We start from the raw sequence: 56137 nt of genomic DNA on the forward strand, positions 1-56137 counted from the left end.
CGGCGAGTTTCGGGAACTTGGCGAGCTCTGGGCGCACCACGTCCTCGCGGCCATAGACGACGAAGCGGATGTCAGGGCGGCGGATGGCGACGGTCATCAGCGCCGGGATGACCACGCTTGGTCCGTGATCGCCGCCCATGGCATCGATGGAAATCCTGATCACGTAGTGCTTTTCTCACGGTTTGCCTGGCTTGCGGCGGACGCCTGCCGAGGTAAGGGGCCTCGCGAAGGTTCGGCGAAAATAACGGTTTTGTGCCTGCGCACAACCAACTTTTCCAAAATCCGGACCACCCTCAGGATTTCCCAAGCAGCGAACGCAGCTTTTTCTGGAATTCGCTTTCCTCGGTCTGATCGTCGCCGGCAACGTCGAGCGAGGCTCCCGACTTGCGCGGATAAGGGTCGATAGCCAGACCGAAAAACTGTTCGGCCAGCCCGCCGACATCGATGGTGTCGCCGGAAAATGTCTCCGGACTGTCCGGCCCGTCGGCGTCGAGGACGATCTCGCCGCCGCCTTCGAAACCTTCGCGCCCAAGCTTCGACTGCTCGGGCAGAAACAGCGCCTCGACGGCCTCGTCGATATGCGCGGCGACCGGATCCAGGGTGACGATGCAAGCTTGCGTGATGTCGGCCGCGACGCGACCGGTGACCTTGACGCCATTGCGCTTCCAGGGAACCACAAGCAGTTCGGCGCGATAGCTCTCGACCGAAAGCAGATCATAGTCGGCGGCAAGCGCCTCGCGCTGGCGCTCATCGGCCTCGACAAGGACAGGCAAGCCCTTTTGCGGCAGGCGCGCGACATTGGCGACGAAGGATACCGGGCTGCGCAGTTCGGCGCCTTTCATGCCGGCCTCCTTCACGCTGCCCCGGCCGCCGGGAACGCGGCGGTGCCGGCGGCGATCGATTCGGTCGGCTGGGCGGCAAGCTTGTGCGAGGCCTCGCAGACATAGTCCGCCAGCAGCGGCGCCTGCGGCCAGGGGCCGGAGTCCGGCCTGACGTTGCGCGCAAGCGCCGCCGCAAGCGCCACCCGATCATCTTCCTTGAGCGCTTGGTCATAGGCAGCCGTACGGCCGTAAAACATCTTTGCCAGCTTCTTCATGCGTTTGGGCACGCCGACATCGCCGATGCCAAGTTCGCGCAGCGAATGCTCGACATCGAGGAAGAACTCGTCGATCAGCACTTGCGCGACCTCGGCGGCCACGCCTTGCCCGCCATGCAGCCGGTGCTGGACGAGATACATATGCAGCGACAGCATCTCGAAGCGGCCGAGCGGCGTATCCGGCACATTCCAGTCGGAATAAAACACCGTTTGCCGCGCCGCCGCCACGATTTGTGCGTAGAGCGCGTCGGTGATAGCGCGGTTGGCATTGCGTTCGCGGCCAAAAAGGCGCTGGAACATTGAGGGCGGTCTCCCGGGGACCTGTTGTTTGATTTGGCCTTGTTGCATCGGCATGCAAGCTGGTTTACCGGTTTTGCGGCCCAGCGCAAGTTGCGGGGATGTGATGGAGATTTGTTGTTGGGTGCGCTGAAATTCAAGTCGTTCTTTGCGCCCGCCCCAGTGGGCGCGGCTTCGCTGCTGGTAATGGTGTCAGCGCTTTCCGCCTGCAATTCGTCCAAGATGTTCGGAGATCTCCATCCGAGCGAGACGCTGACGAAAGGCTACGTCATCGACCAACAGGCGATCGATTCGGTGCCGGTCGGATCGAGCCGCGAGCAGGTGCTTCTGGCGCTGGGCACGCCGTCGACGACGGCGACCTTCGACAACGAGGCCTTCTACTACATCTCGCAAACGCGCAAGCGCTATGTCGCCTTCGACAACCCGCGCATCATCGACCAGCACGTGCTGGCGGTCTATTTCGGCGCTGACGGCCGCGTCACCCAGATCGCCAATTACGGTCTCAAGGACGGCAAGGTCTTCGACTTCATATCGCGGACGACGCCGACCGGCGGCAAGGATCAGAACTTCCTGAGCCAGGTCATCAGCGGCGCCAGCAAGCTGGCGCCCGGCATTCCCGGCGGCGGTAGCGGCGGTACGCCCTGAGTTCGCTCGCCCGGCAACCTGACTGAACGAAAGACCTCGATCGACGGTCTTTCGTCGCCTGCCGGCGACCGTCCGACTGCGCTTGCCTATGCCCGTATAGCCACGTATGACGCTTTGGCGATTTCCGGGGGGGCTGGATATGAGCAACAACGATCGTACCGTACCGCAGGGCTGGATGGCCACCGGCACGCCTGACCAACAGACGGTGACGCCGGACTGGCTCGCCGTCGATGCGCCGCCGATCGAGGGCGTCACATTCAAGGAAATCAGACCCGTCGCGACTTCCAACGGCTACCTGACCGAGATCTTTCGCGAGGAATGGGCTCTCGATCAATCGCCGGTCGGGCAAGTGTTTCAGCGCACAATGTATCCGGGCGCAGTGACGGGCTGGCACGCACATGCAGTGACTCTCGACCGCCTGTTCTGCTGCGCCGGCAGCGTGCGGATATCGCTTTTCGACGGGCGCAAGGCTTCGCCCAGTTTCGGCACGGTCTGGCACAAGATCGTGGGCGCATCGCGACCGGCAATCGTCACCATTCCGCCCGGCGTCTGGCACGGTGTCGTCGCCCTCGGACCGGAGACAGCGTTGCTGCTCAACCTTGTCGACAAGGCTTACGCCTATGACGCGCCCGACCATTGGCGCCTGCCGCCCGATACGGAACAAATCCCCTACAAGCTGGTGTAGTGTGGAAAAGGGCGGTCAAGGCTCGCCAATCGGACCGATCGAACCGCTGGTCTCGATCGTGATGGCGACGCACAATCGTCCGGCGGTGCTGCATCAAGCCCTGAAGAGCCTCATTGGTCAGACCCTGCAGGACTGGGAGGCCATAGTCATCGGCGATGCGTGCCGCCCTGACACCGCGGCCACCGTCGCTGCATTCGAAGACGCCCGCATCTGCTATATCGACCTTCCCGTGAACTTCGGCGAGCAGTCGGGTCCGAACAATATCGGCTTTGCCCGGGCCCGCGGCCGCTTCGTCGCCATCTTGAACCATGACGACCTGTGGTTCCCCGACCATCTGGCGTCCATGTGCGGCTGGATCGACGCCACCGGTGCCGATGTGGTGATCGCCCGAGGTGCAGTCATCGAGTCGTCCGCGAGCAAAGGCTCCAGGCATATGATCCTCGGGATGGGTCGGGACGGCTTCTACGACCCAGTCACCACTGTCGGATTCGGTTCCGCGCAAATGATCCGGCGGACGTCGCTGCCAACGCTTGGGCCATGGCGCCCGGCCAGCCAGTGCGTTTGCGAGAGTTCCCAGGACTGGCTGTTCCGTGCCTGGCGCAAGGGTGCGGTGATCGCGACAATGCCCCATCTAACCGTGCTCATGCTGCATTCGGGCAAGCGCGAAGGCAGCTATGCGCGAGATACGGCGCGGGAACAGGAAGAACTGATGGACGCGATGGATGCGCCAGACGCGTTGCGGGTCAGGATTCTCGGCAACGCCGAGGAACCTGCCCCCCTTAAGCGCTCCCGCTATCTCAAACGCAGGCTGCTGGCCATGCTTGGCATACATCCGCGGGCGCGGTCCTTCCGTCGCCAATATCGCCGCGGCGCGTTCATTGCCATGTTGCGCCGGACACGCGGCTTGCCGCCGATGCCCGAACGAGAACCAGACGCCAACGCGTTGCTGGCCCGCTATCGCCGTGGCGGCGAAAGGCCGGAAGGCGGTTGAGTGCTCCCCGGGGCGGAAAGCATGAAGGATGTCATGCCGAAAAACAAAGCCCGCGGGATCGCTCCCGCGGGCTTTGTCATGGAATAGCCGCCGCGATCAGCCGTGCGCGAGCACGGCGAGCAGAAGCAGCGCGACGATGTTGGTAATCTTGATCGCCGGGTTGACGGCCGGGCCGGCGGTGTCCTTGTAGGGATCGCCGACGGTGTCGCCGGTGACCGAGGCCTTGTGCGCTTCCGAACCCTTCAGGTGCTTGACGCCGTCCTTGTCGGTAAAGCCGTCCTCGAACGACTTCTTGGCGTTGTCCCAGGCGCCGCCGCCGGAGGTCATCGAGATGGCGACGAAGAGGCCGTTGACGATGACGCCGAGCAGCGAGGCGCCGAGCGCCGCGAAGGCCGAGGCCTTCGAACCCGAGATCAGAAGCACGCCGAAATAGACGACGAGCGGCGCCAGCACCGGGAGCAGCGACGGGATGATCATTTCCCGGATCGCCGCCCTGGTCAGGATGTCGACGGCGCGCGCATAGTTCGGCTTCGAGGTGCCGGCCATGATGCCCTTGTCCTCGCGGAACTGCTTGCGCACTTCCTCGACGATGGAGCCCGCGGCGCGACCGACGGCGGTCATCGCGATACCGCCGAACAGATAGGGGATCAGGCCGCCGAAGATGAGGCCGGCGACGACATACGGGTTGGAGAGATCGAACGAGATCTCGCCTATGCCCTGGAAGTAGGGGTACTTATCGCCATTGGCGGCAAAGAACCTGAGATCATTCGAGTAGGCGGCGAACAGCACCAGCGCGCCGAGGCCGGCCGAGCCGATGGCATAGCCCTTGGTCACGGCCTTGGTGGTGTTGCCGACGGCGTCGAGCGCATCGGTCGAGTGGCGCACTTCCTTCGGCAGGCCGGCCATTTCGGCAATGCCGCCGGCATTGTCGGTGACCGGGCCGAAAGCGTCGAGCGCCACAATCATGCCGGCCAGCCCGAGCATGGTGGTGACCGCGATCGCTGTGCCGAAAAGGCCGCCGAGCTGATAGGTGGCGATGATGCCGCCGACGATGACGATGGCCGGCAGCGCCGTCGATTCCAGCGAGACCGCGAGGCCCTGGATGACGTTGGTGCCGTGGCCGGTCACCGACGCCTGAGCGATCGAGTTCACCGGACGCTTGTTGGTGCCGGTGTAGTATTCCGTGATCACGACAATCAAGCCGGTCACAGCCAAGCCGATCAGGCCGCAGATGAACAGGTTCTTGCCGGTGATGACGATGCCGGCGACCGTGCCGACCTCGCCCCAGCCGAGCGTGGCCGATGTAGCGGCGGCGAGGCCGACGATCGACAGCAGGCCGGTGACGATCAGGCCCTTATAGAGCGCGCCCATGATCGAGCCGTTGGAACCCAGCTTGACGAAGAAGGTGCCGACGATCGAGGTCAGGATGCAGGCGCCGCAGATGGCCAGCGGATAGAGCATCGCGGCCCCCAGCATCGCGGTACCGCCGAAGAAGATGGCGGCGAGCACCATGGTGGCGACGACGGTCACCGCATAGGTCTCGAACAGATCGGCGGCCATGCCGGCGCAGTCGCCAACATTGTCGCCGACATTGTCGGCGATGGTGGCCGGGTTGCGCGGATCGTCTTCGGGGATACCGGCCTCGACCTTGCCGACGAGATCGCCGCCGACGTCGGCGCCCTTGGTGAAGATGCCGCCGCCGAGACGGGCGAAGATCGAGATCAGCGAGGCGCCGAAGCCGAGGGCGACGAGCGAGTCGATGACGACGCGGTCGTTCGGCTGCAGGCCCATCGGGCCGGTCAGGATGAAGTAGTAGATCGAGACGCCAAGCAGCGCCAGGCCCGCTACCAGCATGCCGGTGATGGCGCCCGACTTGAAGGCGATGTCGAGGCCGGCGGCAAGGCTGTTCGAAGCGGCTTGCGCGGTTCGCACATTGGCGCGCACCGAGACATGCATGCCGATGAAACCGGCGGCGCCCGAGAGCACCGCGCCGATCAGGAAGCCGATGGCGGCGGTGATCGAAAGCAGCCACCAGGCAAGCAGAAGCACGACAATGCCGACGACGGCGATGGTGGTGTACTGGCGCGCCAGATAGGCCTGGGCGCCTTCGCGGATGGCCGCGGAGATTTCCTGCATGCGCTGATTGCCCTGATCGGACGCAAGGACCGAACGTGTCGCCCAGATGGCGTACAGAACTGACAGCAAGCCGCAGGCGATGACGGCGGTAATGATGGTCATTGCCGGATTTTCCTCGATTGTTGGCCCAAAAGAACCCCTCCCTGGGCCGTTGGAACGGAGACGGATGCCGCGCACGGATTCCACCCCTTGGCTGGGGTGTATGCGAAACAGGGCTTGGAACGTCAAGATATTGTTCGGTTTTTGCCCGGCTTTCGCCCAAAAGAAGAGGGCAATAAACGTTATGCCAGCGCGAGCCCGGAATTAGATCGATTGAAATGACGTTGAGGCACCTTTCGCCCAACCCGCAGACGTAGCGTTATTCCGTCCTCTGCCCCATGCGCCGCGCGGCGTAGCGTTCGATCGCCGACAGGCCGTCATAGATCAGCACGGCAAGCGCCGCGACGATCAGGCCGCCCTGCAGCACGAAGGCAAGGTTGTTCGAGATCAGGCCGGCGATTATCACCTCGCCGAGCGTTTTGGCGGCAACCGTCGAGCCGATGGTCGCGGTGGCGAGGCTGATGACCACCGAGAGCCGGATGCCGCCGAGGATCACCGGGGCGCTCAGCGGCAGCTCGACCTTCATCAGCCTTTGCCAGCCAGTCATGCCTGCGCCGCGCGCCGCTTCCATCACGTTGCCGGGCAGGTTGGTGAGCGCCGTCAGCGCATTCTCGAAGATCGGCAGCAGGCCGTAGAGGAAGAGCGCGATCAGCGTCGGCTTCTCGCCGAAGCCGACGGCCGGCACAGCAAGCGCCAGCACCGCAACCGGCGGGAAGGTCTGGCCGATATTGACCAGGCTGCGCGACAAGGGCAGGAACTCGGCGCCGGCCGGCCTGGTGACCAGGATGGCTAAAGCCACGGCCACGATCGTCGCCGCCACTGTCGCCATCAGCACGATCCGCAGATGCTGCAATGTCAGCGTCAGCAGGCTGCCCTGGTTGTAGATCGCCGGCGCGCCATTCTCGGTCAGCGGTTTCAGCAGCGGCTCGAACCAGTTCGGGCTGGTGATGAAGACCGCCAGCAGCAAGAGAACAGCCAGCCTCAGCAGCGCAGGCAGCCAGGCTTTCATTGCGGCCTCGCCGCACGTTTGACCAGGCCTTCGATGGTGACGCGGCCGAGCAGCTTGCCGTCGGCGCCTTTCACCGGCAGCGCCGGGCGTCCCGACCACAAGAGCTCGGCCAGGGCGTCGCGCTGCGTGGCTTCGCCGGGGATCGCCTCGCCTTCGGCACTGCCGGGCTCCACGGCGTCGCGCACTGGCCCCAGCGACAGCAGCCGGAACGGCCTTTCGCTGGCGCCGACTAGTGTCTCGACAAAGCCGTTTGCCGGTCTGGCCAGAATCTCCGCCGGTCTTGCGTATTGCACCAGCTTGCCGGCATCCATGACGGCTATTTTGTCGCCCAGATGCACGGCTTCTTCCATGTCGTGGGTGACGAGGATGATGGTGGTGCCGAAGCGCTTCTGGATCGCCAGCAGATCCTCCTGCGCCTTGGTGCGAATGATCGGGTCGAGCGCGCCGAAGGGTTCATCCATCAAAAGCACGTTGGGCTCGGCGGCTAAAGCGCGGGCAACGCCGACGCGCTGCTGCTGGCCGCCGGAAAGCTCGTGCGGGTAACGCGGCCCGTAAGCCTGCGGGTCGAGCTGGTAGAGCGTCATCAACTCGTCGACGCGCGCCTTGATGCGGTCTCGGTCCCAACCGAGCAGCAACGGCACGGTGGCGATGTTCTGCGCTACCGTGCGGTGTGGAAACAGGCCATGCCCCTGGATGGCGTAGCCGATGCTGCGGCGCAGCTGATAGCCGGGCACCGAGCGGTTGTCGGCACCGTCGAGCTTGATGACACCGGAGGTCGGCTCGACCAGCCGATTGATCATCCGGAGCAGCGTCGTCTTGCCGGACCCCGACGTGCCGACGATGGTTGCGACGGTTCGAGGCTCGATGACCATCGAAACATTGTCGACCACCGTCGTCTCGTCATAGCGCTTGGTGATGCCTTCGATTTCGATCATGCCGTTTCAACCCTGCGCTTGGTGGCGGTCATCTCGATGACCGCGTCGAGGATGATCGCCGCAGCAAAGGCCAGCGCCACGGTCGGCAGCGCGCCGAGCAGCACCAGATCCATCGCCGTCTGGCCGACACCCTGGAAAACAAACACGCCGAAGCCGCCGCCGCCGATCAGCGCGGCGATAGTGGCAAGCCCGATGTTCTGAACAAGCACGATGCGGATGCCGGTCAGGATCACCGGAAAGGCGAGCGGGAACTCGACATCGAAGAGGCGCTGGCGATCGGTCATGCCCATGCCGCGCGCGGCGTCGTTGGCGACGCGTGGCACGCCGGCGAGTCCCACCACGGTGTTGGCCACCACCGGCAGCAGCGAATAGAGGAACAGCGCGACAAAGGCCGGCGCGGTGCCGATGCCCCTGATGCCGACCGCGGCGGCACCCGGCACGTGCAGGGCGACCCAGCCGAGCGGCGCGATCAGCAGGCCAAAGAGCGCGATCGACGGAATGGTCTGGATGATGTTGAGCACGTTCAGCACCCCTGCCCGCAGCTTCTCGACACGATGGCACAAGATGCCGAGCGGTATCCCGACCACGACCGCGCCGGCCAGCGAGCCAAGCGCCAGCGTGACGTGCTTGGAAGCTTCGGCCCAGAAACTGTCGGCGCGGCCTGCATATTCCTTGAGGATGGAAAGACTGTCCCAACGTCCCGAAACGAGCAGCGCGGCAATGGCCGAAGCGGCAAGCACGAGCACGCCGACGCGCGCTCTGGGCGACAGGTTCAGCCTGGTCAGCACATCGGCGAGGAGCAAGGTGAAGGCAAAGATCAGCAGCCAGAAACCCGAAGCCGGCGAGACGCGAGCGAAAGTGTTGCCGGCGGGCGTCAGAAAACCGCCGGCAACACCGATCAGGACCGAGAGCGCGACCAGCGCCACGACGCCGGCGATCAGCCTGAGCAAAAGCGGCGTCCTGAGCAGGGCGACGATCGCGGCCCCTGTCACTATCGCCAGCAATAGCATGCCAAGCATGGACGGCAGCGCTTCCAGGATCGAGCGCGCCTGCCCCGGCACGATACGGTTGGCGCGGAACGTGGCGAACGGGGCGAGGAACGCGGCGTAGGCCACGATCGCGGCAATGACGACGCCGAGCTTGTCGAGGCGCAGGGTCATGACGCGCGTTTGCGCGAGGCGCCCCCCTCTGGCCTACCGGCCATCTCCCCCTCTATGGGGGAGATCAGATGTCGCGAGGGCCTTCGCCAATCACCAAGGCCGGAGAAGGGAGCGAGGCGCAGCAACAGCCAATCTCCCCCCTTGAGGGGGAGATGTCCGGCAGGACAGAGGGGGGCGCCTCGCAACGACTTCTCGCTTTTCAAGGCGGGCTTATCTTACTTCAAAAACCCGTTCTTCTTCAAAAAATCCTCCGCGACCCCCTTCGCCGGCTCGCCGCCCAGCTGAACGCGGCCGTTGAGCCCCTGCAACGTGACGAGATCGAGCTTGGCGAAGACCGGCTTCAGCAGCGTCTCGATCTCGGGATGCTGCTTCAGGACCTCTTCCCGGATGATCGGTGCGGGCTGATAGACGGGCTGCACAGCCTTGTCGTCCTCGAGCACGACGAGGCCGGAAGGCTGGATGCCGCCATCGGTACCATAGACCATGGCGGCGTTGGCGCCGTTGGTCTGGTTGGCGGCGGCTGCGATGGTCGCCGCGGTATCGCCACCGGAGAGCGTGATCAGCTGATCCGGCTTCAGCGTGAAGCCGTATGTCGTCTGGAAGGCCGGGAGCGCCGCCGCCGAATTGACGAACTCGGCGGAGGCCGCCAGCACAACCTTGCCGCCGCCCGCGACGTATTTGCCGAAGTCGGTCAAGGTGACGAGCTTGTTCTCGTCCGCCACTTCCTTGCGCAGCGCGATCGCCCAGGTGTTGTTGGCCGGCGACGGCGATAGCCAGACGATTTTGTTGGCATCATAGTCGAGCTTCTTGGCGGTTTCGTAGCCCTTGGCGGCGTCCTTCCAGACCGGATCGTCTGCCTTCTGGAAGAAGAAGGCGGCATTGCCGGTATATTCGGGATAGATGTCGATCTCGCCAGCGGTGATCGCCTTGCGCACCACGGGCGTCGCGCCGAGTTGGATCCGGTCGGTCGTCTTGATGTTGTTGGCGTTGAGCACGAGCTGGATGATATTGCCCAGCACCCCGCCTTCGGTATCGATCTTCGAGGAGACGACCACCTGGGCGCTGGCCGAGGCAGTGGCAAGGCCGAGCGCAACGGCTGCTACGGCGAGCTTTCCGATTGAAAACATTGTGAAATCCCTTGCTGTGAACCGATTGATCGGTGGCTGTATATGAGCACGGCTATGACGGGCAGTCGGGGTACACGGTTTCATAACTTGGGGGACAGGCGCAATAATTTTGTTCGATCCGACATAAGCACTGTTCCACCCGACATAGCGCGATGCCGACCTGAGGCCGGCTGGCGGCTTACCCTGTTTTGCGAAATATTGGGAAAGGCGGGTCGGCGGCCAAAACAGGAGTGTGTCATGGCCAAGCACAAAGTCGGCTACCTCATCGGCAGCCTCGCCAAGGGCTCCATCAACCGCAAGCTTGCGAAGGCTCTCGTCAAACTGGCGCCGCCGGAACTTGAGATGACGGAAATCCCCTTCAAGGACTTGCCGCTCTACAGCTACGACTATGACGCCGCCTTCCCGCCTGTCGCCCTGGAGTTCAAGAAAGCCATCGCATCCGTCCAGGCGGTGCTTTTCGTCACGCCGGAGTACAACCGATCGATCCCCGGCGGCCTGAAGAATGCAATCGACTGGGCCAGCCGGCCCTACGGCAAGAACTCCTTTGCCCGCAAACCGACTGCCGTCATCGGAACATCGCCGGGCGCGATCGCAACCGCGGTCGCCCAACAGAGCCTGCGCAGCGTGCTCAGCTTCTGCAACGCGCCCCAGATGAACTCGCCCGAAGCCTACATTCAGTTCACCCCGGGGCTGATCACCGACGATGGCGAGGTGACGGTGGCGTCAACAGAGACATTCCTGCGCAACTATATGCAGGAGTTCCACATGTTCATCGCGCGGGTCCTGCAGGTGCTCCCCCCGGATGCCTGACGCCGGTCGTTCAGGCAGGTTGTTCAAGAGGCCGGAAGAGCTGGTCGGGCGCCTTCTTCAAGATTTGGGAGCGCCCACCAACTTCAACGTGCCGAGCGCGGCAAAGCAGAGCGCGACGACCGGGAAGACGATCCAGTTCAGCATGGTCCAGCCCCAGGCGTTGTAAATCGCGCCCGACATCAGCGAGGCAAAGGCGACGGAGCCGAACAGGACAAAGTCGTGGAAACCCTGGACCTTGCTCTTCTCGGAGGGCCGGTAGCTGGCCGCGACCATTGCGGTGGCGCCGATGAAGCCGAAATTCCAGCCGAGCCCGAGCAAGATCAGCGCCGTCCAGAACTGCCACAGCGCCAAGCCGGAAAGCGCCACGGCAGCACAGCCGATCAGCAAGGCAAGGCCAGTGGCGACGATGCGCTCGGCGCCGAAGCGATGGATCAGCGTACCGGTGAAGAAGCTTGGCCCGAACATGGCCATGACGTGCCAGGAAATGCCAAGCGTGGCATTGTCTTCAGACAGACCGCAGCCGACCATGGCGAGCGGCGCGCCGGTCATGACGAAGCTCATCAGCGCGTAGCTGCCGACGGTGCAGAACAACGCGGCGACGAAACGCGGCTGGGCGACAATTTCAATCAACGGGCGGGCATCGCTTGCAGCGGTTTCAGTGACGGCGCCGGTCCGGGAGGAAACCCGCAGGAACGACAGGATGAGCGCGCCGACCGCCGCCAGGGGCAGGATTGAGGCGAAGGACCCGGCAAACATTACCGGAGCCAGCAATTCACGCGTGTAGATGACGATCTGCGGCCCGAGGACGGCAGTGATGATGCCGCCCGCCAGCACGAAGGAGATGGCGCGCGCCTTGAATTCCGGCGGCGCATTGTCGGCAGCCGCGAAGCGGAATTGCTGGACGAAAGCGCCACCGACGCCAATGACGCAGAGGCCGAAGGCGAACAGCCAGAAGCTTGCCTGGAAGAGCGCGAGCGTCGCGACCAGGCCACCGAGCGCGGTGACGATAGTGCCTGTCATGAAGCCGCCGCGATGGCCGAGCCGGCGGATGATGGCAGCGGCCGGCAAGGCTCCCAGCGCCACGCCGATATTGAAACCGGTGACCGGCGCCGTCGCGAGCGACTTGTCTGGACCGAGCAGATATTGCCCGGCGAGCGCGCCCAGCGAAATGGCGATCGGTGCGGCCGAACCGACGATCGCCTGCGCTGCGGCAAGCAGCACCGCCGTGCGACGCCCTTCCCTGCCGGTCTCGGCGAACGCGGCCGTTGCGGTCGTCACGAAGCGTCCTTGCCGCGTCCCTCGCCGCGAACCCGGCGCGAAACGCGATCCAGCACGGCGTTGACCAGCTTCGGCTCGTCTTCCTCGTAAAATGCCTTGGCGATGTCGACATATTCGGAGACGATGACGGCCACCGGCACGTCCTCGCGCTTCATCAGTTCGTAGACGCCGGCGCGAAGGATGGCGCGTAGCGTCGAATCCAGCCGCGACAGCGGCCAGTCCTCGGTGAGCGCCTGGCGGATGACGGGATCGATGGTCTTCTGGTTCTCGACGACGCCCGTCAGGATGGCGCGGAACCATTGCGCGTCGGCCTCGCGATAGAGCGCGCCGTCGACTTCCTTGCCGAGGCGGAAGGCTTCGTATTCGGCCGTGATCTCGAAGACGCCGCTGCCGGCCACATCCATCTGATAGAGCGCCTGGACGGCGGCAAGACGAGCGGCACCACGCTTGTTGGCGTGGCGCACCGCACCGGTCGAGGCGGGATCGGTCACGATTGGGCTCCGAATTTCTCTTTGAGCGCGATCATGGTCAGCGCCGCGCGCGCAGCGAAGCCGCCCTTGTCGCCTTCCGTCTTGCGTGCGCGCGCCCATGCCTGGGCGTCGTTCTCGGTGGTCAGAATGCCGTTGCCGATCGCGATCGCCTCCTGCACCGAAAGGTCCATCAGCGCGCGGCTCGATTCATTGGCGACGATGTCGAAATGATAGGTGTCGCCACGGACGACGGTGCCGAGCGCAACAAAACCGTCGTAATGCGTGCCGCCTTCGGCCGCGCCATCGAGCGCGAAGGTGATGACAGCAGGTATTTCGAGCGAGCCGGGAACCGTGACGACGTCATAGGTGGCGCCGGCCTCATCGAGCGCGCCGGTCGCGCCATCGAGCAGGGCGTCGGCGAGATCGTCGTGAAAGCGCGCTTCGACAATGAGCAGATGCGCCTTCGCCTTCGGGCGAATGAACGCTTTGCCGTGTTGGGATGTGCCAGCCATAAAAGTCTCCGGGGGGTTGCCGGTGACTTAGGCCGAAGCCGGGTTGACCGCAAGCGGAAGATTGGCGGGGTGGACGTCAGACGCCAGTAGCCTCGCGATAAAGACGCACCGTATCACGCAGACGGTCGTTCACCGGCTGAGGTTTGATAAGAGCTTCAACGAACACCTGGCGATCGTTGACCGACACATTGAGGGCGGGCGCATCCTCGATGTGGAGCTTTTCTTGCTGCGTGGAGCCAATTTCGCCTTTAGTCATCAAAGCCCCTCTTTCGCTGCCTCGGCCAGGCGCGCGGCATAGCGGGCCATGGTGTCGATCTCGATGTTGACGCGGTCGCCGGCCTGGCGCTCGCCCCAGGTGGTGACGCTCAGCGAATGATGGATGAGGAGCACGTCGAAGCGGGTCGCTTCGACCTTGTTGACGGTAAGCGAGGTGCCGTCGAGCGCGACCGAGCCTTTCGGCGCGATGAACTTCGCCAGATTGCGCGGCGCCTCCAGCGTGAAGCGCACGGCATCGCCCTCTTCCTTGCGCTCGACAATTTGGGCGGTGCCGTCGACATGGCCGGAGACGATGTGGCCGCCGAGTTCGTCGCCGATCTTCAGCGCGCGTTCGAGATTTATCCTGGTGCCGGGCTTCCAACTTGACGCGGTGGTCAGTCTGAGCGCTTCCTCCCAGGCCTCGACCTCGAACCAGCGCGCATTCGAGCCGTGCTCGGGCAGCGCCGTGACGGTCAAGCAGACGCCGCTGCAGGAAATCGAAGCGCCGATCGCAATGGTCTCGGGGTCGTAGGCGGTGTCGATGCGCAGGCAGATGCCTTGGGCGAGCGGCTTCACGCTCGCAACCGTACCAACATCAGTCACAATTCCCGTAAACATCAGAGAGCGTCTTTCGTATTGACCGTGATCTTATCCAAAAACCGGTTCCCACTTTTTGGGCTCATGGTCTTACCCACTCGGCGTAACTGTCCTCGCCGAAGCGCATGTCACGCAGCTTGCGAAATCCAGCCGGGATGTGGTCGGCGTCGATGGGCGATGCAATGCCGTCCTCGCCAATGGCGTCCGGGCCTTGGAAGAGGACAATGCGATCGACAAGATCTTCCTCGAGGAAGGCCTTGGCCACCCTGGCGCCGCCTTCGACCAAAACGCTCGCCATGCCGAGTGCCGCCAGATCCTCCAGCAACTCCGGCAACGCTATCTCGCTTTCATAGGTTTCCGTGCCGATGAAGTGCACGCCTGCGCGTTCGAGCGACGCCCGCCGATGCGGATCGGCCTCCAGGCAAGCGGCGACATAGAGCGGCACGCGATCGACGCCGGACACCAGCTTGGACGTCTCCGGCAGCCGGATCTGCCGATCGAGGATGACGCGCGCCGGCGAGCGGTTCTCCAGTCCGGGCAGGCGCACGGTCAGCGCCGGGTCGTCCTCGAGCGCGGTGCCGATGCCGATCAGGATGGCGTCGGCCTCGGCGCGCATCAGATAGACGTCGCGCCGGGCGATCTCGCCGGTGATGGCGACCTGTCCGGCGCCTTTGCGGCCGATCTTGCCGTCGCTCGAAAGCGCAAGCTTCAGAGTCACTTCCGGGCGTTTTTTCAGAGAACGAGTCAGATAGCCGGCCATCTGCTCGGCGGCCTCGGTGGCCAGCACCTTCTCCGCCACCTCGACGCCGGCGGCGCGCAGGATGGCGTAGCCCTTGCCGGAGACGCGCGGATCGGGATCGCTCGCCGCACCGACGACGCGGGCGATGCCGGCATTGACCAGCGCATTGGCGCAGGGTGGCGTGCGGCCGTGATGGGCGCAGGGCTCCAGAGTGACGTAAGCCGTAGCACCGCGCGCAAGCTCGCCGGCCTCGGCGAGCGCTTCTGTCTCGGCATGGGGGCGGCCGCCCACGGCCGTCACGCCGGTGCCGACGATCATCGGGCCGGCGCCATCGTCGCGCACGATGATGGTGCCGACGGAAGGGTTGGTTGAGGTGCGGCCGGCATTGCGGCGCGACAGCCTGATGGCCGCGGCCATGAAACGGCGATCAAGGGCCGCCTGCGCGGCCTCGTCCAGTCGCGGTCCCGCCATGATCAGCCGGCGTCCTCTTCGGTCTTCTCCTCGTCGCCCTTCAATTCGCCCAGCAGCTCGTGAAAATCCTTGGCCTCGCGGAAATTGCGGTAGACCGAGGCGAAGCGGACATAGGCAACGTCATCGAGCGACTTCAGCGCCTCCATGACCAGCCGGCCGACCTCGCCCGAGGCCACTTCGGTTTCGCCGGAGCTTTCGAGCTGGCGCACGATGCCGGTGACGGCGCGGTCGATGCGCTCGGGGTCGACATTGCGCTTGCGCACCGCGATCTCGACGGAACGCAACAGCTTGTCGCGGTCGAACGGCACCTTGCGCCCGGACTTCTTGATGACGACGAGGTCGCGCAGTTGGACACGCTCGAAGGTGGTGAAGCGGCCGCCGCAATCAGGGCACACCCGCCGCCGGCGGATCGCAGCGCCGTCCTCGGCGGGACGCGAATCCTTCACCTGCGTATCTTCGGACTGGCAATAAGGGCAGCGCATGGAAAGCCTTGGGTTCGCGATTCTCAGATGGCGGAAGGCTTAGTGCCTTTTGCCGTCTTGGCAAAGGAAAGACCTTTTCTCCCCTTCAGAGATAGCGAGGCGCAAGCACAATTGCCAGCGCCCTGCCCCAAGGCCGGCAACGTCAGGGCGCGACGTCCTTGGTGGAAAACCCGCAGGACGTGCCGAGATTGCGATAAGCCTTGGTGAAGCCATCCATCGGAATGCTGGCGACGGCCTGTTTGCCGAAAGTCACATCGAGCGAGGTGACCTTGCGCATGGCGCGCAGCAAGGCCAGGCTGGTCTTGGCCTGGTTGTCGACCATCCAGCTCGGGCGGCCGCCGGCGGCGGCGTTGGAGGTGACCGTCGCGGCGACCTTCACGCCGGGGTCGCCGAAAGTCGCGGCGATCTTGTCGCCGGTCGGCAAGGTCTTGTTGTCGATGATGAACATGATGGCCGGATAGGCATCCGGCGGCAGCGCGTCGCCGGTCGAGATCGACAGCGTCAGGGATCCGGCATTGCCGTTGCCGTCGAGGAAAGCCGTCGAGGCGGCGCAGGTCTTGTGCGCGTCCTGCCCGGTATCGAGCGTATCGATGATGGTGGTCCACCTGCCGAAAGTATTGGTGGCGGGCAGATCAGTATTCGGCTTGGTTTCGTCCTGAGCCATCGCGGCGGAGGCGGCAAGCGGGCCAAGCAAAGCCGCGGCGAGACGGGAAGTACGCATCATCGGATCTCCATAAGCCGCGCCGCCCAGAGGAGCGGCGCAAGCGCAGGATAAAAGATGACGCGCGGCGCCCGGTCAACCGAGATAGGGATAGAGCGGGAAGCGATCCGTCAGCGCCGTGACCTTGGCCTTCACAGCGGCCTCGACCGCCGCGTTGCCTTCATCGGAATTCGCCGCCTTCAGCCCGTCCAGCACCTCGGCGATCAGCTTGCCGATCTCGCGGAACTCGGCCTGGCCGAAGCCGCGCGTGGTGCCGGCCGGCGTGCCGAGGCGCACGCCAGAGGTGACGAACGGCTTTTCCGGATCGAATGGGATGCCGTTCTTGTTGCAGGTGATGTTGGCGCGGCCAAGGGCTGCCTCCGCGCGCTTGCCGGTGGCGTTCTTGGGACGAAGGTCGACCAGCATCAAATGATTGTCGGTGCCGCCCGAGACGATGTCGAGGCCAGTCTCCTGCAAGCTGGAGGCCAGCGCCTTGGCGTTCGCGACGATGCTTTCGGCATAGGCCTTGAAGCTCGGCTTCAGCGCTTCGCCGAGCGCCACCGCCTTGGCGGCGATGACATGCATCAGCGGCCCGCCCTGCAGGCCCGGGAACACCGCCGAGTTCATCTTCTTGGCGATTTCCTCGTCATTGCACAGGATCATGCCGCCGCGCGGGCCGCGCAGCGACTTGTGGGTCGTCGTGGTCACGACATGGGCGTGGGGCAGCGGCGACGGATGCATGCCGCCGGCGACGAGACCGGCGATATGCGCCATGTCGACCATGAGATAGGCGCCGATCGAATCGGCGATCTCGCGGAAACGCTTCCAGTCCCAAATACGCGAATAGGCGGTGCCGCCGGCCAGGATCAGCTTCGGTTTCGTCTCATGCGCGGTCTTCTCGATCGCGTCCATATCGAGCAGGTGATCGTCCTTGCGCACGCCGTAGGAGACGACCTTGAACCACTTGCCGCTCATATTGACTGGCGAGCCATGGGTGAGATGGCCGCCCGAATTCAGGTCGAGACCCATGAAAGTGTCGCCGGGCTGCAGCAGCGCCAGAAACACTGCCTGGTTCATCTGGCTGCCCGAATTCGGCTGGACGTTGGCGAAGTTGCAGCCGAACAGCTTCTTCGCGCGCTCGATGGCCAGTTCCTCGGCCACGTCGACGAACTGGCAGCCGCCATAGTAGCGCTTACCCGGGTAGCCCTCGGCATATTTGTTGGTCATGATCGAGCCCTGCGCCTCGAGCACGGCGCGCGACACGATGTTTTCGGAAGCGATCAACTCGATCTCATGGCGCTGGCGGCCGAGCTCATTGCGGATGGCGCCGAAGATTTCCGGATCGGCATCGGCAAGCGTGGTCTCGAAGAAGGATTCGAATTTGGTGGAGGCTGCCGCGGCATTTGACATGGCTTGCTTTCCCTTGGGGCCGGAGGTCTGCGAGGTCGCCGCGCATTAACACAGTTGTTTTCGGCCCGCCACGTTTGCGGCGCGAAATTTGCTGGCCGGTTTGCGTCAAGGCAAGTCTAGTGGGTGCTAATCGCGCGGTACGCGGCTTCAGCATCGCCTCTGAGAAGGTGATTTCGGTGAACAGCTTGCACGCCGTGTGGTCGTTGATGCCACCACGACGAAGCATGGCCTGCAGTTCGGCTCGCTCAGCCTCAATGCCCGCCAGTCTGAAGCCGGTTTGATCGCTGATTTAATCCGATCATGCGCAATTGAAGGCGCGCCGTCCAGCACCGAGGCTGTCGTTCTGCTTGCTGGCAGTTGCGGCTGACCTGAACGAAAAGGCCGCTACGAGAGCGGCCTTTTTCTTCTTAGATCGGATGCTTAAAGCGCGGAGCTGATCTGCAGCTCGCTGGCGCCGTCGAGGCCGTAGATGTCGTCGCGGAATTGCACGACGCCCGGGGCGGTCGACCACGCCGACAGATAGAGGAAGTGAACCGGCACCGGGTTGACCACATTTATCGGGGTGTTCTCGCCGGTCTTGATCGCTGCCTCGAAATGCTGGCGGTCCCAGCCGGGCGTGTCGCGCAGGATCCAGGTGACGAGGTCGCGCACGTTCTGGACACGCACGCAGCCCGAGGAATCGAAGCGCATCAGCTTGCCGAACAGGCTCTGCTGCGGCGTGTCGTGCATGTAGACGCCGTCCGGACTCGGGAAGTTGATCTTGACCGAGGCCATGGCGTTGCCGGCGCCGGGATCCTGGCGGAAACGGTATTTCGCGGCGTCGTCCGTCGACCAGTCGATGGTCATCGGATCGACCTCGCTGCCATCCGGCGCGAACAGGCGGATGTGGCTGTCCTTGAGGTAGTTCGGGTCCTTCCGCATCAGCGGAATGATGTCCTTGCGCACGATCGAGACCGGCGCATTCCAGTATGGATTGACGATGATCTCGTTGATCTTCGAGTTCACGATCGGCGTCTGGCGGTCGATCTTGCCGACGATCGCGGTGTGGCGCAGCACGACGCGGTCGTTCTCGACCGCTTCGACCTGGGCGCCCGGAATGTCGACCAGCACGTAGCGGTCGCCCAGCGTGCCGGCCTTTTCCTTCAGGCGCTGCAGGTTGGTCTGCAACTGGCCGAGCCGGACCTGCGCCGACACGTTCATCGCGGCGTAGGTGTATTTGCCCATGGCGCCGTCAGCCGGCAGGCCATGACGGAGCTGGAAGCGCTTTACCGCCGAGTCGACATAGGAATCGAAGGCCGTTGAAATGCCGGCGCTCTGCGGCAGGTCGCCCGAGACCATCAGGCGCTTGCGCAACGGCACGACATCCGGATCGTCGTCGCCAAGCTGCAATTTCTTGGTGGCCGGAACCTGCTCCCAGCCGCCCTGGGAGACGATGTTCTGGTATTGCGCCACCGCCTGCTCGGTGAAGGCCACCGTCTGCAGGCTGAAGATCGGCAGCGTCGAGGCGACCTTGTTGGTGTCGGTGCCGCGCGCGTCAAACTGATCATCCCAATTGCCGCGTGTCGAGGATTTCAGGATGTCCCCGATCACGTCCTGGGCGCTCGCATGACCGGCAACCATGGCGGCGGCGAGCGCGGAGGCTCCAGTGAGGAAGAAACGGCGGCTTGTTCTCATGGCAGACATTCTTGGCTATTCGCTCTCGCTCAATTCGCTTGCCGGGCGGCTTGTCCGCACTCTAGGGGTGGCCAACTTAACAATTCGCCAACCATGACCCGCATCGGTCGGCCGCCAGAAACGCGCTGCCGCAACGCAGGTTCCAAGGAGCGCAAGGCACAGGCCCTCAGCGTCACTCACAAACCGCATTGACCGCGATTATGGCGGCAACGTGGCCTTGGCCCGCGATTTGCATGCGGCGGCAAGGTGAAAGGAAGGGCGGCGATGCTTTTTTGCATCGCGCGATGCTGGCGCGTCCTTGCGAAGTAAGCACCCTGCCCTTCAGGCGCGGAGCTTCAATGCGCAGAGCGACGGTCAAACTCCCGCAGATGCCCGCCTTCGCAAAAAGAATAGGACCGGTGCGCTTCAAGCACCGATCCCGTACTCTTCTCCCGGTCGCGCTTCTTCGGCGCGGCTTTCCCGTCCCCAATTGCGAAGCGCTCACATCCGGTAAGCGATCGTATCGTTCCAGAAGCGGTCTAGCCGCTGCAGCGCGCGGTTCATCTGCTTGAACTCGTCGGTGTTGATGCCGCCGACCGCCTCGATCGAGCCGACATGGCGCTCATAGAGGCCGGCGACGACGTCGGCCACCTCGTTGCCCTTCGGCGTCAGCGAGACGCGGACCGAACGGCGGTCGATGCGCGAGCGCTGGTGGTTGATGAAGCCGAGGTCGACCAGCTTCTTCAGATTGTAGGAGACGTTGGAGCCGAGATAATAGCCACGCGAGCGCAGCTCGCCGGCGGTCAGCTCCGAATTGCCGATGTTGAAGAGCAGCAGCGCCTGGATGGCGTTGATGTCGGAACGGCCGTTGCGGTCGAACTCGTCCTTGATCACGTCAAGCAGGCGGCGGTGCAGACGCTCCACCAGCTGCAGCGATTCCATGTAAAGCGAGCGGATAGCCTCGCGGCGATCGTCGGATACGTTTGCGGTCTTCGCCGCCGGACGCGAATTGATCATTGTCTTTGCCTCTCGTTTGTCGCCTTGGTGATTTTTTGTTTTTCACCTTGATCGCGACACTATCGAATACTCATAAAATTCGACTTAAACGCCAGGGCTAACAAGAGCTTACCGGTAAGAGGTTTCGGAAGACGCTTAACGATCGGTCACCCGAGCAAGAACAATTAACCTAAAGATTTAGCCAATGGATCTTGCAGTGAAACGGGGCCGCGAAACCGGCTCCGAAGGCCGGCCCTCGGCCGGCTTTATGGGTGGAGCATGATATCGTCCGAAAACCGCTTCACACTTTTCGGCATCATGCTCATTGGCGGAGCCGGCGCTTCTGCAGCCAGATGGTGACGCGAAAGACGATGTAGAGCAAGGCCACGCAGGCGTGCGATACGACAATCAGCAGCCGGTGGCCGAAGAGATCGGGGAAACCGGCATACATCACCGTCTCGGTCGCGGCGCAGATGAACCAGATCACCGGCCCCCACGATGCCAGCATCCAGAGGCCGGCGGCGGCGAAGGGAAAGAACACCGCGAGCATGGCCGCCGCCACCTGCCAGTGCACCGGCATCAGGTCGAAGCGCCACATCTCGCCCGGATAAATGCCGATGAGGCGGATCCAATAGAGGATGCCGAACAACAGGCAGTAGCCGGCGATGACGCGCTGGAACCAGGCGAAGATGACCTCGGTGGTCGAGGGCTGCAGCACCACGCGCCTGGAGGTGACCTCGCTCACAGGACAAGCTCCTTGTCCCCGAGCGGCGCGAAATAGGCGTCGATGTCGGCCGTCCGGACCTCATCCAGTCCTGCCGGTCGCCACTCGGGCTTCGAGCCTTTTTCGATGATGGCGGCGCGGATGCCTTCGTAGAAATCATGGCCGGCAAGCATGCGGTTGAGGATGCGGAACTCCATCTTCATGCATTCGTCCATCGACAGTGTCGAGCCGGCGCTGATCTCGCGCCAGGCGACATTTAGGCTGGTCGGCGAACGGGTCTTGATCGTGGCAAGCGTCCTGGCGACGAAAGCATCGCCGGCGGCGGCCTCCTCGAGGCTGGCGATGATATCGGCAAGCGAGCTTTGCGAAAAATGGCGTGCGATCGAATCCAGGTCCTGCTGCTCCGTCTCGCGTTTTGCCGGGACGGAGAAATTGCGCAGCTCGGCATCCGGATCGTTGCTGGTCGCCAGCTCGTCGAGCAACCTAGCCTGGTCCTGCGCCTTGATGGTGTGCGTGGCAAGCCCCGACCAAAGCGCATCGCCGTGGCGGATGCGATTTCCGGTCAGCCCGAGATACATGCCGAAGGAGCCGCCGAGATCCGGCAGCAAATGGCTGGCGCCGACATCCGGGAAAAAGCCGATGCCGACCTCCGGCATGGCGAACTGCGCGTTTTCGGTCAGCACGCGATGCGAGCCATGGAAGGAAATGCCGACGCCGCCGCCCATGACGATGCCGTCGATCAAAGCGATATAAGGTTTTTTGAAGCGCGCGATGCGGGCGTTGAGCCGGTACTCGTCGGCGAAGAAATCGACCGGAGGTTCGCCGGCGCGGCCGGCCTCGTAGATGTGCAGGATGTCGCCGCCGGCGGAAAACGCCCTGCCCTCGGCCTTGACGACGACGACACCGACGCCCGTGTCCTGCTCCCAGGCGTCGAGCGCCCTGCCGAGCGCCTTGACCATGTTGTGCGTGACGGCGTTGAGAGCCTTGGGGCGGGTCAAAGTGACCACACCCGCTCTGCCCAGCCGCTCGAAGCGGATCTCGTCGCCTCCGCCAAAATCCATCACCAGAGAATCCCTCTCTCCGCCCGCCGGGGGAGAGAAGTGCTAAAGGCGGCATGGAGACGCGTCAATGGCGGCGGTTACTGGGGAGCGCTCCTTGCGCTGGCGGGCGGCAGCGCCAGATGTTAGGTAACCGGCAAAGCACTGTGCCCGCGCCCGACAGGTTTCGAGCAGATCGACATGCCTGGAATTTCCCGCTTCGCGGTTGGATTGGTCGGTCTCCTATGTCTGGGACTGCCCGTCCGCGCCGCGACAATCGCCGAGCTCTACCAGGCGCAGGCGATCGTCACCGGCACCGGCGAGGCAAATCGCGAGATCGGCTTCAAGGATTGCCTCGACAAGGTGCTGGTCAAGGTCTCGGGCGACCAGCGCCTGACGCAGAAGACGGAGATGCTGGCTCTGCGCGACAAGGCGGCCGACTTCGTGCAATCCTTCCGCTATCACGACCGCCTCGAAGGCATCCCGATCCACGACGAGCAAGGCACGCATGACAGGCCGCATGATCTCACCTGCCTCTACAAGCCAGCTGTCATCGACAAGCTGCTGGCGCAACTCGGCAGCAGGCCCTGGCTCGGCGAGCGGCCGCCTATCGCCGTCTTCATGACCGCCGAGCAGGGCTCGCGGCATTTCGTGCTGACGGCGGATGAGGACCTGGGCAAGACCATGAGGGAATCCTTCGCCAACGCCACAAGTCCACTGCTGATGCGCATTGTCTTTCCAAAGGCCAGCCAGCTTGGCGGCCTGGACGAAAGGGCGCTCGCGGCCGCCGATATGGCAAAGCTCGACAAGCTCGCGAAGAAAGCGGGAGCGGCCCGGGCGCTCGCCGGCAGCATCGTGTGGAGCGACAAGGAGCTTGGCTGGATCGCCGACTGGCGGCTGGACGATCGCGGCAGGACCTATCGCTGGCAGGCGCGCGGCGTCAGCTTCGACGAGGCGTTCCGTGTGGCGATCAGGGGCGCGGCGCAGATCTTGTCGGGGCACGGGCAGCCGTGAGGCGCGTGCCTGGCACAATCGTGTCGCATTGGTCAGCAGCGGAGACGCGTGGTAAAAACCGGCGCAAAAGAGAGTTTCGGCGATGAACAAATTCACTCCCGCAAAGCCCGCCGGCGCGCGCAGCGTCGATGAGATCACCGGCAGCCGGCGGCTGCGGCGCATGCGCAAGGCCGACTGGTCGCGACGGCTGGTGCAGGAGAACCAGCTTTCGGTGAACGACCTGATCTGGCCGATCTTCGTCATCGACGGCAAGAACACGCGCGGGCCGATCGCCGCGATGCCGGGTGTCTATCGCCTGTCCGTCGACCTCGCGGTGAAGGAAGCCGAGCGCGCAGCCAAGCTGGGCATCCCGGCCATCGCCACCTTCCCCAATGTCGAGCTTGCGCTGCGCGACCAGATGGGATCGCACATCCTCGACCCGGACAATGTCATCAACCGCGCCACGCGTGCCATCAAGGATGCGGTGCCCGAGATCGGCATCATCACCGATGCCGCGCTCGACCCGTTCACCAGCCACGGCCATGACGGCATCCTGCGCGACGGCATCGTCGTCAATGACGAGACGGTGGAGCAGGTCGCCGCCGCGGCCGTCATCCAGGCCGCCGCCGGCGCCGACATCATCGCGCCGTCGGACATGATGGACGGCCGCATCGGCGCCATTCGCGACGCGCTCGACGCCAACGGTTTCCAGGACGTCGCGATCATGTCCTATGCGACAAAGTTCGCCTCGGCCTTCTACGGCCCCTATCGCGAGGCGGTCGGCACCGCCGGCCTGCTCAAGGGCGACAAGAAGACCTATTACATCGACCATGCCAATTCCGACGAGGCCGTGCGCGAGGCCGAGCAGGACCTCGCCGAGGGCGCCGACATGCTGATGGTCAAGCCCGGCCTGCCTTATCTCGACATCATCCGCCGGCTGAAGGACGAACTGCGGATGCCGACCTTCGCCTATCAGGTGTCGGGCGAATATTCGATGATCAAAGCAGCGGCCGCCAATGGCTGGATCGACGGCGAAAAGGCGATGCTGGAATCGCTGCTTGCGCTGAAGCGGGCGGGCTGTGACGGCGTGCTCACCTATTTCGCGCCGGTGGTGGCGGAGATGCTGAGGGGCTAGCCTCGAACGCCCGCTCCGTTTTCGTGCGGGTAAGCCGCATGATTGGCCGTTCCCTCGTTGGAGACGGCACGCGGACGAAACCCATGCGCTCGAAGGTCGAGACATAGCCGGTGCTTGACGCACTGGGCGACAGCTCCGCGTCTATCGGATAGGCCTCCACGGCTGGCGCGCCGCTCTTGAACGCAAGCGCCACCGCACCCTCGATCAATGCGGTGGCGATCCCCCGCCTGCGATAGCCGATGCGAACATAGAGACAAGACAGCGACCATACCGGCACATCGTCGCCAGCCCTCAGCCGCCAGACCCTGCCCAGATGCGGCAAGGCACTGCGCGGCGTTATCTGACACCAGCCGACGGCCTTTTCCCTTTCGAACGCAAGCAAACCTGGCGGCGGTCCTCTTTGCACCACCGTCTTGAACGCCGACCGGTTGCGATCAGCCGGTTGCTTGCGGTAGCCGGCGCCGATGCGCCAGTACATGCACCAGCATCCCGCCGTCGCGCCCTTTTCGCCGAACAGGTCCTCGAGCGCGGGCCACAACTGCGATGTGAGCACCCGTATGGCAAGCTTCTGATCCTGGGGTCGAGCGGTCATCGCGCAGGCATAACGTACCCTGACCGGAGAAACGCTGTCACAGATCGCCTCGAGGAACAACCGGGCCGGCAGGATGGCCGATCTGAAAGTCGTCAGCCCGCTGGAATAAACTGCTTGCAATACGCAATCAGTTAAGCTATCCCAAAGACTGATTTCGAATTACAACTGGTTTAGGAGGCAGCCATGTCCAAGTTGCGTGTCAACGCTTTCACCTTGTCGCTCGACGGTTACGGCGCCGGTCCCGACCAAAGCCTCGACACACCGCTCGGCGTCGGTGGCGAAAATCTGCACAAATGGATGATCAAGACCCGCTCCTTCCACCAGATGATCGGCAAGGATGGCGGGACCACGGATACAGATAACGAGTTTGCCGTGCGCAGCTTTGAGAATGTCGGCGCGTGGATCCTCGGCCGCAACATGTTCGCGCCGAGCCGCGGCGAATGGCCGGACGACAAATGGAAAGGCTGGTGGGGCGACAACCCGCCCTATCATGTACCGACTTTCGTGCTGACGCACCACAAACGCGCACCGATCGAGATGGAAGGCGGCACGACTTTTTACTTCGTTACTGAGGGCATCCATTCGGCGCTCGAACAGGCGAAGGCAGCGGCCGGCGGCAAGGATGTGCGGGTCGGCGGCGGCGTCTCGACTGTACGGCAGTATCTGCAGGAGAGCTTGATCGACGAGATGCATCTGGCCATCTCGCCTGTCCTGCTCGGCTCGGGCGAGCATCTGTTCGCCGGGCTCGACATGCTGAAGCTGGGGTATCAGTGCATGGAACAGGTTGCCACGGCGGATGCCACGCATGTGATGATCGGGCGGGCGTAGGCCAGGCTTCTCCTTCTCCCCTTGTGGGAGAAGGTGGCCTCGCGAAGCGAGGTCGGATGAGGGGTGCTCCAGCTTGGCAACGAGCTGGAAATCGTCACCGCCCCATTTCTTCCAACACCCCTCATCCGTCTCGGCGCTGCGCGCCGATCCACCTTCTCCCACAAGGGGAGAAGGAAAGACCCTTCAATACTTCTCCGGCACGTAGAGTTCGCGCGGCAGGACCTGGCGCTCATATTCTGGATTGAAGACGCGCTCCGGCAGCGTGATTTCCTCGTGTGGAACCTCCTCATAGGGCATCTGCTGCAACAGATGGTCGATGCAGTTCAGCCGTGCCCGCTTCTTGTCATTGCCCTCGACGATGAACCAGGGCGCTTCCGGAATGTTGGTGCGGGCGAAGGTCTCTTCCTTGGCCTTGGTGTACTGCTCCCAGCGCACGCGCGACTGCAGGTCCATGGGCGAGAGCTTCCACTGCTTCATCGGATCGTGGATACGCATCAGGAAGCGCATCTGCTGCTCCTCGTCAGTGATCGAGAACCAGTATTTCACCAGGGTGATTCCGGAGCGGACCAGCATGCGCTCGAATTCGGGCACGTCGCGGAAGAACTCCTCGACTTGGTCCCCATTGGCAAAGCCCATCACCCGCTCGACGCCGGAGCGGTTGTACCAGGAGCGGTCGAACAGCACGATCTCGCCGCCCGCGGGCAGATGCGGCACGTAGCGCTGGAAATACCATTGCGACTTCTCGCGCTCGGTCGGCGCCGGCAATGCCACGACACGGGCGATGCGCGGATTGAGCCGCTGCGTGATGCGCTTGATGACGCCGCCCTTGCCGGCGGAATCGCGGCCTTCGAAGACCACCACCAGCTTCTTCTTGTGGTAGGCGACCCAGGACTGCAGCTTGATCAGCTCCGACTGCAGCCTGAGCAGCTCGCGAAAATAGGTCATGCGCTCGATGGAGGGCGGATGCGACTTCTTGTAGATCTTGGCGATCTCGAGCGAGAGCGCCGGCTCGGACAGCTCCAGTTCATAGTCCTCGTCGAGCGTATCCTCGAGCTCGGCCTCCAGCCAGTCCTTGGCTCCGGAATTCGGTTTCAGTTCATTCATCGCGCTGCTCCGTCTGCCTGTCAGCCATCACCGCTTCGGAAGCCCGGCCGGACACTCCGTAAGCCGACTGAGATACAGAGGCGCAATGACGGTTTTATTGCAATCGCCCGGCAGCTGCATCGACATGGAAGATATGTGATCGACCCCGTATCGATAGCGGGGCGACAAGCGGCGGGAATTGTCCTACAAATCCCTCGCCTCTTTCCGGCGCTCGCCACGGCGCTTCTTCAAAACAAATTGCGAGGACCGACATGGAATACCGCACGCTCGGCCGATCCGGCTTGAAAGTCTCGACATTGACGCTTGGCACCATGACCTTCGGCGGCACCGGTCCGTTCGCCGCCGTCGGCAATTCGGATCTTTCGGAAGCCAAACGCATCATCGACACCTGCATCGATGCCGGCATCAACCTCATCGACACCGCAAATGTCTATTCCAGCGGGTTGTCGGAAGAGATCATCGGCGAGGCGCTTGGCGGCAAGCGCAAGAACGATGTGCTGATCGCCTCGAAGGCGCGCATGCGTATCGGCACCGGCCCCAATGACGAAGGCCTGTCGCGCCATCATCTGATCCGCGAGTGCGAAAAGAGCCTGAAGCGGCTCAGGACCGACGTCATCGATGTCTATTTCGTCCACCAATGGGATGGGCTCACGCCGGTCGAGGAGACGGTCGCGGCGCTCGACACCTTGGTCAATCAGGGCAAGATCCGCTATGTCGGCTGCTCCAACTGGTCGGGCTGGCAGGTGATGAAGGCTCTTGCCGTCAGCGACAGCCGCCATCAGGCCCGTTTCATCACTCAGCAGATCCACTACACGCTGGAAGCGCGCGAGGCCGAATACGAATTGCTGCCGATCTCGGTCGACCAGGGCCTCGGCGTGCTGGTCTGGAGCCCGCTGGCCGGCGGGCTGCTCTCCGGCAAATACCATCGCGACAGCCCGACCGCGCGCCAGATCGGCGGCTGGACGGAACCGCCGATCCGCGACGAGGATCGCCTGTGGCGCATTGTCGACGTGCTCAACTTCATCGGCAAGGCACGCGGCGTTTCGGGCGCGCAGGTGGCGCTTGCCTGGCTGCTCGGCCGACCGGCCGTCAGCTCGCTGGTGATCGGCGCGCGCAACGAGGCGCAGCTCAAGGACAACCTCGCCGCGGCAAGCCTGTCGCTCACCGAGGACGAACGGCAGCGTCTCGACGCCGTCAGCCGGCCGCCGGTGCTTTATCCCTACTGGCACCAGCAGTTCACGGTCAGGGATCGTTTCGGGCCGGCCGACGAGGTGCTCGACCGCTCTCACGCTTAAAACGCTCAGCCGGCGATAAAGCGCCAGACTTCCGCGTCGGGCTTTATCTGTCCGCTCAGCACGAAATATTTATAAAGGACGAGCAATGAGATCGCCTGCTCGTCCTGCTCATTGCCGAATCTGCGGCAATAGGCATTGGCGGCGGCGGTTATCCGTCCCGCCTCGTCGGGATGTTTTTCGAAATAGGCAACCTTGTCGACCAGGTCGGAGAAATCCGGCTGCAGGGGCACGTAGTGGACGTTGGGCTCGACCTGGGCTTCGGCGAACCAGGTTTCGTAGGTCGGTTCCGGCATGAGGCAAAGTGAATTGGAGCTCATGATCCATTTCAGATTCGTCGCGACATCATTGCCTTCGAGCGAGACGATGTAGCGATACTGTCGCTGCTGCTCGATGTTCAGGAACGGCTTGCGGTATCCGTCCGGCGCATCGGCTCTGTGGGAACCCGCATCGCAAATCGGCATGTCGGCGGCTTTTTCGACGAAGCGGGTGCGAATCGGATTGTTGAGATGACCGCGCCACACCACCATCGGACGCTTGGCGGCGAAAGACAGGTTGTCGGGGGGCATGTAGAAGTGACGGAACTTGTTCAGCTTCATCAGCACGCCGTTCGCATTGTCGTCGCCGATGGGCCGGTCCTTGACGATCCTCGGGAACTCCGGAACCCCGACAACGTCGCCGAATTCGAAATCGATCAGCAGGCCGGGATCGAAATAGCGCGCGAATTCCTTGAGGTCGTAATAATACATGCTGGAAGAGGACGGCAGCTTGCCGACGGCTACGGCGTCCGGACTGGGCACGAACGGGTGTTCCAGCTTGTTGTAGTAGTTCAGCCGCTCGCGAACCGTCTTGCCCGAAAGCATGGCCTGTTCAAGCCGGCTGGCGAGGCGGTCGCGAAACAGGGACTGCGGTGCGCGGTCGCGCGCGAAATTGCGCGCGTAATAGAACAGCTTTGCGGCGGTTCGAGAGAGTGTGGCCATACGTCCGCGAGTTCAGCAAGTTCCCCTCGTCTCCTACAGCATTCTCCCGGCCATGTTGCAAGCCCGCTAATGCAACCCGCGTTGAGTCGACGCTTTCCCTCAAGCCGCGACCACGGCAAACCCGCGTGCGCGCAAACCGCGCCGGTCGTCATGCAATGAGGTGACCAGCCGATCTCGGCTGCCGGCGATGTGAGCGGAAAGCAGCCGCGCCGCTTCATCGGCATCGGCGCTCCTGACGGCGGCGAGGATGGCATGATGTTCGGCCCAAGCACGGCCGAGCGCCTTCTCATCGCGCACCTCCAGCCAGCGCGCACGCGACAGCCTGGTCATCGCGTCGCGCACTGCCCTGAGCAGAAACTCGTTGCCGGAAAGCCTTGCCAGTTCGATGTGGAAATCCAGGCCGACGCGATGCCACTCCTCGCGCGGCGTCTCAGCATCGCAGGAATCGAGCATCGCCGCGATCACGTCGATGCCGCCACGGTCTTCGAACGCCGCCGTGAGGCGAACCGCCGCGACTTCGACCGCCTCGCGGTAGACGGCGATCTGCCCGAGTTCGGCAAGGTTGATCGGCGCCACCGTCCAGCCGCGGCCGTCGCGGCCGATCAGCCCTTCCGTCTCCAGGCGCAGCAACGCGGCCCGCACCGGCGTGCGCGACGCGCCGAAGCGGCTCTCGATCCAGCGCTCGGTCAGCCGCTCGCCCGGGCCGATCTCCAAACCGAGGATCATCTCGCGAAGCTGTCTTTCGACATTTTGCATCTGCGACATTTGTCGTCCCGTTTTCCAAGCCGCGTTGACGGCGCTCGCATTGACAGTAGCGAGTGTCAGGTCCATGACGGATACCAGCTTGGTATCCCAAATTGGTATCCGCAACAACCCCAGCATTGGCACGCATGACATGACGCCCAAGGAACCCGAACAGAGCGGCTTCAATATCCATTGGCGACGCAATCTCGCCGTCTGCTTCGCCGGCTCGTTCAGCACGCTTGTCGCCATGACGCTGCTTCTTCCGTTTCTGCCGCTATACGTCGAGCAGCTCGGCGCCGAAGGCCACGTGGCGATCGTGCAGTGGTCGGGCATCGCCTATGGCGCGACCTTCCTCGCGGCCGCGCTGGTCGCGCCTTTGTGGGGACGGCTTGGCGACCGCTACGGCCGCAAGCTGATGCTGGTACGCGCTTCGTTCGGCATGGCGATCTGTATGTCGCTGACCGGCATGGTTGAGAGCGTCTGGCAGCTGGTTCTGCTTCGATTGCTGATCGGTTTTGCCGGCGGTTATTCATCGGGTTCGACGATCCTGGTGGCGATGCAGACGCCCAAGGAGCGCTCCGGCTGGGCGCTGGGCGTGCTGGCGGCGGGCATCACGGCGGGCTCGCTGGTCGGACCGCTGCTGGGCGGCCTGCTGCCGCCGCTGATCGGCATCCGCGCGACCTTCCTGCTGTCCGGCGCCGTCATTTTCCTGGCGTTCCTGGCGACGACTTTCCTGATCAAGGAGAACCCGCCGGCGCCCAAGCCCGCCTCGACGACGAAGCCGAAAAGCGGCTGGTCGCAGATCCCCGACAAGCGGCCGATCGTCGCCATGCTGGCCACCGGCATGCTGCTCGCCTTCGCCACCATGTCGATCGAGCCGATCATCACCGTCTATGTGCAGCAACTCATCGAGGACCAGAGCAAGGTGACCATGGTCGCAGGCGTCGTCATGTCCGCGGCGGCGCTGGGTACCATCCTGTCCTCGTCCTGGTTGGGAAAACTCGCCGACCGCGTCGGCCACTGGAACGTCGTGGTCGGTGCGCTGGCGGTCTCGGCATTGCTGCTCATTCCGCAAGCCTACGTCACCAATGGCTGGCAATTGATCGGCCTGCGCTTCCTGATGGGCCTGGCGCTGGGCGGACTGTTGCCCTGCATCACCAGCGTCATCCGCCACAATATCCCTGATGGGGTCGGCGGCAATGTGCTGGGCCTGGCGATCTCGGCGCAATATGTCGGCCAGGTCGCGGGACCGCTGTCCGGCGGCTTCGTCGGCGGACATTTCGGCATGCGCTCGGTGTTTCTGGGCACAGCGGTGCTGATGGCGCTGGGTGCTGCCTACAACTGGTCTGTCCAGTCGCGCGGGGCGCGGCATATGCTGCTCGAAGCTGGCGAATCCTAAACCGGCGCCTCCACCTCAACCGCAGCATGGAGCATCCAGGATGAGCCTTACTGGGCAAGCATCAGATGGCGGGAGCCGCATCCTCGTGCTGGCAGCCGGCCTCGTCGGCGCGGCCGGCGTAGCGCTGTCGGCGACGGCGGCGCATCGCGGCGGCGCCTTCACCGGCACGGCGGCCAATTTCCTGCTGATGCATGCGCCGGCATTCCTTGCCATCGGCCTTGCCGGCGGCAATCGCTGCCTCAGAATCGCCAGCCTCGTCCTGCTCGCGGGCCTGCTTCTGTTCTGCGGCGATCTGCTCGCCCGCGACTTTCTCGGCTCGCGGCTGTTCCCGATGTCGGCGCCGATCGGCGGTACACTTTTGATCGCCGGCTGGGTAGCGATCGCCGTCTCGGCGCTGTGGCGTCCTCGGCCGTAGGTATTTCCGGCGAGCGTTTTTAACTCGCGCGCCGCTTGCGCTTGCGCGCAGGCAGGTCGTTGGCGCGGCGCCGCTCGGGCTGCTCGGTTCCGCGCGTGATGCCCCAATAGTTGCGGTAGATGTCCTGAAACAGATGACCAATCGGATGCATGACTGCTTCTCCTCAAGTTGAATCGATCCAATGCGTGGACACGAAAAATGGCCACGGTTCAGCCGCGCTTGCGCTCCACGAGGAAGCGCAGTTCGCGGCGCCAGGGGACCCGCTCTGCCGCGCCGCTTCTGGCTAATGGCCGCCGAGGCGATGCCCCAGTCGTTGCCGTAGATATCCTCGAACAAGTAACTCACCGGATGCATGGCACCCTCCTGTTGAAACCGCTCCGTCAAAAAGCGAGCGGACTTGGATCGATTCAAATCATAGGCCTCAATCACGCGAAGTCAAGCAGGATTTGAATCGATCCAACAAAAATGTTAGATGACCAGCAGCAATTCAGCGGTCATGTTCTTCCCGTGACCGGATTCGGAGGAACGACATGGCATCACTCCTCGAAGGCCAGGCAAGACCGATCAGGCTGGCCGACATCGCCAAGGCCGCCGGCGTCTCGCATGGCACGGCCTCAAATGTTTTCAGCCGCCCCGAGATCGTGCGCGCCGAAGTGCGCGAGCGGGTCAAGGCGGTGGCGGAGCAGATGGGTTATGCCGGTCCAGATCCGAAAGGCCGCCTGCTACGCGCCGGCAAGGTCAACGCCATCGGCGTCGCCACCACCGAGCCGCTCTCCTACTTCTTCGACGATCCGTTCGCCCGCGTGATGATGGCCGGCATTTCCGAAGCCTGCGACGCCACCGGCGCCGGCATCGCGCTGGTCTCGGCCGCCAACCAGGAAAAGCTCGCCTGGAACATTCAGAGCGCGCTTGTCGACGGCTTCGTGCTGTTCTGCATCGAAGGCGGCTCGCGTCTTGTCGATCTGACGCGCGAGCGCAGGTTGCCCTTCGTTGCGCTGGAGCTCGGCTTCCAGGACGAGACCGTATCGGCCATCGGCGTCGACAATGTCGCCGGCGCGAGGCTCGCCGCGCGCCATCTCGCCGAGCTTGGCCATCGCCGTTTCGCCGTCCTGTCGCTGGGCTTTGCCGACAACCGAACCGGCTTCGTGACGCCGGAGGTGGTGCGCAGCGCGGTCTACACCGGCACGCGCGATCGCCTTGCGGGCTATTTCGAGGAGCTTTCCCGCTTCGGCATCGATACGGCGAAAATCCCGGTCTATGAGACCGAGAACGAGGAAAAAAGCACCAGGGCCGGCCTCCAGGCGATCTTCGCCAGCGGCGAACCGCCGACCGCCATCCTGGCGATGTCGGACCGCATGGCCCTGATCGCCATCGACTGGTTGAGAGGACGCGGCCTCAACGTTCCCGGCGATGTCTCCATTGTCGGCTTTGACGGCGTGCCGGACGGCGCGCTGTCCACGCCGCCACTGACCACCATCGCCCAGCCGATCACCGAGATCGGCCGCCGCGCCGCGCGCATGATTCTCGACCATGATGGCGCGGTGCGGCGCGAGACGATGGGCGTCGAGTTCGTCGTCAGAGGTTCGACCGGGCCGGCACCGAAAGCCTGAGCGGGCTCAGGCAATTCGGATAGATCGCAGGCATTTCCTTGCCTGCGGTTAGTAGCCGCCCGCCCGCGCCGGCAGCGGCTGCACGCCAAATGTCGCACGCGCAGGCTCCTCGCGCACCGGCTTGGCGCGGGATGGGCCGAGGCTCGCAAGCCATTCGAGGTAGAGCGCAAGCGCGAGCTGCATGGCGATGCCTGCCGCGATCAGCAGCGTGTCGTAGGCCGGGCCGCCCGGGTTGATCAGCTTCAGCACCTGCGCCGCCATGGCGAGCAGCGTGCCGGCGATGAACACCGGCAGCGAGCGCTTGCCCAGGATCGCGAGCGGATTGTCGGGCCGGACGCGGAAGAGGTTGGAGACCGCCGGCAGCGCGACGATCAGATAGCTGACCGCAAGAATGTGCAAGAGCCGCGGCAGCGACAGGAAGGTCTTGTCGAAGCCGCCGATCACCACCGGCAGGTTGAACCACGTGATCTGACCCCAGAGCGGAGTGTGCACCCAGATCGCCGCGCCGACCACATAGATGCCGGCGGCACCCAGCAGCCACGGATTGACCGGGATCCGCCCGCCGCGCTTCACATGCAGCATGGCGGCAAGGCCGATGTTGAACAGGAACTGCCAGGACAGCGGGTTGAGGAACCAGAGGCCGGGCTCCGGATAGTTCGGCGGCGCGATCTGCCAAATGCCAGCGACGAGCCACAGCAGGCCGGACACGATCAGCGCCGGCACGGGCCGATAGCTGACGAACAGCACGAAAGCAGGCGCCGCCAGGAGCAGCGCCGCATAGACCGGCAAGATGTTGTTGTAGCCGAGCTGGTGGCCGAGCGTGACGATGCCGAGCAGCGCCTGCGGCGTGTTGCGCATCAAGGGTTCTATGTTGATCATCGCCAGCATTTCCGGCCGGTGCGCGAACAGCGCGGCGGCGCTAAACAGCGCGATCACCACCATCGTGATGACGATGTGGGAGATGTAGAGCACCCCGGCGCGCCGCCACATCTTCAAGGTCGCGAGCAACCGGCCGCCCGGCTTGAACTTCGTGCCGTAAGCCAGCGCCACCGAGATGCCGGAAATCAGCACGAAGGCTTCCGCCGCGTCGGAAAAGCCGAAATTCTTATAGGTCCAGTTCTCGAAGACGGTGCCAGGCACATGGTCGACGAAAATGGTGAGCAGCGCGAGCGCGCGCAGCACGTCGATACGCGTGTCACGATCGTTGATACGTGTGTCGCGATCATTGATGCGCGTATCGCGCTCTCCGACACGCTTATCGCGGTCGTTGGGAACAGGGGTGGTCATCGACAAAAGGCCTCAAAGCTGGTTGTTCATAGCCAGCAAATGCGACCCCCGGGGCGCACCGCTTCGATTCCTCCCACGGGGGAGTGTATCGGCGGAAAAACGGCCCGAATTGCGCCTGGTTCAATCAACTTTCGCGGAGCGCGAAAATATTCCGTTTTGAAGCCGGCAAATCAACGAATCTCTCATGGAATCAAATGGATATGAGCGCTTCCGAATATAGCGATAAAAACAGTATCCTGCGCCGGGACCTCGCCTTTCCTTACCGTCTGCTGAGGCCGGCGAACGCAAGCGGCGAGTGCCTGTTCGTGCTGCACGGGTCAGGTGTCGACGAGACGACGATGCTGCCGCTGGCAAGGCAGATCGCGCCTCGTTCGGTGATCGTCGCGGCGCGCGGCCGCATTCCACAGGAGGACGGATTTCGCTGGTTCGAGCGAATCACGCCGACCAGTTTCGAGCAGGTCTCCATCCATGCCGAGACGGCCGCTTATGCCCAGTTCGTGACGGACGTCGCGGAGGTGCAGCGGCTCGATCTGCAACGCGCGACCTTCCTTGGCTATTCGAACGGTGCCAATGTCGTCTCCAGCCTGATGCTGCTCCATCCCGGCATTGTCAGACAGGCAGCGCTGTTGAGGGCGATGCCGGTGCTCGACATCTCGCCAATGGCCAACCTCGGCGGCAGCCGCGTGTTGATCATTGCCGGGGCGGCCGACCAGACCTATGGCCCTTTCGCCCCTGCCCTGGTGACACTGTTCAGCGAACGCCAAGCCGAGGTCGACGCGCGCATCGTCGCCTCGGGCCATGAATTCGGCGACGCGGACGCCGCGATCCTGCGGCAATGGCTGGCGGCGCCTGTCGCGGTCGCCTGACTGGGTCAGGCGGGGCCCGGTGCGGCCATCAACGATCGAGACCATCCCGGCATGTTATAGGAACATCGTCCAGACACGCGTTGAGGGGGCTACTCGACCGTCCTCGGCCGATCCCCTCACCCATGTCCCATACGGTTCCAGGCGTCCAGGCCGGCGATCTTGTAGGCCTCGGCCAGCGTCGGGTAGTTGAAGGTGTTGTTGACGAAGAAGTCGACCGTGCCGCCGAGATTGATCACCGCCTGGCCGATATGGATGAGCTCGGTGGCGCCCTCGCCGACGATGTGGGCGCCGAGCAGGCGGCGCGTCTCGACCGAGAACAACAGCTTCAGGAACCCGCTGCTGACGCCCATGATGTGGCCGCGCGAGGTTTCGCGGAAGCGCGCCAGGCCGACCTCATAGGCTGCGCCGCTGTCGCGCACCTGCTCTTCCGACAGGCCGACCGTCGAAATCTCGGGCACGGCGTAGATGCCATAAGGAAAGCTCTCTGGCGGCGGCGGCAGGTGAACCCCGAAGGCGTGGCAAGCCGCCACTCGCCCCTGCTCCATCGACGTCGAAGCCAGGCTCGGGAAGCCGATGACGTCGCCGGACGCGTAGATGTTCGGCACGCTGGTCTGGAAAGTCTGCGGATCGACCTTGATGCGGCCGCGGGCGTCGGCCTCGATGCCGACCGTGTCGAGGCCGAGGCTGGCGACATTGCCGGTGCGACCGGCGGCGTAAAGCACTATCTCGGAGCGGATGGTGCGGCCGTCCGCCAATGTCACCTCGGCATGGTCGGGTTTCGAGGCGATCTCCTTCACCGTGCTGCCGAGGCGGATGGTCATGCCGCGGTCGCGCATCTGGTGGATGAAGTCGTCGACGATTTCGCGATCGATGAAGTCGAGGATGGTGTTGCGCGGTTCGACCAGTGTCACCGGCACGTCGAGAGCGGAAAAGATGGTGGCGTATTCGACGCCGATGACGCCGGCGCCGATCACCGTCAGCGTGCGCGGCAGATGATGGAGCTCCAGCATCTCGTCGCTGTCGAAGACGCGCTTCTTGTCAAAGGGCACGTCGGCCGGGCGGTGCGGCCTGGTGCCGACGGCGATCAGCGCGTTGGCGAATCCGACTTCGCTGTAGTCGCCATTATCGGCGGTCAGGCTGACCTTGTTCGGCGTGAGGAACTTCGCCGCGGCGCGCGCGCTCTTCACCGTGTTGCGCATGAACTGGTGCTGCAGCACCTCGACCTCATGATCGAGCGTCTTGTGCAGCCGGTCGACCAGATCCGAGATCGAAATGTCCTGCTTGACCCGGTAGCCGCGTCCGTAGAAGCCGCGTTCGCGCCAGCCCGAGAGGTTGAGCACCGTCTCGCGCAGCGTCTTCGACGGGATGGTTCCGGTATGCACCGAGACGCCGCCAAGGCGCCGGCCCCTGTCGACCACCAGCACCGACTTGCCAAGCTTGGCCGATTGCACCGCGGCGCGGCGCCCCGAAGGGCCGCTGCCGATGACCAGCATGTCGTAGTCCATGTCCCGTCCCCTTTGTGCGCCGCAGCAAGCTAGACCGGGAAGAATGTCATGTTCAACAGGCAACACCATTCCCTCGGCGGGCGAATCCGCCGATGCAACCAAAAGCATGAGAAACCTTAACCGGACGGCAAGGCTTGCGTGCAATGGTCCATGTCGAGGGGACCACCGGGGTAACAGAGTTGGCGATTTCCAAAAGCGATGCGCTGCCTGGCGCAGAGACCGGTTGCTGGTCCGGCCTTCAGAGCAGCGCGGTTCTCGCCGACCTGCGCGAGGGCCTGTTCCGTTTCATCGCGCTGGTGGTCGCCGCGGTCTTCGTCTATCGCGGTGCGCGTCACCTCGTCATCGATCCGGGCCGGCTGAACATCCTGCTGCTCATGATCTCCGACGTTCTGACCTTTACCTGGCTGCTGCTGGCGCGCCGGCCGATTGTCCGCGACTGGAGCCCTTTCACGGTATTCATCTCGGTGACGGCTGCTTTCGGTTCGGGTTTCGTATCGTTCCAGGATGGAATCGCCGTCATCCCGCTCTATATCGCGGCGCCGCTGCAATTCCTGGCGCTGTGGCTGGTGATCTGGGGTAAGATGTCGCTTGGCCGCTCCTTCGCCATCCTGCCGGCCAACCGCGGCGTCGTCACCGGCGGCGCCTATCGGTTCGTGCGGCACCCAATCTATGCCGGCTATCTGGCAGGGCACATCCTGTTCCTGCTGTCGAGCTTCTCGCTCTACAATTTCGCCGTCTACGCGATCATTACCCTGTTCCAGGTCCATCGCATCCTGCGCGAGGAGCGCATCCTGGCGCTGACAGAGGAGTATCGCGACTATCTCGGGCGGGTTCGCTACAGGCTCTGTCCCGGCATCTTCTGACGTCGCGCCCGGCGGTGGCGGGCACGTTCCTTGAATTCCAGGCCGCCCTCACCATTTGAAAAGGCGGCAGGCATTCCCACGGGGGTGCTGCGATCGAGGAACGGATATGAACGCACGCGTATTGGACAGCGAGATCATCACGACGAGGTTTGAGGACACCCGCGCATATCGTGGGGTGCGGACAAGGCGCATTTTCGCCTTCCTGCTCGACTATTTCTTCGTCGCGCTGCTGACCATTCCCTTCGCCATCCTGGTCGCCATTCTCGGCCTGTTGACCTTCGGCCTCGGCTGGGCGCTGTTTTCCGTGCTGGTGCCGATGGTCGCCATCCTCTACATCTGGAACACGCTGGGCAGCCGCGACCAGGCGACGACCGGCATGAAGATCATGGGCATCCGCCTGGAGAAGCTCGACGGCAGCCGCATCGACGGCATGACGGCTGTGGTTCACTCGGTGCTGTTCTGGGCCGGCAACGTCATCCTGACGCCGCTAGTGCTCCTGGTCACGCTGTTCTCCGACCGCAAGCGCACGCTGCACGACCTGCTGCTCGGCACCGTCGTAACCCGCACCGATATCTGACGGATTCACGGCCGCGCGCATCAAGCCGCCGCGTCGCCCGTGCTTAAATATGAACAGGCCAAGGCCATCGCGGCAGCATAATCCTGTTGAATTTTTCGGCGACCGGGCCAAAGGTAGGGCGATTCGCAGGAGCGTTTCCAAGATTAGATGACGCAGCATCCGACCCAGTCGCCGCAGTTCTTCCTGACCGCGCCGTCGCCGTGCCCTTACCTGGAGGGACAGTTCGAGCGCAAGGTGTTCACGCACCTTGTCGGCGACAAGGCGCCGGAGATGAATGACCTGCTGACGCAAGGCGGCTTCCGGCGCTCGCAGAACATCGCCTACCGTCCGGCCTGCGAGTCGTGCCGCGCCTGTGTGTCGGTCCGCATCCTGGCACAGGAATTCAGTCCCAGCCGCAACATGCGCCGCGTCATCCAGCACAATGCCGACCTTGTCGGCGCCATGCATGACGCGCAGCCTTCGACCGAGCAATACTCGCTCTTCCGCAGCTATCTCGACGCCCGGCATCGCCGCGGCGGTATGTCGGACATGACCGTGCTCGACTATGCGATGATGGTGGAAGACACCCATGTCGACACCAAGATCATTGAATACCGGCGTCGCGGCCCCGACACGTTCATCACCGGCAAGGGCCATGGCGAGCTGATAGCCGTCGCGCTCACCGACAAGATGGCCGATGGCCTGTCGATGGTCTATTCCTATTTCAATCCCGACTTCGAGGACCGCTCGCTCGGCACCTTCATGATCCTCGATCACATCGCCCGCGCCAAGGCGATGGGACTGCCCCACGTCTATCTCGGCTACTGGGTCAACGGCTCGCGCAAGATGAATTATAAGATGCGCTTCATGCCGCAGGAGCATCTCGGCCCGAAAGGCTGGGAACGCTACGACCACGAAGCGGTCAGTCGCTGAACCTCCCCACGCTTCATCCTTAACTGTTTCAAGGAGGAGGACACCGGTCTTTCGGCCCTCAGGCTGGAACGAGCGCGGCGTGGCCGCTGTGCGCCTGCTCAAGATAGTTTGCGAGAATGCCCAAGTGTCCACCCACACCGACCACCAAAAAGGTCTCCTGATCACCGCCATAGGCGGCCTCACACTGACCGTCGACATACCGCTGATCCGGCTCGCCGACGGCACACCCTGGACGATCATGATGTTGCGCACCGCCACCACCTTGCTGGCCGGGCTGGTGGTGTGGGCCGTCTGGCGGTCGTTCGACCGGAACGCGCCCCGGCTCATCCCGGGCTGGTCGGGACTTGCCGTGGCCTTTTGCTACGGCATGACCGGGATATGCTTCGTCACGGCGGTCTATCACACCTCGACGGCCGACCTTGTCTTCATCCTGGCCTTCAACACCGTGTTCGCGGCGCTGCTGTCATGGCTCTTCCTCAAGGAAAGACCGCGGCCTGCAACCGTCATCGCCATGCTGGCGATGATTTTCGGCGTGCTGATCATCGTCGGCGGCTCCGTCGGCACCGGGCATCTGTTCGGCGATTTCATGGCGCTGTGCTCGACCTTCTTCGTCGCCCTCGCCATCACCATTTCGCGCGCCAGCAGCGAGGACATGGGCTTCACCGCGCTGGTCGGCGTCATCCTGCCGCTGGTGCTCGCCGTCTTCATGATTTCAGGCGAAGGCGTTCACGTGAACGCACCGTGGTGGATCGTCTTCAACGGCGCCGTGATCATGCCGATCTCGTTCTTCTGCCTTGCCAACGGACCGAAATACATTTCAGGCCCGGAAGTGGCGATGTTCTATCTGCTGGAGACGGTGCTGGCGCCGGTCTGGGTCTGGCTGATCTTCGCCGAGGAGCCGACGCGCAACAGCCTGATCGGCGGCTCGATCCTGATCGTGACGCTGGTCGCGCATTCGCTATGGCAATTGCATGAGGGCCGCAAGCGCCGTGCTGCGCTTGCCGTGGTTCACCCGACCTGAACTTTCCTCGGCTCGGCCGCCGCTTCGATCTGCGGCGGCGCGCCGGCCTCGTCGGCGACAGGCGGAAGCTCGTCCATGATCTCGACCTCGCGCAGCCATTCGCGCCAGATGGCGACGAGCAGCGCCATCAACACCGGGCCGATGAACAAGCCGAGGAAACCCATCGTCTTGACGCCGCCGATCAAGCCGAAAAAGGTCGGCAGGAAGGGGAGCTTGATCGGGCCGCCGACCAGCTTGGGCCGCAGCGTCTTGTCGACGATGAAGAGCTCGACCGCGCCCCAGATGAACAGGGTCGCGCCGGCGAAAAGCTTGCCGCTGGCGGCGAGGTAGATCGACACCAGGGTGAAGGAGAGCGGCGCGCCGCCCGGGATCAGCGCCATGATGCCGGTGAGCGCGCCGAGTGTCACCGGCGACGGCACGCCGGCCAGCCAATAGGCAATGCCGAGCACCAGGCCCTCGCCGATGGCGATGATGGTCATGCCCGTCACGGTCGAGGAGATGGTTGCCGGCACGACGCGCGAGATCCGCTCCCAACGCGTCGGCAGGATGCGTTCGCCGAGGCGATCGACCTGGGCCGCGAAAGCCTCGCCGTCGCGATAGGCGAAGAACAGCGCGATCATCATGAACAGAAGCGTCAGAATCAGGCTGAAGGCGCTGCCACCGGCGGCCAAGGCGCCGCGATAGATGCTGCCGATATTGGAGCCGCTGATCAGCTGGATCAACTCGCCGATGCCGCCGGGATGGCCGAGATAGGCCGTCCACTGCTCGTTCAGCCACTGGCCGACGACCGGTATGGCGGCGATCCAACCCGGTGTCGCCGCGCCGTGGCGATTGGTCTCGATCGCCCAGGTGACCCACTCGCGCAGCTCGTTGATGGCATAGGTGCCGGCAAGCGCGATCGGCACCACCAGGAAGGTGAGGATGAAAAGGATCGCCAAGGTCGCGCCGACCGTGCGGTTGCCGCCGACACCAACGAGCAGCCGGCGGTACAGCGGCCAGCTGGCAAAGGCGATGACGAGCGCCGCCAGCACCGGGAACAGGAAGCCGTGGAAGAAATAGACGCCGGCAGCGACGATCAGCACCAGGAGCCAGCGCGCCGCCGACAGCGGTGGGATGACGGCCGCCCTCAGCGGCGTCGACAGGCCGAACAGGCGCTGCCCCGGCTTCTGGATCTCGGCGCGCTTCAACCCGGCGTTGCTCCCTGCCTGATGGTTCGATGGATGCTTATGCACCATCATAGTGCAGCAATCGTGACGATAGTCCAAATAGTGCCTTTCCTTCTCCCCTTGTAGGAGAAGGTGGATCGGCGCGCAGCGCCGAGACGGATGAGGGATGTTTCAGCGGGGTGAGGCGTTGGCGGCATCCAACGCAGCTCAAGTCCGTGTCAAGCTGGAACACCCCTCATCCGTCGCCTTCGGCGACACCTTCTCCCGCAAGGGGAGAAGGAAAGGCGCTGCTTCACCCAAATTTCCCCGTCCTGGGAAAACCCTTCGGCACCATGCGGCCGGCGGCGGCGCGGGCTCCGATCCATTCGGTCAGCTCCTCGCGCGACTTGGTGAAGGTGCGATCGGCCGAATCCTGCCAGGAGAGCCCCGTCGCCAGGGTGAAGGTCTTCAGGTCCAGCACGCCGCCGTCCTTGTATTTCTGCAGGCGCACACCCTTGCCGCGCGCCATTTCCGGAATTTCGGCCAGGGGGAAGACCAGCATCTTGCGGTTCTCGCCGACAATAGCGAGATGGTCGCCCGAAACCGGGATGCAGCGCTTGGCCTCGTCCGGCGCCTTGACGTTCATCACCTGCTTGCCCTTGCGGGTGTTGGCAACGACCTCTTCCTCCGAAACGACGAAGCCATTGGCGTCGTATGAGACGAGCAGCAGCTTGCGCTTCGGATCATGGACGAAGGCAGTGACGATGTCCTGGTCGTTCTCCATGTCGACGATGATGCGGATCGGCTCGCCATGGCCGCGCCCGCCCGGCAGCCGATCGGCGCCGATGGTGTAGAACTTGCCGCCGGTGGTGAAGACCAGGATCTTGTCCGTGGTCTGGGCATGGAAGGCGAGCTTCAGGCTGTCGCCTTCCTTGAAGGTGAGCTGCGAATGGTCGGTCAGGTGGCCCTTCATGGCGCGCAGCCAGCCCTTTTCCGACACAACGACGGTGACCGGCTCGCGCTCGATCATCGCATGCGCAATGTCGGTCAAGTCGTGCTCGGGCGCATCGGCAAACTGGGTGCGACGCTTGCCGAGTTCGGTCTGCGGACCGAACGTGTCGCGGACCTTGCTGACTTCCCACTTGATCGTCGACCATTGCTTGGCGTCGGAAGCCAGCAGGGCCTCGATCTGCTTCTTCTCGGTGGTGAGGCCGTCAAATTCCTTGCGGATCTCGATCTCTTCGAGCTTGCGCAAGGCGCGCAGGCGCATGTTGAGGATGGCTTCGGCCTGGTTGTCGGTGAGCGACCAGCGGGCCATCATCACCTGCTTGGGCTCATCCTCCTCGCGGATGATCCTGATGACCTCGTCGATGTTGAGATAGGCGATCAGATAACCGGCGAGGATTTCCAGCCGCTTCTCGATCTCGCCGAGCCGGTATTTCGAACGACGGATCAAAACCTCGCGGCGGTGGTCGAGCCACTCCTTGAGCACGCCCTTCAACGACAGGACGTTCGGCACCTTACCGCGCGACAGCACGTTCATGTTGAGCGGGAAGCGGCTTTCGAGCTCGGTAAGCTTGAACAGCGATTCCATCAGGATGCCGGGATCGACGGTGCGGCTCTTCGGCACCAGGACGATGCGGATGTCCTCCGCACTCTCGTCGCGGATGTCTTCGAGCAGCGGCAGCTTGCGTGCCATCAAAAGCTCGGCGATCTTCTCGATCAGCCTGGCCTTCTGCACGCCGTAGGGGATCTCGGTGACGACGATGCTCCAGGTGCCCCTGCCCTGGTCCTCCTGGCCCCATTTGGAGCGCACGCGGAAACCGCCGCGGCCCGTCTCATAGGCTTCGAGGATCGAGGCGCGGCTGTCGACGATGATGCCGCCCGTCGGGAAATCCGGCCCCTGGACGAAATCCATCAGCTTCGCCACCGGCGCTTCGGGATGCTCGATCAGATGGAGCGCTGCGTCGCAAAGCTCGGCGGCGTTGTGCGGCGGGATCGAGGTCGCCATGCCGACGGCAATGCCCGACGAGCCGTTGGCGAGCAGGTTCGGGAAAGCGCCCGGCAGGACGGACGGCTCCTCGTCCTCTTCATTGTAGGTCGGCCGAAAATCGACGGCGTCCTCGGTGATGCCGGCAAGCAGCTCGCTCGCCACTTCGGTCATGCGCGCTTCGGTGTAGCGCATCGCCGCGGCGTTATCGCCGTCGATGTTGCCGAAATTGCCCTGCCCGTCGACCAGCGGGTAGCGCATCGAGAAATCCTGCGCCAGCCGTACCAGCGCATCGTAGATCGACTGGTCGCCATGCGGATGGAACTTGCCCATCACGTCGCCGACGATGCGGGCGCATTTGGCGAAACCCTGATCGGGGTTGAGCCTGAGCAGCCGCATGGCATGCATGATGCGGCGATGGACCGGCTTCAGTCCGTCGCGCACATCCGGCAGCGCCCGATGCATGATGGTCGACAGCGCGTAAGCGAGATAGCGCCGCTCGAGCGCTTCCTTCAGATCGACCGGTTCGATTTTATCGCCGCCGCCATTGTCATCAGGCGGCAAAAGCCTTTTTCCCATGAATTTGGACTAGCTGAGCGGGTGATTCGCGGCAAGCGCCGCGTGAACGTCGGCGCATTCGCCGTGGCTACAGACACGCAGCCGGCGGTGTGAAGAATTTCACGGAAGCGGCCCCGCGGCGGCTGCAATTTGCCGCCGATCTGCAACAGGCTTAGTCGGCAACATGACGCCGACCAACATCAATCCGTTACATGCGGCCGCTATCTGGCAATGCAACGCGCTGGCGGAGGAAAGCCGCGGTTCATGACAAATTCACCGCATCGGGCAATAGCTGCCGACCGGCGTTTGCTTTTCATCGCCGTTTTCGACAAATGGGCCCGGAAATGCCTTTTTCCCGTCCCGTTCGTCACGGAATGGTGATGGAGCAGATGTCAAAAATAATTTCACAATAGCCAATCAGGACAGGGAATTCGCCATGACAATCCAACGCTCAACACTCAAGAAACTGGCCTTTTCGACCTTTCTGCTGACGCTGCCGCTCAATTCGGCCTTCGCCGCCGATCCGGCGGTGGCCGAGCGCATCAAGGCGGCCCTTGCCGCCCAGGGCGTCGAGATTTCCTGGACAGGCGTCTCCGGCGACGATTCGAACGCCGTCCTGCAAGGTGTTTCCATCAAGCCGGCGGCCGAGAAGGAAGCGCTGCCGATCGGCGACGTGAAGCTGGAGGGGGTCAGCGAGGCCAATGGCAGCTATGAGATCGCAACCCTCTCGACCTCGCCTTTCGAGCACAGCAAGGACGGCGTGACGCTCAATCTCAGCCCGGTGGTCGTCCACGACATGAAGGTCCCGGCCGAAGGCGGCACCGATCCGCTCGGCTCGCTGATGATGTACAAGTCGGCGGAACTCTCCAACATGACAGTCAAGGTCGGCGACAAGACGGCTTTCGCGATGGACGGGCTTGCCGTCCAGATCACCCCGCCGGCCGACGGCAAGGCGATGGACTTTACCGCCAACACCGAAAAATTCACCGCCGACCTATCGCTGGTCGACGATCCGAAGTCCAAGGAAGCGATCGATGCGCTCGGCTACCAGAACATCTCGGGCAACATCGCGATGGCCGGCACCTGGCAGCCGAGCGACGGAAAGATGGAGCTGTCGAAATATGACATCTCGGTCGAGAATGCCGGCACGCTCGGCATGACCTTCAATCTCGGCGGCTACACGCTCGACTTCATCAAGTCGATGCAGGAGATGCAGAAGAAGCTCGCCGCCCAGCCGGAAGGCGCCGACAATTCCGCGCAAGGCATGGCCATGCTCGGCCTGATGCAGCAGCTTTCTTTCAACGGCGCATCGGTGCGCTTCGAGGACGATTCGCTCACCGGCAAGGTGCTCGACTATGTCGGCAAGCAACAGGGCATGTCGGCCAAGGACGTCGCCAACCAGGCCAAGGCGATCGTGCCGTTCGGCATGGCGCAGCTCAACAATCCCGAGCTGACGGCGGAAGTCTCGGCGGCAGTCAATACCTTCCTCGACAATCCAAAGAGCCTGGAAATCTCGGCCGAGCCGCCGTCGTCGGTGCCGTTCGCGCTGATCATGGCCGGCGCCATGTCCAACCCGCTCGACCTGCCGAAGACGCTTGGCGTCAAGGTCAAGGCGAACCAAGACTGATCGGACAGTCAGCTGCAAAGAAAAGCCCGGCAGCGATGCCGGGCTTTTCTTGTTGAAGGCGATTCTTGTAGGAAAAAGAAGATCCTGGCTACGGCTTTTAGCCTTCCTTCTTCGCCGCAGCGACGCGCAGCGACAGCTCGCGCAGCTGCTGCGGAGTCGCTTCCGAAGGCGCGTTCATCAACAGGTCGTAGGCCTGCTGGTTCATCGGGAACATGGTGATCTCGCGTAGGTTCTTGGCGCCGACCAAAAGCATGACGACGCGGTCGATGCCGAATGCCGCTCCGCCATGCGGCGGCGCGCCATACTGGAAGGCACGGTAGAGGCCGCCAAAGCGATCCTCGACCGTCTGCCGATCCAAACCGACCATCTCGAAGGCCTTGACCATGGTTTCCGGCAGATGGTTGCGGATGCCGCCCGAGGCGATCTCGAAGCCGTTGCAGACCGCATCGTACTGGAATGCCTTGATGCCGAGCGGCTCCTGGTTGGTCAGGGCGTCAATGCCGCCCTGCGGCATCGAGAACGGATTGTGGGCGAAGTCGATCTTCTTCTCGTCCTCGTTCCATTCGAAGAACGGGAAGTCGACGATCCAGCAGAGCTCGAAGCGGTCGCGGTCGACGAGGTTCAATTCCTCGCCGGCTCGGGTGCGCGCTGCACCGGCAAAGGAGACGAACTTCTTCGGGTCGCCGGCGACGAAGAAGGCGGCGTCGCCGTCGGCAAGGCCGAGCTGGAGGCGGATCGCCTCGGTGCGCTCCTCGCCGATGTTCTTGGCGAGCGGACCGGCGCCTTCGAGTTTTTCGCCTTCCTTGCGCCAGAAGATGTAGCCGAGGCCAGGCTGCCCCTCGCCCTGCGCCCAGGAATTCATGCGGTCGCAGAAGGCGCGGCTGCCACCGGTCTTGGCCGGGATCGCCCACACCTCGGCTTTCGGATCGTTGGCCAGGATGTTGGCGAAGACCTTGAAGCCGGAATCGCGGAAATGATCGGAAACCGCCTGCATCACGATCGGGTTGCGCAGGTCCGGCTTGTCGGTGCCGTATTTGCGCATGGCAACATCATAGGGGATGCGCGGCCATTCCTTGGTGACGGGCTTGCCATTGGCGAAAGCCTCGAAGACGGAGGTCATCACCGGCGCCAGGGTGGAGAGCACATCGTCCTGCTCGACGAAGCTCATCTCGAGGTCAAGCTGGTAGAATTCGCCCGGCAGGCGGTCGGCGCGCGGATCCTCGTCGCGGAAGCAGGGCGCGATTTGGAAATAGCGGTCGAAGCCGGAGACCATGATCAGCTGCTTGTACTGCTGCGGCGCCTGCGGCAACGCGTAGAAGGTGCCGGGATGGATGCGCGACGGCACCAGGAAGTCGCGCGCCCCTTCGGGCGACGACGCGGTGAGGATCGGCGTCGAAAACTCGGTGAAGCCGACCTCCCCCATGCGCTTGCGCATCTCGGCGATGATTTTTGTCCGCGCGACGATGTTCTTGTGCAGTGTCTCGCGGCGCAGATCGAGGAAGCGGTATTTCAGGCGGATGTCTTCCGGGTAGTCCGGCTCGCCGAACACCGGCAGCGGCAGCTCCTTGGCGGCCGACAGGACTTCGATCTCGCGCGCGAAAATCTCGATTTCGCCGGTCGGCAGGTTCGGATTGACGGTTTCCGGCAGCCGCGCCTTGACCTCGCCGTCGACGCGGATCACCCATTCGCCGCGCAAGGTCTCGGCGGCCTTGAAGGCCGGCGAATCCGGATCGGCGACGATCTGGGTCAGGCCGTAATGGTCGCGAAGATCGATGAAGAGCAGTCCGCCATGGTCGCGCACGCGATGCACCCAGCCCGACAGGCGGACGGAATTGCCGACGTCGTTCTTTCTCAACTGGGCACAGGTGTGGCTGCGGTAACGATGCATAGTCATGGGGTAAAGTCCGGAAATTGCGGGCGTCGGCCCGGCTCGAAAATTGGCGCGAAAAGCGCATGAGAGGCCGGCTTTGTCAAGGCAAGCGGTCACACAGGCGCGCCGCTGCGACTGTTCAGGCAAAGTGGACTTGCACACCCCGGCTTTGGAAATCGGCGAGCGTGGCAGCAGGCGCGGTCCTTTCCACCACGAGATGGCGGATCGCATCCGCCCCTGCCACGCGATAGGGCGCGGCGGTGGCGAGCTTGTCGTTGGTGACGGCAATGACGATGCCGGCGCTGTTTTTCGCCATGGCGCGTTTCACCTCGGCTTCGGCCGAATCGAAAGCGGTGACGCCGCGCGTGATATCCAGCCCGCAGGAGCCCAGAAAGAACAGATCGGCGCCGAGCTGCGCCACAGCGGCGAGCGTATCGGTCCCGACGCAGGTTCCGAGATCGGGCACATAGCGGCCGCCGAGCACGATCAGCTCGACCAGGGGAAGGTCCGTCAGAGCCGAGGCGACGCCCAGCGAATTGGTGGCGACGGTCAGCTCCATATCGCGCGGGATCGCCCGGGCGATCGCCTCGTTGGTCGTGCCGCCGTCGATGAACAGCGACTGCCCCGTGCCGAGCAGCGCAACAGCCGCCCTGGCGAGCCGAGTTTTTTCCTCGACCGCATGACGGCTGCGCTGGCTGAGCGGCGCGGCTGCAAAGGGCCCCGATGGGACAGCGCCGCCATAAACGCGACGCAGCTGCCCGGCCTTCGCCAGTTCCCTCAGGTCGCGGCGCACAGTGTCCTCCGACACGCCGAAACGGCTGGCAAGCTCGCCGGCCAGCACCTTTCCGTCGGCCGCAAGCCGGTCGCGAATGAGTTGGTGGCGTTCTTCGGTGAGCATGCGCGATCCTATTTATTTGTACACGTTGTTGCATGTTTTGCCCGTTCATGCAAGAAACAGAGTCGCCGGCAGCCTGAGAGCCGCCGCCCCTTATCGGATTTGCCTGATGACCCTTGGCCTGAAATTCGCCCCCCAGCACCGCCTCTATGCCGGCTTCGCGATCTATTCCTTTGCCATGGGCAATATCTTTCCGCGGCTGCCCGACATCAAGCGGGCCATGCAGATCGAGGACGGCACGCTCGGTCTCGCCCTGATCGGGACGCCCATCGGCACTCTGATCGCGCTGACGCTGGCGACGCCGATCCTGGAGCGCGTCGGGTTTCGCCGCGCGCTGCTGTGGCTGGTGCCGCTGCTTGGCTTCGCCTATGCCGTCGCGGTGCATGCGTCAGGCCCCGCGGCCCTGTTCCTGATGCTGCTCCCGGTCGGATTGATGATCGGCAGCATCGAGATCATCTTGAATGTCGAGGCGGACAGGACCGAGTTCCTGCTCAAGCGCCGCATCATGAACCGGGCGCATTCGTTCTGGAGCATCGGCTTCTTCGGCGCAGGCCTGTTCGGCGGCGCGCTGGCGCATCTCGGCCTGTCGCCGCAACTGCATCTGGCGCTGGTGGTGCCGACGGTGGCGGTTGCGATGGCGCTGTTCCTGGGCGGCTTCGAACCCGCGCCTGCCCGTTTCGCCGCGACCGGCGACAAGCCGCCGATATTCGCCCGTCCGACGCTGCCGATCCTGATCCTCGTCGCGGTGACACTGTCGGCAATGCTGATGGAAGGCGCCAGCATGGACTGGTCGGCGATTTATATGCGCACCGTGTTCGACTCAGGGCCGTTCGTCGCCGGGATCACGGTCGCACTGTTCGCCTTCTCGCAGGCGATGACACGCTTCTTCGCCGACAGCTTCGTCGACCGCCATTCGCCGAGCGGCGTGGCGCGCGTGCTGTTGGCGACGATGATGGCCGGCGTCTTCATCGTCTTCTTCTCGCCCCTACCCTTCATCTCGATGCTGGGCTTTGCGCTTCTAGGCATCGGCAGCAGCGCCATCTTTCCGCTGGCGATCTCGGCTGCGGCGCAGCGTACCGACCGTCCGGCGGCGATCAATGTCGCGGCCCTGTCGCAGATCTCCTTCGTCGCCTTTCTGCTTGGCCCGCCGCTGCTCGGCTTCGTGTCGGACCACTGGGGCATCCGCTCGGCCTATGGCATCGGTATCCCCTTCATCCTGCTCAGCCTGGCCACAGCCGGCGTGCTTGGCCGACGGCCATCGGCCGAAGCCGCGGATACCGCAAGGCAAAGCGTGGAGGCGCAGGCCGGCGAGGCCTGAACCGCCCCGCCGGGCCAGCGCATATCGCCATCGCGCGAAACTAGCGGTGCGTGACGACGTCGCGGCGCTTGACGAATGCCCGCGCGGCTGAAATTGAAAGAGGCCTAATATTGTGCCAAAAGCGATTTGATGCAGGTCATCACCACACAAGAAGAACTCGAGAGCGTTGTCGCGGCGTTCGAAAAGTCGGAATTCGTTACCGTCGATACCGAATTCATTCGCGAGACGACCTTCTGGCCGATCCTTTGCCTGATCCAGATGGCCGCGCCTGGGATTGAGGCGCTTATCGATCCGTTATCGCCCGGCATCGACCTGAAACCGTTTTTCCGGCTCATGGCCAACGAAGCGGTGCTGAAGGTTTTTCACGCGGCGCGCCAGGACATCGAAATCATCGTCCATCTCGGCGATCTGGTGCCGCATCCGGTGTTCGACACCCAGGTGGCGGCGATGGTCTGCGGCTTCGGCGACAGCGTTTCCTACGACCAGCTCGTGCAGAAGGTCACCGGAGCCCGGCTGGACAAGTCCTCGCGCTTCACCGACTGGCGGCACCGGCCGCTCTCCGACAAGCAGCTCGAATACGCGCTTGCCGACGTCACCCACCTGATCGAGGTCTACCAGCATCTCAGCGCCGAGCTGAAGCGCGAGAATCGCGGCCACTGGCTGAACGAGGAGATGGATGTCCTCACCTCGCGCGAGACCTACGATCCGCATCCCGAAGATGCCTGGAAAAGGCTGAAGATGCGGCTGCGCAAACCGCAGGAGCTGGCGATCGTGCAGGCGGTGGCGGCCTGGCGCGAGCGCGAGGCGCGTGAGCGCGACGTGCCGCGCGGCCGCGTGCTCAAGGACGACGCGATCTACGAGATCGCCCAGCAGGCGCCGCGCGATGCGGCCGCGCTCGGCAAGCTGCGCACCACGCCGAAAGGCTGGGAACGCTCCGCCACGGCAACCGCGCTGCTCGGCGCGGTCAACGCGGCGCTGGCGCTGCCCAAGGACGCGATGCCGAAACTGCCGAAAAGCGTGCAGCCGCCGGAGGGGTCGAGTGCGGCGGCGGAACTGCTCAAGGTGCTGCTCAGGATCGTCGCAGAGAAGGAAGGCGTGGCCACCAAGGTGCTTGCCTCCAGCGACGATATCGACCGCATCGCCGCCGAGGGCGACGAAGCCGACGTGGCGGCATTGCAGGGCTGGCGGCGCGCCGTTTTCGGCGAGCAGGCGCTGAGGCTGGTACGCGGCGAGATCGGCATCAAATTCGACAAGCGCCGGATCGCGTTGTTCGAGCTGTAGCGCCTTTCCCTTCTCCCCTTGTTGCGGGAGAAGGTGGATCGGCGTGCAGCGCCGGGACGGATGAAGGGTGTTCCAGCGAAGTGAAACGCTGGCGATCTCCTATCGCGGCATCCAACGCTGGCTTAAGTCCGTGTCAAGCTGGAACACCCTTCATCCGGCCGCTGCGCGGCCACCTTCTCCCACAACAAGGGGAGAAGGGAAAGGCGAGCCTCACACCACCTCGAGCAGGTGGAGCGCGAACCAGATCCAGGCGATGAGAAGTATGCCGGCGCCAAGGAAGAAGGCGCGGCTGCGGTGCAGCACATGGTTTCTGTCGAGATGCACCCAGGCGTGGACATAGCGCGTGACTATGAACAGCCACATCAACGCCAGCGTCAGATAGTTCACGCCGTTGGTGACGAACAGCGCCAGGCACAGCACGTGAAAGAGAACCGGCAGCTCGAACTGGTTGATCAGGTTGTTCGCGACGGTGACGCTCGAGGCCGGCTCGGTTGAGCGGACCTTGTACTGGCCGATCCTGGCTTCGCCGGACTTAACAGCGAGATAGCGCCGCTTGAACATCACCAGATAGACGACATAGACCAGAAGCACATGCGCCAGCATCGGCCAGAAGATGGCTGTCTGGCGCATCTGCTTGTCCTCAGCGTCGCCGCCCGGCCAGCGCGAAGACCGCGATGACGAAGACCGGGATCGCCAGCAGCGCGAATTTGCTGACGGTCAGCAAAGAGGCGAAGGCCAGCGAATCGGGATTGGCCAGCTGGAAATCGGAGAGCAGCCGCGCCATGGCAAAATTCTGGGTGTAGTCGGCGACCGCATAGGGAGCCACCAGCACCAGCGAGAACAAGGCCTGCAGCTGCGTCGGCAAGGCGCGGAAGGTGCTGAGTCGCCGCCCGAAGGCGAGGATAAGGCTCACCAGCGTCAGCGACAGCAGCGCCGGGAACAAAAGGTCGAAGGTCAGATAGTGCCAGACGATGATGATCTCGCCGCCGCGCCGGCCGAGCGCGGTGAGCCACGCCATGCCTTCGTCGGGCGTGAAGCCGGCGACGCGCATGTCGAGTGAGGCCAGGCCGCCGCTCAAGCGCTGGAAATAGAGAAACTCCAGCGCCGTCATGACCAGGAACAGCGCAATCGAGGCGATGGAGAGCGCTGCCGCGTGACGCGACAGCCGAAGCACCGCCACGCTCAAGTCACGCCACAGTCCCCGCCGGCGGTCAGGCCGATCGGTCTGCCGATCAAATTCCGCCCGGGTAATTGGGGCTTTCGCGGGTGATCGTGACGTCATGGGCATGGCTTTCACGAAGTCCGGCGTTGGATATGCGCACAAAAGTGGCGCGCTCGCGGAAATCTGCAAGATCACGTCCACCCACATAACCCATAGCGGCTTTCAGGCCGCCTGCAAGCTGGTGCAGCACGCCAGCCACAGGTCCTTTATAGGGAACCTGCCCTTCAATGCCCTCCGGAACCAGCTTCAGCGTGTCGCGAACTTCAGCCTGGAAGTAGCGGTCGGCCGAGCCGCGCGCCATGGCGCCGACCGAACCCATGCCCCGATACGCTTTGAAGGAGCGGCCCTGGTGGAGATAGACCTCGCCGGGGCTCTCGTCGGTGCCGGCAAGCAGCGAACCGATCATGGCCGCGCTTGCGCCGGCGGCGAGCGCCTTGGCGAGATCGCCTGAATATTTGATGCCGCCATCGGCGATGACGCTGACGCCGGCCCTGCTGGCCGTCTCGACCGCCGACATGATTGCCGACAGCTGCGGGACACCGACACCGGCGACGATTCTGGTGGTGCAGATCGAACCCGGGCCGATGCCGACCTTGACGGCGTCGGCGCCAGCGTCGATCAGCGCCTGCGTGCCCTCGGCGGTGGCGACATTGCCGGCCAGGATGCGCACGGAGTTCGACAGTTTCTTCGCCCGCGTCACCGCATCCAGCACGCGCTGCGAGTGGCCATGCGCGGTGTCGATGACGAGCAAGTCCACGCCGGCGTCAATCAGGCGCTCGGCGCGCTCGAACCCGTCATCGCCGACGCTGGTGGCGGCCGCCGCGCGCAGGCGCCCCTGCGCGTCCTTGGTGGCGTGCGGGTTGAGCTGCGACTTCTCGATGTCCTTGACGGTGATCAGGCCGACGCAATTGCCGTTCCTGTCGACCACTACCAGCTTCTCGATGCGATGCTTGTGAAGGAGACGCTTGGCTTCGTCCTGGTCGACATTCTCCTTGACCGTGATCAGGTTCTCACGCGTCATCAGCTCGTAGACCTTCTGCGATGGATCGGAGGCGAAGCGCACGTCGCGGTTGGTGAGGATGCCGACGAGGCGGCCGACCGTGTGGCCGCCGGTGCCGCCATTTTCGACCACCGGAATGCCGGAAATCGAATAGGTGCGCATCAGCGCCAGCGCATCGGCCAGCGTGGCGTCGGGGCCGATGGTGACTGGGTTCACCACCATGCCGGATTCGAATTTCTTCACCTGCCTGACCTGCTCGGCCTGTTCGGACGGCGAGAAATTGCGGTGGATGACGCCGATGCCGCCGGCCTGCGCCATAGCGATCGCCAGCCGCGCCTCGGTGACGGTGTCCATGGCCGCCGACAGGATCGGCACGTTGAGATCGATGTCGCCGGCAATACGGGTGCGGATGTCGGTTTCGCCCGGCATCACCTCGGAATGGCCGGGCTGCAAGAGCACGTCGTCGAAAGTCAGCGCCAGCGCGCCGGTGGACGTTTCGATGATTTTTGCCATGGCCAGTCCTTTTGAATGCGGAAAAGGCGCCAGGCCGATTGGCCAGCGCCGACTCTCTTCTTCCCTTTCAGGATTGGCGCTGGCTGGTAACACGTCCTGTCGCGGTTGAAAAGCCGATCGTTGCGAGACGGCCTATTCGATGCCCAGAAGAGCATCGAGCAAAGCGTGGCGCGGCAACTCAAAAGGATTGACGACAGTTACGCCGCCCCACGTAAAACCGTCTTGAAGATCTTCTGACAAAAGGAGCCGGCAACCCGCTTGCGAAGCGGCGGAAAGAATGACGGCATCCCAGACGCCGAAACCATGGTCCGCAGCAAGATCGACAGCCGTCATCATCACTTCCGGCGTTGTTTCAATAACCGGGAAGGCGTCGCGCCAGCTAAGCAGTGTATCGCGAGCCTCCTGGGGCGACCTTCCAGCCTTGCGAAGCAGAACATTGAACAGTTCACCCAGCACCTGGACCGGAACAACCACAGCGCCTTGCGGAACGTTCCGTAGCAATTCGAGGGCGAGGTCGCGCTTCTCAGGATCATTGACGCCCTCCGCGTAGGCAAGGACGTTGGTATCCAGCGCGATCTTCACGGGTTATCCTCATAAAGATCCTCGCGAGTCCAGCGTCCTGCATTGACGATCGGCTGCCTTTCGAGTCGCGACAGCAGAGCTGCGCGCGACCGGGAGGCCACGCCCTCGTGCTTGTCCGCAGGCACGATCCGCGCCACTGGCCGCCCATGGCTGGTCACGACGTAGCTCTGCCCCTCGCGTACTTCACGCAGGATATGAGAGAATCTGCGATTGGCGTCGGCTGCAGAAACAGTTTCGTCCATGGTTGCACCTATAATGTAGTTATTATTACTACATAGCGGCCGGCCTTGCATTTGACAAGTCCGCGTACCGTGACGCCAACCAGGACTGCGCTCCCGCAAAAGTGACAGCAATTTAATGCGACATCCGGGACGAGGCGTGATAACCGCCCGGTCGCACCGGTTCGCCCCCAAGCCGGGCCTAGATTCGCGAAGACAGATCAGGGCGTTTCCCTTGAACCGCATCATCCCGCTCATACTGGCGGTCGCATTGTTCATGGAGAACATGGATTCGACCGTGATCGCGACGTCGCTGCCGGCGATCGCTGTCGACATCCACACGAGCCCGATCGCGCTGAAGCTGGCGCTGACGGCTTATCTGGTGTCGCTGGCGATCTTCATTCCGATCAGCGGCTGGATGGCCGACCGGTTCGGCGCCAAGAACGTCTTTCGCGCTGCGATCGGTGTCTTCATCGCCGGCTCGGTTGCCTGCGCGTTTTCCAATTCACTGCCGGCTTTCGTTGTGTCGCGCTTCCTGCAAGGCATGGGCGGGGCGATGATGACGCCGGTCGGCCGCCTGGTGCTGGTGCGCGCCACGCCCAAGAGCGAGCTGGTCGCGGCGATGTCCTGGCTGACCGTGCCGGCGCTGGTCGGCCCGCTCGTCGGCCCGCCGATCGGCGGCTTCATCACCACATACTTCACCTGGCACTGGATTTTTCTGATCAACGTGCCAATCGGCTTTATCGGCATGTGGCTCGCCACCCGCTATCTGCCCAGGACGGAGCCCGCCGAGACGCCGCCGCTCGATTTCCCGGGCTTCGTGCTCTCCGGCCTTGCCGCTTCCGGCATCGTCTTCGGCCTTTCCGTCGTCAGCCTGCCGGCGCTGCCGCCGATGGCCGGCTTCATCACCATTGTCGTCGGCGTAATCTCGGGCGCGCTCTATCTCCTCCATGCGCGGCACGCCAGGAATCCGCTGCTGGCGCTGGAGCTGTTCCGCAACCAGGTTTTCCGGTCCTCCGTGCTCGGCGGCTCGCTGTTTCGCATCGGCATCGGCGCGGTGCCGTTCCTTTTGCCGCTGATGTTCCAGATCGGCTTCGGGCTGACGCCCTTCCAGTCGGGCATGATCACCTTCGTCTCGGCGATCGGCGCCATCGGCATGAAGTTCGTGACCGCGCTGCTGTTCCGGCTCGCCGGCTTCCGGCGCGTGCTGATCTGGGGCTCACTGGTCGCGGCCGCATCGATCGCCATCTACGGCCTGTTCACGCCGCAGACGCCTTACGCCCTGATGCTGGCGATCCTTTTGGTCGGCGGCTTCATCCGCTCGATGTTCTTCACCGGCGTCAATGCGCTTTCCTATGCCGAGATCACGCCCGCCGACACCAGCAAGGCGACGCCGATCACGGCGGTTTTCCAGCAATTGTCGATCGCGCTCGGCGTGGCGCTAGCCGGCGGCATCCTCGAAGTGTCGACCTCGATCCATG

57 protein-coding genes (2 of these 57 only partly in view) are annotated in these 56137 nt (G+C 63.7%); 20 read left to right on the forward strand and 37 right to left on the reverse strand.

The window, feature by feature from the left end:
* From plsX to CK219_RS15765, 3 genes are all read right to left on the reverse strand, one after another.
* Positions 1-163 carry the start of a phosphate acyltransferase PlsX gene (gene plsX, locus CK219_RS15755; RefSeq protein WP_095767672.1) on the reverse strand. 905 nt of this gene lie to the left of the window's left edge, so only the first 163 of its 1068 coding nucleotides appear in the window; the start codon lies at positions 161-163; its stop codon lies off the left edge, out of view.
* Positions 164-293: 130 nt separating this feature from the next.
* Positions 294-842: a YceD family protein gene (locus CK219_RS15760; protein ID WP_095767895.1), complete on the reverse strand. Its 549-nt coding sequence runs from the start codon at positions 840-842 to the stop codon at positions 294-296.
* A gap of 11 nt (positions 843-853) precedes the next feature.
* Entirely contained in the window at positions 854-1396 is a 543-nt protein-coding gene (locus tag CK219_RS15765) for a ubiquinol-cytochrome C chaperone family protein (protein WP_095767673.1), read from the reverse strand.
* A gap of 117 nt (positions 1397-1513) precedes the next feature.
* Here CK219_RS15765 and CK219_RS15770 point away from each other — a divergent pair, with 117 nt between their 5' ends.
* The 3 genes from CK219_RS15770 to CK219_RS15780 all read left to right on the forward strand — a co-directional run bounded on the left by CK219_RS15770 (position 1514) and on the right by CK219_RS15780 (position 3714).
* On the forward strand, positions 1514-2038 hold the full coding sequence (locus CK219_RS15770; RefSeq protein WP_095767674.1) for an outer membrane protein assembly factor BamE: 525 nt from the start codon (positions 1514-1516) through the stop codon (positions 2036-2038).
* A gap of 139 nt (positions 2039-2177) precedes the next feature.
* On the forward strand, positions 2178-2723 hold the full coding sequence (locus CK219_RS15775; protein ID WP_176477025.1) for a dTDP-4-dehydrorhamnose 3,5-epimerase family protein: 546 nt from the start codon (positions 2178-2180) through the stop codon (positions 2721-2723).
* Position 2724: 1 nt separating this feature from the next.
* Positions 2725-3714, forward strand: a complete 990-nt coding sequence (locus tag CK219_RS15780; protein ID WP_245340491.1) for a glycosyltransferase family 2 protein — start codon at positions 2725-2727, stop codon at positions 3712-3714.
* 96 nt (positions 3715-3810) lie between these two features.
* On the opposite strand, the gene CK219_RS15785 is transcribed toward CK219_RS15780, so the two are convergent.
* The 5 genes from CK219_RS15785 to CK219_RS15810 all read right to left on the reverse strand — a co-directional run bounded on the left by CK219_RS15785 (position 3811) and on the right by CK219_RS15810 (position 10180).
* Positions 3811-5952, reverse strand: a complete 2142-nt coding sequence (locus CK219_RS15785) for a sodium-translocating pyrophosphatase (protein ID WP_095767676.1) — start codon at positions 5950-5952, stop codon at positions 3811-3813.
* Between the two features lie 256 nt (positions 5953-6208).
* Positions 6209-6958 carry an ABC transporter permease gene (locus tag CK219_RS15790; protein ID WP_095767677.1) on the reverse strand — a complete coding sequence of 250 codons (750 nt, stop codon included), beginning with the start codon at positions 6956-6958 and terminating at the stop codon, positions 6209-6211.
* Positions 6955-7893: an ABC transporter ATP-binding protein gene (locus CK219_RS15795; protein ID WP_095767678.1), complete on the reverse strand. Its 939-nt coding sequence runs from the start codon at positions 7891-7893 to the stop codon at positions 6955-6957. The genes CK219_RS15790 and CK219_RS15795 overlap by 4 nt, the downstream gene beginning before the upstream one ends.
* Positions 7890-9053, reverse strand: a complete 1164-nt coding sequence (locus tag CK219_RS15800) for an ABC transporter permease (RefSeq protein WP_095767679.1) — start codon at positions 9051-9053, stop codon at positions 7890-7892. The genes CK219_RS15795 and CK219_RS15800 overlap by 4 nt, the downstream gene beginning before the upstream one ends.
* 215 nt (positions 9054-9268) lie before the next feature.
* Complete coding sequence (locus CK219_RS15810) at positions 9269-10180, reverse strand: ABC transporter substrate-binding protein (protein ID WP_095767681.1); 912 nt, start codon at positions 10178-10180, stop codon at positions 9269-9271.
* A 237-nt stretch (positions 10181-10417) separates the two neighbouring features.
* On the opposite strand from CK219_RS15810, the gene CK219_RS15815 reads away from it, so the two are divergent.
* A complete protein-coding gene (locus tag CK219_RS15815) occupies positions 10418-10990 on the forward strand; it encodes an NADPH-dependent FMN reductase (RefSeq protein ID WP_095767682.1) in 573 nt (190 codons plus the stop codon).
* Between the two features lie 57 nt (positions 10991-11047).
* Here the strand turns inward: CK219_RS15815 and CK219_RS15820 are convergent, their stop codons facing one another.
* The 13 genes from CK219_RS15820 to CK219_RS15885 all read right to left on the reverse strand — a co-directional run bounded on the left by CK219_RS15820 (position 11048) and on the right by CK219_RS15885 (position 22338).
* The gene (locus CK219_RS15820; protein WP_095767683.1) at positions 11048-12268 is read right to left on the reverse strand and encodes an MFS transporter; all 1221 of its coding nucleotides are present in this window, start codon (positions 12266-12268) and stop codon (positions 11048-11050) included.
* Complete coding sequence (gene nusB, locus CK219_RS15825) at positions 12265-12759, reverse strand: transcription antitermination factor NusB (protein WP_095767684.1); 495 nt, start codon at positions 12757-12759, stop codon at positions 12265-12267. Before nusB ends, CK219_RS15820 begins: the two co-directional genes overlap by 4 nt.
* Positions 12756-13250 carry a 6,7-dimethyl-8-ribityllumazine synthase gene (gene ribH, locus CK219_RS15830; protein WP_095767685.1) on the reverse strand — a complete coding sequence of 165 codons (495 nt, stop codon included), beginning with the start codon at positions 13248-13250 and terminating at the stop codon, positions 12756-12758. Before ribH ends, nusB begins: the two co-directional genes overlap by 4 nt.
* 76 nt (positions 13251-13326) lie before the next feature.
* Positions 13327-13506 carry a DUF1778 domain-containing protein gene (locus tag CK219_RS15835; protein WP_095767686.1) on the reverse strand — a complete coding sequence of 60 codons (180 nt, stop codon included), beginning with the start codon at positions 13504-13506 and terminating at the stop codon, positions 13327-13329.
* A complete protein-coding gene (locus tag CK219_RS15840; protein ID WP_095767687.1) occupies positions 13506-14123 on the reverse strand; it encodes a riboflavin synthase in 618 nt (205 codons plus the stop codon). The genes CK219_RS15835 and CK219_RS15840 overlap by 1 nt, the downstream gene beginning before the upstream one ends.
* Positions 14124-14184: 61 nt before the next feature.
* Entirely contained in the window at positions 14185-15312 is a 1128-nt protein-coding gene (ribD, locus tag CK219_RS15845) for a bifunctional diaminohydroxyphosphoribosylaminopyrimidine deaminase/5-amino-6-(5-phosphoribosylamino)uracil reductase RibD (RefSeq protein WP_176477026.1), read from the reverse strand.
* A 2-nt stretch (positions 15313-15314) separates the two neighbouring features.
* On the reverse strand, positions 15315-15794 hold the full coding sequence (nrdR, locus tag CK219_RS15850; protein ID WP_059184872.1) for a transcriptional regulator NrdR: 480 nt from the start codon (positions 15792-15794) through the stop codon (positions 15315-15317).
* A gap of 142 nt (positions 15795-15936) precedes the next feature.
* A complete protein-coding gene (locus CK219_RS15855; RefSeq protein ID WP_095767898.1) occupies positions 15937-16515 on the reverse strand; it encodes a hypothetical protein in 579 nt (192 codons plus the stop codon).
* A gap of 75 nt (positions 16516-16590) precedes the next feature.
* A complete protein-coding gene (glyA, locus tag CK219_RS15860; protein WP_095767688.1) occupies positions 16591-17904 on the reverse strand; it encodes a serine hydroxymethyltransferase in 1314 nt (437 codons plus the stop codon).
* Positions 17905-18324: 420 nt separating this feature from the next.
* Entirely contained in the window at positions 18325-19578 is a 1254-nt protein-coding gene (locus tag CK219_RS15870) for a L,D-transpeptidase family protein (RefSeq protein ID WP_095767690.1), read from the reverse strand.
* Between the two features lie 480 nt (positions 19579-20058).
* Entirely contained in the window at positions 20059-20574 is a 516-nt protein-coding gene (locus CK219_RS15875) for a MarR family winged helix-turn-helix transcriptional regulator (protein WP_040983294.1), read from the reverse strand.
* Between the two features lie 301 nt (positions 20575-20875).
* Positions 20876-21298, reverse strand: a complete 423-nt coding sequence (locus CK219_RS15880) for a DUF6163 family protein (protein WP_095767691.1) — start codon at positions 21296-21298, stop codon at positions 20876-20878.
* Positions 21295-22338, reverse strand: a complete 1044-nt coding sequence (locus tag CK219_RS15885) for an enoyl-CoA hydratase/isomerase family protein (RefSeq protein WP_095767692.1) — start codon at positions 22336-22338, stop codon at positions 21295-21297. The genes CK219_RS15880 and CK219_RS15885 overlap by 4 nt, the downstream gene beginning before the upstream one ends.
* 177 nt (positions 22339-22515) lie before the next feature.
* Here CK219_RS15885 and CK219_RS15890 point away from each other — a divergent pair, with 177 nt between their 5' ends.
* Both CK219_RS15890 and hemB read left to right on the forward strand, forming a co-directional pair.
* Positions 22516-23328, forward strand: coding sequence for a DUF2066 domain-containing protein (locus CK219_RS15890; protein WP_095767693.1), 813 nt, complete (start codon positions 22516-22518; stop codon positions 23326-23328).
* Positions 23329-23410: 82 nt separating this feature from the next.
* On the forward strand, positions 23411-24442 hold the full coding sequence (gene hemB / locus CK219_RS15895; protein WP_095767694.1) for a porphobilinogen synthase: 1032 nt from the start codon (positions 23411-23413) through the stop codon (positions 24440-24442).
* Here the strand turns inward: hemB and CK219_RS15900 are convergent.
* A complete protein-coding gene (locus CK219_RS15900) occupies positions 24399-25094 on the reverse strand; it encodes a GNAT family N-acetyltransferase (protein WP_210200004.1) in 696 nt (231 codons plus the stop codon). The genes hemB and CK219_RS15900 overlap by 44 nt on opposite strands.
* Positions 25095-25217: 123 nt before the next feature.
* Between CK219_RS15900 and CK219_RS15905 the strand changes: the two genes are divergently transcribed.
* Positions 25218-25862, forward strand: coding sequence for a dihydrofolate reductase family protein (locus CK219_RS15905; protein ID WP_095767695.1), 645 nt, complete (start codon positions 25218-25220; stop codon positions 25860-25862).
* Between the two features lie 183 nt (positions 25863-26045).
* Here the strand turns inward: CK219_RS15905 and ppk2 are convergent, their stop codons facing one another.
* The gene (gene ppk2 / locus CK219_RS15910; RefSeq protein WP_095767696.1) at positions 26046-26966 is read right to left on the reverse strand and encodes a polyphosphate kinase 2; all 921 of its coding nucleotides are present in this window, start codon (positions 26964-26966) and stop codon (positions 26046-26048) included.
* Positions 26967-27217: 251 nt separating this feature from the next.
* Here ppk2 and CK219_RS15915 point away from each other — a divergent pair, with 251 nt between their 5' ends.
* A complete protein-coding gene (locus CK219_RS15915; protein WP_095767697.1) occupies positions 27218-28261 on the forward strand; it encodes an aldo/keto reductase in 1044 nt (347 codons plus the stop codon).
* Positions 28262-28266: 5 nt separating this feature from the next.
* On the opposite strand, the gene CK219_RS15920 is transcribed toward CK219_RS15915, so the two are convergent.
* Together CK219_RS15920 and CK219_RS15925 are read right to left on the reverse strand one after the other, a co-directional pair.
* Positions 28267-29238, reverse strand: coding sequence for a glycosyl transferase family 90 (locus CK219_RS15920; RefSeq protein ID WP_095767698.1), 972 nt, complete (start codon positions 29236-29238; stop codon positions 28267-28269).
* 99 nt (positions 29239-29337) lie between these two features.
* The gene (locus CK219_RS15925) at positions 29338-30003 is read right to left on the reverse strand and encodes a GntR family transcriptional regulator (RefSeq protein WP_095767699.1); all 666 of its coding nucleotides are present in this window, start codon (positions 30001-30003) and stop codon (positions 29338-29340) included.
* A gap of 79 nt (positions 30004-30082) precedes the next feature.
* On the opposite strand from CK219_RS15925, the gene CK219_RS15930 reads away from it, so the two are divergent.
* Positions 30083-31381, forward strand: a complete 1299-nt coding sequence (locus tag CK219_RS15930) for an MFS transporter (RefSeq protein ID WP_348628335.1) — start codon at positions 30083-30085, stop codon at positions 31379-31381.
* A gap of 40 nt (positions 31382-31421) precedes the next feature.
* The gene (locus CK219_RS15935; RefSeq protein WP_095767701.1) at positions 31422-31796 is read left to right on the forward strand and encodes a DUF423 domain-containing protein; all 375 of its coding nucleotides are present in this window, start codon (positions 31422-31424) and stop codon (positions 31794-31796) included.
* Between the two features lie 19 nt (positions 31797-31815).
* Here the strand turns inward: CK219_RS15935 and CK219_RS32600 are convergent, their stop codons facing one another.
* Positions 31816-31947, reverse strand: coding sequence for a hypothetical protein (locus tag CK219_RS32600; RefSeq protein ID WP_095767702.1), 132 nt, complete (start codon positions 31945-31947; stop codon positions 31816-31818).
* Between the two features lie 379 nt (positions 31948-32326).
* Here CK219_RS32600 and CK219_RS15950 point away from each other — a divergent pair, with 379 nt between their 5' ends.
* On the forward strand, positions 32327-33406 hold the full coding sequence (locus CK219_RS15950; protein WP_095767703.1) for a LacI family DNA-binding transcriptional regulator: 1080 nt from the start codon (positions 32327-32329) through the stop codon (positions 33404-33406).
* A 48-nt stretch (positions 33407-33454) separates the two neighbouring features.
* Here CK219_RS15950 and opgC read toward each other — a convergent pair whose 3' ends face one another.
* Positions 33455-34693 (reverse strand): OpgC domain-containing protein, encoded by a 1239-nt coding sequence (gene opgC / locus CK219_RS15955; RefSeq protein WP_095767704.1) that lies wholly within the window; start codon positions 34691-34693, stop codon positions 33455-33457.
* A gap of 200 nt (positions 34694-34893) precedes the next feature.
* Here opgC and CK219_RS15960 point away from each other — a divergent pair, with 200 nt between their 5' ends.
* The gene (locus CK219_RS15960) at positions 34894-35559 is read left to right on the forward strand and encodes an alpha/beta hydrolase (RefSeq protein ID WP_095767900.1); all 666 of its coding nucleotides are present in this window, start codon (positions 34894-34896) and stop codon (positions 35557-35559) included.
* 116 nt (positions 35560-35675) lie between these two features.
* Here the strand turns inward: CK219_RS15960 and sthA are convergent, their stop codons facing one another.
* Positions 35676-37064: a Si-specific NAD(P)(+) transhydrogenase gene (gene sthA, locus CK219_RS15965; protein ID WP_095767705.1), complete on the reverse strand. Its 1389-nt coding sequence runs from the start codon at positions 37062-37064 to the stop codon at positions 35676-35678.
* A gap of 143 nt (positions 37065-37207) precedes the next feature.
* Here sthA and CK219_RS15970 point away from each other — a divergent pair, with 143 nt between their 5' ends.
* From CK219_RS15970 to CK219_RS15985, 4 genes are all read left to right on the forward strand, one after another.
* Positions 37208-37927, forward strand: coding sequence for an isoprenylcysteine carboxylmethyltransferase family protein (locus tag CK219_RS15970; RefSeq protein WP_095767706.1), 720 nt, complete (start codon positions 37208-37210; stop codon positions 37925-37927).
* Positions 37928-38033: 106 nt separating this feature from the next.
* Positions 38034-38504: an RDD family protein gene (locus tag CK219_RS15975; protein ID WP_095767707.1), complete on the forward strand. Its 471-nt coding sequence runs from the start codon at positions 38034-38036 to the stop codon at positions 38502-38504.
* A 147-nt stretch (positions 38505-38651) separates the two neighbouring features.
* Positions 38652-39416 (forward strand): arginyltransferase, encoded by a 765-nt coding sequence (locus CK219_RS15980; RefSeq protein ID WP_095767708.1) that lies wholly within the window; start codon positions 38652-38654, stop codon positions 39414-39416.
* A gap of 124 nt (positions 39417-39540) precedes the next feature.
* The gene (locus CK219_RS15985; protein WP_095767902.1) at positions 39541-40437 is read left to right on the forward strand and encodes a DMT family transporter; all 897 of its coding nucleotides are present in this window, start codon (positions 39541-39543) and stop codon (positions 40435-40437) included.
* Here CK219_RS15985 and CK219_RS15990 read toward each other — a convergent pair.
* Both CK219_RS15990 and parC read right to left on the reverse strand, forming a co-directional pair.
* Positions 40425-41675 carry an AI-2E family transporter gene (locus tag CK219_RS15990; protein ID WP_245340492.1) on the reverse strand — a complete coding sequence of 417 codons (1251 nt, stop codon included), beginning with the start codon at positions 41673-41675 and terminating at the stop codon, positions 40425-40427. The two genes, CK219_RS15985 and CK219_RS15990, sit on opposite strands and share 13 nt — an antisense overlap.
* 220 nt (positions 41676-41895) lie before the next feature.
* Complete coding sequence (gene parC / locus CK219_RS15995; protein WP_095767709.1) at positions 41896-44151, reverse strand: DNA topoisomerase IV subunit A; 2256 nt, start codon at positions 44149-44151, stop codon at positions 41896-41898.
* Between the two features lie 415 nt (positions 44152-44566).
* Between parC and CK219_RS16000 the strand changes: the two genes are divergently transcribed.
* Positions 44567-45757, forward strand: a complete 1191-nt coding sequence (locus tag CK219_RS16000) for a hypothetical protein (protein ID WP_095767710.1) — start codon at positions 44567-44569, stop codon at positions 45755-45757.
* 97 nt (positions 45758-45854) lie between these two features.
* Here CK219_RS16000 and aspS read toward each other — a convergent pair whose 3' ends face one another.
* Together aspS and CK219_RS16010 are read right to left on the reverse strand one after the other, a co-directional pair.
* Positions 45855-47645, reverse strand: a complete 1791-nt coding sequence (aspS, locus tag CK219_RS16005; RefSeq protein WP_176477043.1) for an aspartate--tRNA ligase — start codon at positions 47643-47645, stop codon at positions 45855-45857.
* A gap of 121 nt (positions 47646-47766) precedes the next feature.
* Positions 47767-48525 (reverse strand): DeoR/GlpR family DNA-binding transcription regulator, encoded by a 759-nt coding sequence (locus CK219_RS16010; protein ID WP_095767712.1) that lies wholly within the window; start codon positions 48523-48525, stop codon positions 47767-47769.
* A gap of 106 nt (positions 48526-48631) precedes the next feature.
* Here CK219_RS16010 and CK219_RS16015 point away from each other — a divergent pair, with 106 nt between their 5' ends.
* Complete coding sequence (locus CK219_RS16015; RefSeq protein WP_095767713.1) at positions 48632-49840, forward strand: MFS transporter; 1209 nt, start codon at positions 48632-48634, stop codon at positions 49838-49840.
* A gap of 129 nt (positions 49841-49969) precedes the next feature.
* Entirely contained in the window at positions 49970-51121 is a 1152-nt protein-coding gene (rnd, locus tag CK219_RS16020; protein ID WP_095767714.1) for a ribonuclease D, read from the forward strand.
* 210 nt (positions 51122-51331) lie between these two features.
* On the opposite strand, the gene CK219_RS16025 is transcribed toward rnd, so the two are convergent.
* The 5 genes from CK219_RS16025 to CK219_RS16045 form a co-directional block, all read right to left on the reverse strand.
* Entirely contained in the window at positions 51332-51751 is a 420-nt protein-coding gene (locus CK219_RS16025; RefSeq protein WP_095767715.1) for an MAPEG family protein, read from the reverse strand.
* A gap of 10 nt (positions 51752-51761) precedes the next feature.
* Complete coding sequence (locus CK219_RS16030; protein WP_245340493.1) at positions 51762-52307, reverse strand: hypothetical protein; 546 nt, start codon at positions 52305-52307, stop codon at positions 51762-51764.
* A gap of 46 nt (positions 52308-52353) precedes the next feature.
* Positions 52354-53856: an IMP dehydrogenase gene (guaB, locus tag CK219_RS16035; protein WP_095767716.1), complete on the reverse strand. Its 1503-nt coding sequence runs from the start codon at positions 53854-53856 to the stop codon at positions 52354-52356.
* Positions 53857-53988: 132 nt separating this feature from the next.
* Complete coding sequence (locus CK219_RS16040; RefSeq protein WP_095767717.1) at positions 53989-54438, reverse strand: PIN domain-containing protein; 450 nt, start codon at positions 54436-54438, stop codon at positions 53989-53991.
* Positions 54435-54680 carry a type II toxin-antitoxin system prevent-host-death family antitoxin gene (locus tag CK219_RS16045; RefSeq protein ID WP_095767718.1) on the reverse strand — a complete coding sequence of 82 codons (246 nt, stop codon included), beginning with the start codon at positions 54678-54680 and terminating at the stop codon, positions 54435-54437. The genes CK219_RS16040 and CK219_RS16045 overlap by 4 nt, the downstream gene beginning before the upstream one ends.
* 211 nt (positions 54681-54891) lie before the next feature.
* On the opposite strand from CK219_RS16045, the gene CK219_RS16050 reads away from it, so the two are divergent.
* Positions 54892-56137: the 5' portion of an MFS transporter gene (locus tag CK219_RS16050; RefSeq protein ID WP_095767719.1), read on the forward strand. The gene runs 176 nt beyond the window's last position; the window shows 1246 of its 1422 coding nt (coding positions 1-1246); its start codon is at positions 54892-54894; its stop codon lies beyond the right edge, outside the window.

Origin of the sequence: Mesorhizobium sp. WSM4313, assembly GCF_002294725.1 — a bacterium.
Lineage (GTDB): Bacteria > Pseudomonadota > Alphaproteobacteria > Rhizobiales > Rhizobiaceae > Mesorhizobium.

Coding starts and splice junctions, on each gene's coding strand:
- parC (WP_095767709.1), bottom strand. CDS start 44,151: ATGGGAAAAAGGCTTTTGCCGCCTGATGACAATGGCGGCGGCGATAAA.
- ribH (WP_095767685.1), bottom strand. CDS start 13,250: ATGGCTGGCACATCCCAACACGGCAAAGCGTTCATTCGCCCGAAGGCG.
- CK219_RS15790 (WP_095767677.1), bottom strand. CDS start 6,958: ATGAAAGCCTGGCTGCCTGCGCTGCTGAGGCTGGCTGTTCTCTTGCTG.
- CK219_RS15870 (WP_095767690.1), bottom strand. CDS start 19,578: ATGAGAACAAGCCGCCGTTTCTTCCTCACTGGAGCCTCCGCGCTCGCC.
- CK219_RS15885 (WP_095767692.1), bottom strand. CDS start 22,338: ATGGATTTTGGCGGAGGCGACGAGATCCGCTTCGAGCGGCTGGGCAGA.
- CK219_RS15800 (WP_095767679.1), bottom strand. CDS start 9,053: ATGACCCTGCGCCTCGACAAGCTCGGCGTCGTCATTGCCGCGATCGTG.
- CK219_RS15990 (WP_245340492.1), bottom strand. CDS start 41,675: ATGATGGTGCATAAGCATCCATCGAACCATCAGGCAGGGAGCAACGCC.
- CK219_RS15890 (WP_095767693.1), top strand. CDS start 22,516: ATGCCTGGAATTTCCCGCTTCGCGGTTGGATTGGTCGGTCTCCTATGT.
- CK219_RS15920 (WP_095767698.1), bottom strand. CDS start 29,238: ATGGCCACACTCTCTCGAACCGCCGCAAAGCTGTTCTATTACGCGCGC.
- CK219_RS15855 (WP_095767898.1), bottom strand. CDS start 16,515: ATGCGTACTTCCCGTCTCGCCGCGGCTTTGCTTGGCCCGCTTGCCGCC.
- glyA (WP_095767688.1), bottom strand. CDS start 17,904: ATGTCAAATGCCGCGGCAGCCTCCACCAAATTCGAATCCTTCTTCGAG.
- CK219_RS15840 (WP_095767687.1), bottom strand. CDS start 14,123: ATGTTTACGGGAATTGTGACTGATGTTGGTACGGTTGCGAGCGTGAAG.
- CK219_RS15765 (WP_095767673.1), bottom strand. CDS start 1,396: ATGTTCCAGCGCCTTTTTGGCCGCGAACGCAATGCCAACCGCGCTATC.
- CK219_RS16045 (WP_095767718.1), bottom strand. CDS start 54,680: ATGGACGAAACTGTTTCTGCAGCCGACGCCAATCGCAGATTCTCTCAT.
- nrdR (WP_059184872.1), bottom strand. CDS start 15,794: ATGCGCTGCCCTTATTGCCAGTCCGAAGATACGCAGGTGAAGGATTCG.
- CK219_RS15815 (WP_095767682.1), top strand. CDS start 10,418: ATGGCCAAGCACAAAGTCGGCTACCTCATCGGCAGCCTCGCCAAGGGC.
- CK219_RS16010 (WP_095767712.1), bottom strand. CDS start 48,525: ATGCTCACCGAAGAACGCCACCAACTCATTCGCGACCGGCTTGCGGCC.
- CK219_RS16015 (WP_095767713.1), top strand. CDS start 48,632: ATGACCCTTGGCCTGAAATTCGCCCCCCAGCACCGCCTCTATGCCGGC.
- CK219_RS15785 (WP_095767676.1), bottom strand. CDS start 5,952: ATGACCATCATTACCGCCGTCATCGCCTGCGGCTTGCTGTCAGTTCTG.
- CK219_RS15795 (WP_095767678.1), bottom strand. CDS start 7,893: ATGATCGAAATCGAAGGCATCACCAAGCGCTATGACGAGACGACGGTG.
- CK219_RS15810 (WP_095767681.1), bottom strand. CDS start 10,180: ATGTTTTCAATCGGAAAGCTCGCCGTAGCAGCCGTTGCGCTCGGCCTT.
- CK219_RS15760 (WP_095767895.1), bottom strand. CDS start 842: ATGAAAGGCGCCGAACTGCGCAGCCCGGTATCCTTCGTCGCCAATGTC.
- rnd (WP_095767714.1), top strand. CDS start 49,970: ATGCAGGTCATCACCACACAAGAAGAACTCGAGAGCGTTGTCGCGGCG.
- aspS (WP_176477043.1), bottom strand. CDS start 47,645: ATGCATCGTTACCGCAGCCACACCTGTGCCCAGTTGAGAAAGAACGAC.
- ribD (WP_176477026.1), bottom strand. CDS start 15,312: ATGGCGGGACCGCGACTGGACGAGGCCGCGCAGGCGGCCCTTGATCGC.
- CK219_RS15915 (WP_095767697.1), top strand. CDS start 27,218: ATGGAATACCGCACGCTCGGCCGATCCGGCTTGAAAGTCTCGACATTG.
- ppk2 (WP_095767696.1), bottom strand. CDS start 26,966: ATGAATGAACTGAAACCGAATTCCGGAGCCAAGGACTGGCTGGAGGCC.
- hemB (WP_095767694.1), top strand. CDS start 23,411: ATGAACAAATTCACTCCCGCAAAGCCCGCCGGCGCGCGCAGCGTCGAT.
- CK219_RS15925 (WP_095767699.1), bottom strand. CDS start 30,003: ATGTCGCAGATGCAAAATGTCGAAAGACAGCTTCGCGAGATGATCCTC.
- CK219_RS15950 (WP_095767703.1), top strand. CDS start 32,327: ATGGCATCACTCCTCGAAGGCCAGGCAAGACCGATCAGGCTGGCCGAC.
- CK219_RS15835 (WP_095767686.1), bottom strand. CDS start 13,506: ATGACTAAAGGCGAAATTGGCTCCACGCAGCAAGAAAAGCTCCACATC.
- CK219_RS15960 (WP_095767900.1), top strand. CDS start 34,894: ATGAGCGCTTCCGAATATAGCGATAAAAACAGTATCCTGCGCCGGGAC.
- CK219_RS15875 (WP_040983294.1), bottom strand. CDS start 20,574: ATGATCAATTCGCGTCCGGCGGCGAAGACCGCAAACGTATCCGACGAT.
- opgC (WP_095767704.1), bottom strand. CDS start 34,693: ATGACCACCCCTGTTCCCAACGACCGCGATAAGCGTGTCGGAGAGCGC.
- CK219_RS15935 (WP_095767701.1), top strand. CDS start 31,422: ATGAGCCTTACTGGGCAAGCATCAGATGGCGGGAGCCGCATCCTCGTG.
- CK219_RS15905 (WP_095767695.1), top strand. CDS start 25,218: ATGTCCAAGTTGCGTGTCAACGCTTTCACCTTGTCGCTCGACGGTTAC.
- CK219_RS15980 (WP_095767708.1), top strand. CDS start 38,652: ATGACGCAGCATCCGACCCAGTCGCCGCAGTTCTTCCTGACCGCGCCG.
- CK219_RS16025 (WP_095767715.1), bottom strand. CDS start 51,751: ATGCGCCAGACAGCCATCTTCTGGCCGATGCTGGCGCATGTGCTTCTG.
- CK219_RS15775 (WP_176477025.1), top strand. CDS start 2,178: ATGAGCAACAACGATCGTACCGTACCGCAGGGCTGGATGGCCACCGGC.
- CK219_RS16000 (WP_095767710.1), top strand. CDS start 44,567: ATGACAATCCAACGCTCAACACTCAAGAAACTGGCCTTTTCGACCTTT.
- sthA (WP_095767705.1), bottom strand. CDS start 37,064: ATGGACTACGACATGCTGGTCATCGGCAGCGGCCCTTCGGGGCGCCGC.
- CK219_RS15975 (WP_095767707.1), top strand. CDS start 38,034: ATGAACGCACGCGTATTGGACAGCGAGATCATCACGACGAGGTTTGAG.
- CK219_RS32600 (WP_095767702.1), bottom strand. CDS start 31,947: ATGCATCCGATTGGTCATCTGTTTCAGGACATCTACCGCAACTATTGG.
- CK219_RS15970 (WP_095767706.1), top strand. CDS start 37,208: ATGGTCCATGTCGAGGGGACCACCGGGGTAACAGAGTTGGCGATTTCC.
- guaB (WP_095767716.1), bottom strand. CDS start 53,856: ATGGCAAAAATCATCGAAACGTCCACCGGCGCGCTGGCGCTGACTTTC.